At 27.4% G+C, this 57,671-nt stretch carries 53 protein-coding genes and 2 rRNA genes (1 of these 55 running past the window's edge); 37 read left to right on the forward strand and 18 right to left on the reverse strand.

Annotated elements, in window-relative coordinates; all coding sequences use genetic code 4:
* From EXC48_RS00350 to rplS, 6 genes are all read left to right on the forward strand, one after another.
* Positions 1–1,389, forward strand: a 1,389-nt coding sequence (locus tag EXC48_RS00350) for a DnaA ATPase domain-containing protein (protein WP_129720367.1), incomplete at its 5' end; no start/stop codon positions are given.
* A 140-nt stretch (positions 1,390–1,529) separates the two neighbouring features.
* Positions 1,530–2,663 carry a DNA polymerase III subunit beta gene (locus EXC48_RS00355; protein WP_129720368.1) on the forward strand — a complete coding sequence of 378 codons (1,134 nt, stop codon included), beginning with the start codon at positions 1,530–1,532 and terminating at the stop codon, positions 2,661–2,663.
* Positions 2,664–2,879 (forward strand): RNA-binding S4 domain-containing protein, encoded by a 216-nt coding sequence (locus tag EXC48_RS00360; protein WP_129720369.1) that lies wholly within the window; start codon positions 2,664–2,666, stop codon positions 2,877–2,879. It begins immediately after the preceding gene.
* 165 nt (positions 2,880–3,044) lie between these two features.
* Complete coding sequence (gene rpsP / locus EXC48_RS00365; RefSeq protein WP_129720370.1) at positions 3,045–3,272, forward strand: 30S ribosomal protein S16; 228 nt, start codon at positions 3,045–3,047, stop codon at positions 3,270–3,272.
* A gap of 5 nt (positions 3,273–3,277) precedes the next feature.
* Positions 3,278–3,961, forward strand: a complete 684-nt coding sequence (gene trmD, locus EXC48_RS00370) for a tRNA (guanosine(37)-N1)-methyltransferase TrmD (protein ID WP_015286871.1) — start codon at positions 3,278–3,280, stop codon at positions 3,959–3,961.
* Positions 3,951–4,301 carry a 50S ribosomal protein L19 gene (gene rplS / locus EXC48_RS00375; RefSeq protein ID WP_015286872.1) on the forward strand — a complete coding sequence of 117 codons (351 nt, stop codon included), beginning with the start codon at positions 3,951–3,953 and terminating at the stop codon, positions 4,299–4,301. The genes trmD and rplS overlap by 11 nt, the downstream gene beginning before the upstream one ends.
* Positions 4,302–4,391: 90 nt before the next feature.
* Here the strand turns inward: rplS and EXC48_RS00380 are convergent, their stop codons facing one another.
* From EXC48_RS00380 to EXC48_RS00405, 6 genes are all read right to left on the reverse strand, one after another.
* Positions 4,392–5,837 carry a hypothetical protein gene (locus EXC48_RS00380; protein ID WP_129720371.1) on the reverse strand — a complete coding sequence of 482 codons (1,446 nt, stop codon included), beginning with the start codon at positions 5,835–5,837 and terminating at the stop codon, positions 4,392–4,394.
* Between the two features lies 1 nt (position 5,838).
* Positions 5,839–7,830 carry an NAD-dependent DNA ligase LigA gene (gene ligA, locus EXC48_RS00385; protein WP_129720372.1) on the reverse strand — a complete coding sequence of 664 codons (1,992 nt, stop codon included), beginning with the start codon at positions 7,828–7,830 and terminating at the stop codon, positions 5,839–5,841.
* A 79-nt stretch (positions 7,831–7,909) separates the two neighbouring features.
* Positions 7,910–8,845 carry a tRNA (adenosine(37)-N6)-threonylcarbamoyltransferase complex transferase subunit TsaD gene (tsaD, locus tag EXC48_RS00390; protein WP_129720373.1) on the reverse strand — a complete coding sequence of 312 codons (936 nt, stop codon included), beginning with the start codon at positions 8,843–8,845 and terminating at the stop codon, positions 7,910–7,912.
* Entirely contained in the window at positions 8,845–9,405 is a 561-nt protein-coding gene (gene tsaB / locus EXC48_RS00395; RefSeq protein ID WP_129720374.1) for a tRNA (adenosine(37)-N6)-threonylcarbamoyltransferase complex dimerization subunit type 1 TsaB, read from the reverse strand. The genes tsaD and tsaB overlap by 1 nt, the downstream gene beginning before the upstream one ends.
* Positions 9,405–9,800 (reverse strand): tRNA (adenosine(37)-N6)-threonylcarbamoyltransferase complex ATPase subunit type 1 TsaE, encoded by a 396-nt coding sequence (tsaE, locus tag EXC48_RS00400; protein WP_015286878.1) that lies wholly within the window; start codon positions 9,798–9,800, stop codon positions 9,405–9,407. The genes tsaB and tsaE overlap by 1 nt, the downstream gene beginning before the upstream one ends.
* Complete coding sequence (locus tag EXC48_RS00405; RefSeq protein WP_129720375.1) at positions 9,781–10,659, reverse strand: DegV family protein; 879 nt, start codon at positions 10,657–10,659, stop codon at positions 9,781–9,783. The genes tsaE and EXC48_RS00405 overlap by 20 nt, the downstream gene beginning before the upstream one ends.
* A gap of 36 nt (positions 10,660–10,695) precedes the next feature.
* Between EXC48_RS00405 and tapR the strand changes: the two genes are divergently transcribed.
* Positions 10,696–11,268, forward strand: a complete 573-nt coding sequence (tapR, locus tag EXC48_RS00410; protein ID WP_129720376.1) for a TyrS-associated PheT N-terminal domain-related protein TapR — start codon at positions 10,696–10,698, stop codon at positions 11,266–11,268.
* 1 nt (position 11,269) lies between these two features.
* Complete coding sequence (gene tyrS, locus EXC48_RS00415) at positions 11,270–12,505, forward strand: tyrosine--tRNA ligase (protein WP_129720377.1); 1,236 nt, start codon at positions 11,270–11,272, stop codon at positions 12,503–12,505.
* Between the two features lie 19 nt (positions 12,506–12,524).
* Here the strand turns inward: tyrS and EXC48_RS00420 are convergent, their stop codons facing one another.
* From EXC48_RS00420 to def, 4 genes are read right to left on the reverse strand one after another with little or no spacing between them, the layout of a single operon-like run.
* Positions 12,525–13,100, reverse strand: a complete 576-nt coding sequence (locus EXC48_RS00420; RefSeq protein WP_129720378.1) for a DJ-1/PfpI family protein — start codon at positions 13,098–13,100, stop codon at positions 12,525–12,527.
* Entirely contained in the window at positions 13,100–13,999 is a 900-nt protein-coding gene (locus tag EXC48_RS00425) for an MSC_0882 family membrane protein (protein ID WP_129720379.1), read from the reverse strand. Before EXC48_RS00425 ends, EXC48_RS00420 begins: the two co-directional genes overlap by 1 nt.
* Entirely contained in the window at positions 13,992–15,203 is a 1,212-nt protein-coding gene (locus EXC48_RS00430; protein WP_129720380.1) for a hypothetical protein, read from the reverse strand. The genes EXC48_RS00425 and EXC48_RS00430 overlap by 8 nt, the downstream gene beginning before the upstream one ends.
* 16 nt (positions 15,204–15,219) lie before the next feature.
* A complete protein-coding gene (gene def / locus EXC48_RS00435; protein ID WP_129720381.1) occupies positions 15,220–15,783 on the reverse strand; it encodes a peptide deformylase in 564 nt (187 codons plus the stop codon).
* Between the two features lie 44 nt (positions 15,784–15,827).
* Here def and plsY point away from each other — a divergent pair, with 44 nt between their 5' ends.
* The gene (gene plsY / locus EXC48_RS00440; protein ID WP_129720382.1) at positions 15,828–16,550 is read left to right on the forward strand and encodes a glycerol-3-phosphate 1-O-acyltransferase PlsY; all 723 of its coding nucleotides are present in this window, start codon (positions 15,828–15,830) and stop codon (positions 16,548–16,550) included.
* 73 nt (positions 16,551–16,623) lie between these two features.
* Here plsY and EXC48_RS00445 read toward each other — a convergent pair whose 3' ends face one another.
* Together EXC48_RS00445 and EXC48_RS00450 are read right to left on the reverse strand one after the other, a co-directional pair.
* Positions 16,624–19,911, reverse strand: coding sequence for a hypothetical protein (locus tag EXC48_RS00445; RefSeq protein WP_129720383.1), 3,288 nt, complete (start codon positions 19,909–19,911; stop codon positions 16,624–16,626).
* Positions 19,912–20,227: 316 nt separating this feature from the next.
* Positions 20,228–23,908 (reverse strand): alpha-amylase family glycosyl hydrolase, encoded by a 3,681-nt coding sequence (locus EXC48_RS00450; protein ID WP_223216291.1) that lies wholly within the window; start codon positions 23,906–23,908, stop codon positions 20,228–20,230.
* A gap of 357 nt (positions 23,909–24,265) precedes the next feature.
* On the opposite strand from EXC48_RS00450, the gene pyrH reads away from it, so the two are divergent.
* Both pyrH and frr read left to right on the forward strand, forming a co-directional pair.
* Positions 24,266–24,985, forward strand: a complete 720-nt coding sequence (gene pyrH, locus EXC48_RS00455) for a UMP kinase (protein ID WP_129720384.1) — start codon at positions 24,266–24,268, stop codon at positions 24,983–24,985.
* Positions 24,985–25,536, forward strand: a complete 552-nt coding sequence (gene frr, locus EXC48_RS00460) for a ribosome recycling factor (protein WP_129720385.1) — start codon at positions 24,985–24,987, stop codon at positions 25,534–25,536. The genes pyrH and frr overlap by 1 nt, the downstream gene beginning before the upstream one ends.
* A 36-nt stretch (positions 25,537–25,572) precedes the next feature.
* Here frr and msrA read toward each other — a convergent pair whose 3' ends face one another.
* Together msrA and EXC48_RS00470 are read right to left on the reverse strand one after the other, a co-directional pair.
* On the reverse strand, positions 25,573–26,082 hold the full coding sequence (gene msrA, locus EXC48_RS00465; RefSeq protein ID WP_015286896.1) for a peptide-methionine (S)-S-oxide reductase MsrA: 510 nt from the start codon (positions 26,080–26,082) through the stop codon (positions 25,573–25,575).
* 183 nt (positions 26,083–26,265) lie between these two features.
* A complete protein-coding gene (locus tag EXC48_RS00470) occupies positions 26,266–26,952 on the reverse strand; it encodes a PQ-loop repeat-containing protein (protein ID WP_129720386.1) in 687 nt (228 codons plus the stop codon).
* Positions 26,953–27,174: 222 nt separating this feature from the next.
* Here EXC48_RS00470 and mnmE point away from each other — a divergent pair, with 222 nt between their 5' ends.
* The 12 genes from mnmE (at position 27,175) to EXC48_RS00530 (ending at position 45,825) form a co-directional block, all read left to right on the forward strand.
* Entirely contained in the window at positions 27,175–28,527 is a 1,353-nt protein-coding gene (gene mnmE / locus EXC48_RS00475) for a tRNA uridine-5-carboxymethylaminomethyl(34) synthesis GTPase MnmE (RefSeq protein ID WP_129720387.1), read from the forward strand.
* A 1-nt stretch (position 28,528) separates the two neighbouring features.
* Entirely contained in the window at positions 28,529–29,332 is an 804-nt protein-coding gene (locus tag EXC48_RS00480) for a TatD family hydrolase (protein WP_129720388.1), read from the forward strand.
* Positions 29,332–30,111 (forward strand): 16S rRNA (adenine(1518)-N(6)/adenine(1519)-N(6))-dimethyltransferase RsmA, encoded by a 780-nt coding sequence (rsmA, locus tag EXC48_RS00485; RefSeq protein WP_129720389.1) that lies wholly within the window; start codon positions 29,332–29,334, stop codon positions 30,109–30,111. The genes EXC48_RS00480 and rsmA overlap by 1 nt, the downstream gene beginning before the upstream one ends.
* Positions 30,112–30,472: 361 nt before the next feature.
* Positions 30,473–31,831, forward strand: coding sequence for a phosphopyruvate hydratase (eno, locus tag EXC48_RS00490; protein WP_015286902.1), 1,359 nt, complete (start codon positions 30,473–30,475; stop codon positions 31,829–31,831).
* A gap of 88 nt (positions 31,832–31,919) precedes the next feature.
* Positions 31,920–32,939, forward strand: coding sequence for a phosphatidate cytidylyltransferase (locus EXC48_RS00495; protein ID WP_129720390.1), 1,020 nt, complete (start codon positions 31,920–31,922; stop codon positions 32,937–32,939).
* A gap of 10 nt (positions 32,940–32,949) precedes the next feature.
* Positions 32,950–37,281, forward strand: a complete 4,332-nt coding sequence (locus tag EXC48_RS00500; protein ID WP_129720391.1) for a PolC-type DNA polymerase III — start codon at positions 32,950–32,952, stop codon at positions 37,279–37,281.
* A gap of 153 nt (positions 37,282–37,434) precedes the next feature.
* A complete protein-coding gene (locus EXC48_RS00505; RefSeq protein ID WP_015286906.1) occupies positions 37,435–38,337 on the forward strand; it encodes a Cof-type HAD-IIB family hydrolase in 903 nt (300 codons plus the stop codon).
* A complete protein-coding gene (locus EXC48_RS00510; protein ID WP_129720392.1) occupies positions 38,337–39,020 on the forward strand; it encodes a ribonuclease HIII in 684 nt (227 codons plus the stop codon). Before EXC48_RS00505 ends, EXC48_RS00510 begins: the two co-directional genes overlap by 1 nt.
* Before the next feature lie 56 nt (positions 39,021–39,076).
* Positions 39,077–40,093 (forward strand): recombinase RecA, encoded by a 1,017-nt coding sequence (gene recA, locus EXC48_RS00515; RefSeq protein ID WP_129720393.1) that lies wholly within the window; start codon positions 39,077–39,079, stop codon positions 40,091–40,093.
* Positions 40,094–40,221: 128 nt separating this feature from the next.
* Positions 40,222–41,058: a TIGR00282 family metallophosphoesterase gene (locus tag EXC48_RS00520; RefSeq protein WP_129720394.1), complete on the forward strand. Its 837-nt coding sequence runs from the start codon at positions 40,222–40,224 to the stop codon at positions 41,056–41,058.
* Positions 41,059–41,160: 102 nt separating this feature from the next.
* Positions 41,161–42,669: ribosomal RNA gene (locus EXC48_RS00525) — 16S ribosomal RNA — on the forward strand.
* A gap of 269 nt (positions 42,670–42,938) precedes the next feature.
* Positions 42,939–45,825: ribosomal RNA gene (locus tag EXC48_RS00530) — 23S ribosomal RNA — on the forward strand.
* The 16S and 23S rRNA genes sit together here, the layout of an rRNA operon.
* Positions 45,826–45,990: 165 nt before the next feature.
* Here the strand turns inward: EXC48_RS00530 and EXC48_RS05045 are convergent.
* Together EXC48_RS05045 and EXC48_RS04830 are read right to left on the reverse strand one after the other, a co-directional pair.
* Complete coding sequence (locus EXC48_RS05045) at positions 45,991–46,125, reverse strand: hypothetical protein (RefSeq protein WP_268814399.1); 135 nt, start codon at positions 46,123–46,125, stop codon at positions 45,991–45,993.
* Between the two features lie 97 nt (positions 46,126–46,222).
* Positions 46,223–46,576 (reverse strand): hypothetical protein, encoded by a 354-nt coding sequence (locus tag EXC48_RS04830; RefSeq protein ID WP_223216292.1) that lies wholly within the window; start codon positions 46,574–46,576, stop codon positions 46,223–46,225.
* A gap of 108 nt (positions 46,577–46,684) precedes the next feature.
* Here EXC48_RS04830 and secY point away from each other — a divergent pair, with 108 nt between their 5' ends.
* The 13 genes from secY to EXC48_RS00600 all read left to right on the forward strand — a co-directional run bounded on the left by secY (position 46,685) and on the right by EXC48_RS00600 (position 56,121).
* Complete coding sequence (secY, locus tag EXC48_RS00545; RefSeq protein WP_015286915.1) at positions 46,685–48,115, forward strand: preprotein translocase subunit SecY; 1,431 nt, start codon at positions 46,685–46,687, stop codon at positions 48,113–48,115.
* Positions 48,109–48,750 (forward strand): adenylate kinase family protein, encoded by a 642-nt coding sequence (locus EXC48_RS00550; RefSeq protein WP_015286916.1) that lies wholly within the window; start codon positions 48,109–48,111, stop codon positions 48,748–48,750. The genes secY and EXC48_RS00550 overlap by 7 nt, the downstream gene beginning before the upstream one ends.
* 97 nt (positions 48,751–48,847) lie before the next feature.
* Entirely contained in the window at positions 48,848–49,147 is a 300-nt protein-coding gene (locus EXC48_RS04835) for a hypothetical protein (RefSeq protein WP_223216293.1), read from the forward strand.
* Between the two features lie 128 nt (positions 49,148–49,275).
* Entirely contained in the window at positions 49,276–49,629 is a 354-nt protein-coding gene (locus EXC48_RS04840; RefSeq protein WP_223216294.1) for an IS3 family transposase, read from the forward strand.
* 616 nt (positions 49,630–50,245) lie between these two features.
* Positions 50,246–50,992 (forward strand): type I methionyl aminopeptidase, encoded by a 747-nt coding sequence (gene map / locus EXC48_RS00560; protein ID WP_015286919.1) that lies wholly within the window; start codon positions 50,246–50,248, stop codon positions 50,990–50,992.
* A 1-nt stretch (position 50,993) separates the two neighbouring features.
* Positions 50,994–51,212, forward strand: coding sequence for a translation initiation factor IF-1 (gene infA / locus EXC48_RS00565; protein WP_129720396.1), 219 nt, complete (start codon positions 50,994–50,996; stop codon positions 51,210–51,212).
* Between the two features lie 13 nt (positions 51,213–51,225).
* Positions 51,226–51,339 (forward strand): 50S ribosomal protein L36, encoded by a 114-nt coding sequence (gene rpmJ, locus EXC48_RS00570; RefSeq protein ID WP_004794374.1) that lies wholly within the window; start codon positions 51,226–51,228, stop codon positions 51,337–51,339.
* A 20-nt stretch (positions 51,340–51,359) separates the two neighbouring features.
* Entirely contained in the window at positions 51,360–51,728 is a 369-nt protein-coding gene (rpsM, locus tag EXC48_RS00575) for a 30S ribosomal protein S13 (RefSeq protein WP_015286921.1), read from the forward strand.
* Between the two features lie 2 nt (positions 51,729–51,730).
* On the forward strand, positions 51,731–52,120 hold the full coding sequence (gene rpsK, locus EXC48_RS00580; RefSeq protein WP_015286922.1) for a 30S ribosomal protein S11: 390 nt from the start codon (positions 51,731–51,733) through the stop codon (positions 52,118–52,120).
* 24 nt (positions 52,121–52,144) lie between these two features.
* Positions 52,145–53,167 carry a DNA-directed RNA polymerase subunit alpha gene (locus EXC48_RS00585; protein ID WP_129720397.1) on the forward strand — a complete coding sequence of 341 codons (1,023 nt, stop codon included), beginning with the start codon at positions 52,145–52,147 and terminating at the stop codon, positions 53,165–53,167.
* Position 53,168: 1 nt separating this feature from the next.
* Positions 53,169–53,534, forward strand: coding sequence for a 50S ribosomal protein L17 (gene rplQ, locus EXC48_RS00590; RefSeq protein WP_015286924.1), 366 nt, complete (start codon positions 53,169–53,171; stop codon positions 53,532–53,534).
* A gap of 111 nt (positions 53,535–53,645) precedes the next feature.
* On the forward strand, positions 53,646–55,634 hold the full coding sequence (gene uvrB, locus EXC48_RS00595) for an excinuclease ABC subunit UvrB (RefSeq protein WP_165035609.1): 1,989 nt from the start codon (positions 53,646–53,648) through the stop codon (positions 55,632–55,634).
* Positions 55,624–56,121, forward strand: a complete 498-nt coding sequence (locus tag EXC48_RS00600; protein WP_129720398.1) for a hypothetical protein — start codon at positions 55,624–55,626, stop codon at positions 56,119–56,121. Before uvrB ends, EXC48_RS00600 begins: the two co-directional genes overlap by 11 nt.
* Positions 56,122–56,171: 50 nt before the next feature.
* On the opposite strand, the gene EXC48_RS00605 is transcribed toward EXC48_RS00600, so the two are convergent.
* Positions 56,172–56,402 (reverse strand): sigma factor-like helix-turn-helix DNA-binding protein, encoded by a 231-nt coding sequence (locus EXC48_RS00605; protein WP_015286927.1) that lies wholly within the window; start codon positions 56,400–56,402, stop codon positions 56,172–56,174.
* On the reverse strand, positions 56,395–57,441 hold the full coding sequence (gene ftsY / locus EXC48_RS00610; protein WP_129720399.1) for a signal recognition particle-docking protein FtsY: 1,047 nt from the start codon (positions 57,439–57,441) through the stop codon (positions 56,395–56,397). Before ftsY ends, EXC48_RS00605 begins: the two co-directional genes overlap by 8 nt.
* Before the next feature lie 138 nt (positions 57,442–57,579).
* Here ftsY and EXC48_RS00615 point away from each other — a divergent pair, with 138 nt between their 5' ends.
* On the forward strand, positions 57,580–57,671 hold the 5' end (the start) of the coding sequence (locus EXC48_RS00615; protein WP_129720339.1) for an MFS transporter. 1,174 nt of this gene lie beyond the right edge of the window; 92 of the gene's 1,266 nt are visible here — the first part of the coding sequence; its start codon is at positions 57,580–57,582; the stop codon falls past the right edge of the window.

The following is a 57,671-nucleotide window of genomic DNA, read 5'->3' on the forward strand; positions in this document are numbered from 1 at the left end:
ATGAATAGTATAAGAGAACAAATAGTTGATAATCAAATAAAAACTAATGAATTGAGAAGTTATTTTATAAATGAAATACCAGATAATATGATTTACCAAACTTTTTTTAAAAACGTTGAAGTTATTTCTTTTGATAACAATGAAGTAATAATAACTTTTTTTCATTATAACGGAGATAACGCTATGATTTATAATGAATTTTATAAAGAGTCGATATCAAAAACTATTTGTGATGTTTTTGGAAAAGAATATAAATATAAAATCATTTCCAAAGAAGATGTAAATAAATATAAAAACATAAATAAGCAATCATCAGAAAAAGAAGTTGTTAAACAAGTTAAATCTTTTATTGAAAATGAGTATTCAGATAAATTTACATTTGACACATATCTAAGAAGTGAATTTAACAAAGAATGCGTTGACATATGTAAAGATATCGCAGAACAAAAATCAGATCTAAATATTTTATTTATTTCAGGAGCTTCAGGAATTGGAAAAACACATCTATTACAAGCTGTGGGGAATAGATTTGAAGAAAGAGGAAAAAAATCAATATACATAAATCCCTTAATATTTAATAAAAAAATATTATTAGCATTACAAGAAAATAATTCAACTTATATTACTAAAATACTTAACCATCTTTCTTCTGTTGACATTGTTTTATTTGATGATTTTCAAATATTTGGCGAAGGGCAAAAAAAGCAAACAAAAAACTTTATTTATCAAATCATTGATGCGAGAATACATAAAAATAAACCAACAATCATTTCAACTGAAATGGATATAAAAGATATAGAACCTATGTTTGATGAGCGCCTATTAACAAGGATTCAATCGGGGTTTTTAAGTAAAATAAAAAAACCAAAAGAAAGTGAATATAAATGTTTATTGGATTTTTTATTTGAAAAAAATAATATAAATGTTGATATTGTTGATGAAGAATCTAAATCCTTTTTAATTAAAGAATATTCGAGCTCAATTCGATCATTACTAGGTGTTGTCGCAAAAGTTAAATACTATAAAAACGACTTAATGAATGCAACTTATGCATTTAATGTAGTCAAAAATATTTTTGGAGATAGTACATCATTATCAATCGTAACAACTCCTGAAATAATAATTAAAAAAGTTTCTTCTTATTATAAAGTAACAGCAAAAGAAATAATGGGGAAAACAAGAAGAAAAGAGATAGTAATAGCTAGACATATATGCATTATATTAATGGATAATTTATTAAGTATGTCATCGACCGAAATAGGAAAAGTATTAAACAAAGACCACACAACCGTTTTGAACGCTTTAAAAAAATCTAAAAACGAAGGAACTGAATCATCTATTAAACTGGCAATAGAACAAATAAAAAAAGATATACGCACAAGCAAATAACAAATAAGTAAGAATAAAATAACAATTAAAATATTGTATAAAAATGCTTCTTAGTACTATATATAAGATATTTTTTTAAAATTGTTATATCTTATTCACATAAATAACATAAAATAATATTATTAATATTAGGAGTTAATATGAAATTTACAATTTCCAAAAATATTATCGAAAATACTATTGAATTTTTATCAACATTTGTTGATAACATAGATACTTTTACTCCATTTAGAGGTATATATATAAAAATTAATAATAGTGAAATTACCTTTATTGGGGGAAATTCAAATATAGCAGCAAAAAAAACTTTACAAATTGATGAAAAAAATATAAAATTAGAAATTCCTGGAAAAATGTTGATAAATACATTATTATTAAAAAATCTTATAAAAAAATTTGATAAAGAAATAACTTTTATAAAAAACGAAAACTCTTTAGAAATTTATGAAAAAAACACAAGATATACTCTAACTTTACTAGATGAATCTAAATATCCAGATTTAAATTTTAATTTACCTAGTAATAATACTACAATAAATTCAAAAGAATTTAGTGAAGCGATTAATAATGTTTATATATCAACTAATTTATCAAACGACAAAACTCACGGAATAACTTCTAATCCTGTAACGAAAACTATTAATTTAAAATCTATTAATAATAAAATTAGATTAACAGCGACAGATAGTTATAGATTATCTTCTTGTACTTTTAAAACTGACCAAAATATGGATATTGACATTAACATAGACAATAGAAATTTTAAAAAGTTATATAGTAAAGAAATGCCTTCTGAGGTTAATTTATTTTTTGAAAATAACAGATTAGGTATTTTTTACAAAAACACCATTATATATACCCACACAACACCTATAAAATATATAGACGTAGATAATATTTTAAAGATTGATGAAAAAAATAAAAAAATAAAAATAAAAATAAAAAAAGAAGAATTATCAAAAGTAATAAACAAAACTGTTTTTTATTCTCCTGAAAAAATAAGAAGACTACAATTCTTTATAACAGAAAACGAAATAAAAACTACTTTTGAAATCCCGGAAATTGGTATTTCTGAATATATTACTACCGAATTTTCTTATAAAGGAAAAAATCTAGAAATAGATATCGATTGACAATACATAAAAGAAAGTATTTCTGCATTTGATTCAGAAAATATAATTATTTATATCTCAAGCAATGAAGACAGAGTTTATCTTTTAGATGGTGAAAATGAAGATAATATCCAAATATTAACCCCTATTAGGAGATATTAAATGATAATAAAAATAAAAAGTGAATTTATAAAAATTTCTCAATTATTAAAATTTTCAAAAATTATAAACACAGGCGGCGAAATAAAAAAATTTTTAGAAGACAATCATGTAACTTTAAATGGCAAAAAAATTACATCAAGGAGTTCAAAAGTAAGGCCTGGTGATATTGTGTGAATAAACGAAGATTCTGTATTGAATATAGAAGAAGATGAATAGTTATTTTTTTAATATAAATTAAATATAAAAGTATATAAGAAAATTATATGCTTTTTATACTATAGAATTTAAAAATTTTAGATTTATTTTTTATATTTAAAAAGATATGTTATATAATTAATTTATACTGTCAAGCAAAAATGCTTGACACCAAAAGGAGGACAAATGGTAAAGATTAGATTAAAAAGAATGGGTAGCAAGTTTAAACCAGTATATAAAATAGTTGTTGCTGATGCTAGAGCTCCCCGTGATGGAAAATTTATTGAGGCACTTGGTCATTATAATCCAAATACGAAAGAACTTGTTTTAAATAAAGAATTAACTAATAAATGACTTTCTTTAGGCGCTAAACCAACAGACACTGTTTCAACATTGATGAAGAGAAATAAATAATTTTTATGAAAGTTAATTTCTTAACAATATTTCCAAATTATTTTCAACCATTTAAAGATGAAAGCATAATTAACAAAGCTTTAAATAAAAAAATAATTGATATAAACGTCATAGATTTTAGAGAATTTTCGAAAAACAAACATAAAAAAGTTGATGATGAAATATATGGCGGCGGTCATGGTTTATTGTTACAAATAGAACCGATTGATTTAGCATTAGAAAGCTTAGAAAATAAAGGAGGCTATAAAATATTAGTTTCACCACAAGGTAAAACATTTAATCAAACTATAGCCAATTGACTTTCTGATAAAAAAGAAATAACTTTTATTTGCGGTAGGTATGAAGGTTTTGATGAAAGGATAGTAGATCTTGTTGATGCGGAATTATCTATTGGTGATTTTGTTTTAACAGGAGGGGAGTTACCCGCGATGGTAATGGCGGATAGTATTATAAGACTTGTTCCCGGTGTTATAAATAAAGATTCGTATCAAAATGATTCATTCCAAAATAAAGGATTATTAGATTATCCGCAATATACAAGACCAAGGGAATATAAAGGAAAAAAAGTTCCCGAAGTATTATTTAATGGAAATCATAAAGAAATTAATGAATGAAAATTGAAAGCTCAATGAGAAAAAACTCTAAAAAATAGACCAGACATTATAGAAAGGTTAGAAAATGAGAAATAAATTATTAGAAATAGTAGAAAAACCACAATTACGTACCGATATTATTGAATTTAAAACAGGAGATAATGTTAAAGTTCACGTACGTATACGTGAAGGTGAAAAAGAACGTATTCAGGTTTTTGAAGGTTTAGTCATATCTAAAAAGGAATCAGGGACTAGAGAAAGTTTTACAGTTAGAAAAATTTCATATGGTATTGGTGTAGAAAGAACATTTCCTGTTAATTCACCATTAATCGCGCATATTGAAGTTGTTAGATCAAATAAAGTTCGTAGAAAAAGATTGTTCTATATGAGAAACCGTAAAGGAAAAAGTGCCCGTCTTAAAGAAATTAAAAAATAATTTCATTGTCCTTTATAAAAATTTTATTTATTCTTTATGAATGGATAAAACAATTTAAAAAAGCCAGATTTAAATCTGGCTTTTTTAAACTTAAAATTCAATCATTTCAAATTTATCGGGACTGTTTTTAATTTCTGCTTCTAAGTGTTTTTTAAATGAATTTTGATTATTATTTGTTTCATAGCCAAAATAGTCATAATCTTGTGATGATAATAAACCAAAACCATATTCATCATCGCTAATATTTTGCATAAATAATGCTATCATATCATTATTTTCATCAACAACCAAACTACCTGACGCTCCTGAAATTAAATCATATTTTAATTTCGGAGAATCATCTTTTTGAATGAAAGTTCTAAAAAAACCATATTTTTCATATTCTCTTGCTTGGTCGTTTATTGTTACTGTTCTTATTTTACTAATAATATGTTCTCTATATCTTCTTCCTGTGAACCCTGCATAATCATCTAGAGGGAAGGAAGCTAAATGTAAGTTAACATAATCATTAGAATTTAAATGCTTAGTTTTTTTACTTAATTTAAGAGGTTTTATTTTTTTTCATTCATTTAAATAATTTAAAATTTTAATATTGTTTTCTTTTTTTGCTTTTTCTATGATAGGACTTATATCAATAATAGAAATTGATATATCAGCATTATTATAGTTTTTGTTTTTTATATTACCTTGCTTTCTTGGTGTTTGCTCTTTTGACTCTCAAAAATCAAATACAAAATTATTATATTCAACATCAATTGAAATGTCTTTATCAGCATTTTTAACTTTATTATCATCTGCTGAGGAAATTAAAAATTTTTTAAGTACTTGCCTATTAGCTCATCTATTTTTTAATATGTTTGATACGTGCCTATTAGTAATAAAATAATAACGTTGATCATTAGGATCAGACGGTTTTACCTTAGCGATCATTGTTGAAGTACCACCCCCAACAACAAAAACTCTTTTTCTTAAGTTTTCAAAAATTTTATTTTTATTCAGTGAAACATCTAATCTTTTTCCTTCTTTTTCATTTTTATAAAATTCTTCGTTTGATGAGAGTTTAGCGAAGTGACTATTATTTAATATTTTTGAAGTAATAGAAAAGTTTTCGTCTTTGCCGTCATAAACATAATAAGAAACATCAACAACAGTACTGTATTTTTCTATAAAAAAAGTATCATTAGATGATTCGTTTAAATTAAATGTAAAATGTTTATCACTTGATGACTTTAATTTTAGTTCTATTTCATTTTTATTATTTATCGAAGCTTTATATAATAAATTTATTTTAGATGATATTTCTTTTTTTTCATTTTCTATAATGATATTAATATCTTCTAATATTTTCTTTTCTTTTGAAACAGAAATACTTTCATTTTCGATTGCTTTTAAGTATTCCTGATATTTTTTATGACCCTTTATTTTATTTAATGAACTACGCAACGTAGGTAATTTAACTTTTCCGTATTTACAAGCAACCATTGTCGTGAAACAAGCGAAGCCTAAACTAAGAAAAAATAATTTTCTAAATTTCATCTTATTTTTCATCCTTTTTAATTAATTTTAAAAATTGCTCTTCGTTTATTATTTTTATATCATATTTTAATGCAGCAATCATTTTTGAACTATTTGTATTTTTTTCATTAGTTATTAAATAGTCTAAATTTTTATTAACGCTTTTCAATAATCTTCCGTTATTTTCTTTTATTTTTTGTTCATAGAACGATCTTGAATAATTTAATTTTCCTGTAATTACAAAAGAAAGATTATTTAAAGTATGACTTTTTTTAGTAGAATGGGTTTGATATTTAAATATTTCATCAAATTTAATTAATAAGTCTTTATTCTGCTTTATATACTCTTTTAATTCATAAATAATTGAAGGGCCAATAGTGTTTACTTTTTCTAATTCTTCAAAATTTATATTTATTAATTCCTTAAAATTACTAATTTTTTCTGCAATAATTTCAGCAACAGAAAGCCCGATGTGTTTTATACCAATTCCATATAGAACATTTAAAAATTGTGTGTTTTTCGCTTTTTCGATACTATCTAGTATTTTATTTATTTTAGTTTCTTGAAAATTTCTTAGTTTTAAAATCTCATTTTTAAAATTTTTTAATTTGAAAATGGAAATTAAATCACTAATAAAACCGTATTTATAAAATAATTCGATATTTTTTTCGCCTAAAGTATTGATGTCGAGTGCTTTTTTGCTTGTGAAGTGTATTATTGAACGAATCTTTTTTTCATTACAATTTGCATTTAAACAAAATTGATCAACTAAGTTATCAAGATTAACCAATATAGAATCACAACTTGGGCAATATTTAATTTTTTCATAATAATTTATCGAGTGCTTTTTACTTAATCCTGTAATTTTAGGAATTATTTCACCTGATTTTATTAAGATTATTTCATCCCCAATATTTATATTTAATTCTTTTATAAATTCACTATTATGAAGAGTTGCTTTTCTGACAGTGGTTTGAGCTAATGTAACAGGCTCAATTTCTGCGATATAACTAATTTTTCCTGTTCTTCCAACTGTTGGAATTATATTTTTAATAATTGATTTTGCTTCTTCTGTTTCGAATTTGTAAGCAATTGCATATTTTGGGAATTTTGCAGTTAAACCAAAATTGTTTCATAAATCAAATTTATTTACTTTTAAAACAAAACCATCACATTCAAAATCAAATGATTTTTTTAATTCTTTAAACTTAAAAACATAGTTTCAAATCTCCTCAAAGAGACTGCTTTTCTCTATGTAGGGGCTAGTATTAAAGCCTAAGGTTTTTAATTTATGTATAGCGTCCGTTTGTGTCTGTATATTATGTTCTAACGGATCAACAATATTATAAATAATGGTTGATAAATTTCTTTCTTTAATTGTTGAATTATCTAATTGTTGAATTGTTCCAGAAGCTGCATTTCTTGGATTTGCAAAAGGTTTTTCATTATTTAAAACTCTTTTTTGATTGATTAGAACAAATTGAGATTTTGGTAGATAAACTTCACCCCTAACTTCTAATGTTTTTTTATAATTAATTATTTTTGGAACATCAGCTATTTCTTTAATGTTATTAGTGATATCATTTCCGATTTGTCCAGTTCCTCGAGTTACAGCTCTAACCAAAATTCCTTCTTCATAATGTAAAGAAATTGATGCACCATCAATTTTCGGTTCCAAGCTAAACTCAACTTTTTTACTTATTTTTTTAATTACATCATTATAAAATTTTTCTAAATCTTGTTTTGAGTATGCTTTTGCCAAAGAAAGCATAGGACTATTATGTTTAAACTCTTTAAAGCCTTTAACAATATTACCGCCAACTTTTTTTGTTGGAGAATTAATTGAAATAAATTCTGGATATTGTTGCTCAAGAATTTCTAATTTTCTTAATTCTATATCATATTTATTATCTGATATAGAAGGTTCAGAAAGAACATAATATTCATGATTTCACTTATTGATTTTATCAACTAATTCATCAATCTTTTTTTTGATATTTTGGTTTATATTCATAGTTTTATTTTATCATATTCTTATATTATGATGTTTTTAAAAATAGCAATATAAAACCATATGATCGCTATTTATATTGCTATTTTTTATTCTTTAATACTTTTAAATATGCTGATTGAGCAATCATTGCACCATTGTCAGTTGAATACTTAAGATCAGGAATTATAGTATTTTTATGTAGCTTTATGAATTCTGATCTTAATAATTTATTAGCACTTACACCACCACCTAAAACTAAAGTTTTGACATTATATTTATCAAGCGCTAATTTAGTTTTATAAATTAGATAATCAACCGCAGTTCTTTGAAAACTTGTTGCGATTTGCACCTTATTAATTTTTTGATTTTTCATTTGGGCTTGATTTACAATGTTTAATACTTGTGTTTTTAAACCACTAAATGAAAAATCTAACTCATTTTCAGTTTTTGGTTTAGTTAGTTTGATAAATTCTCCATTATATTCATTAAATAATTTATCAATAATGGGCCCACCAGGAAAGCCTAAACCTAATTTACTTGAAATTTTGTCAAAAGCTTCTCCCACAGCGTCATCTAAAGTTTCGCCAATTATACTAATATCATCAATATCTTTTGAATAAATTAATTGAGTATGTCCCCCAGAAACAAGTAAACATAAAGCAGGGAAGGTTATTTTGTGAGTTATTGTAGCAGAAAGAAAATGACCATTTAGATGATTGATTGGAATAAGTGGCTTATTTAATGAAATTGATAAAGCATTTGCAAATAAAAACCCAATTTGTAATGAACCGATTAGACCAGGCTCTTTTGTGTATGCTATATAACTAATTTTTGTTAAGTCATATTTTTTTTGAATAATTTTTTGAATTATTGAAATATTTTTTACATGCTCTCTTGAAGCTAGTTCTGGAATAGTGCCCCCAAATTCTTTAAAAATGTCAATTTGAGAAATTGTTCACATATCTAAAACTTTTCCATCTTCTAATAGAGCAAGTGAAGTATCATCGTGTGATGTTTCAATACCTAAAATAAGCATTATTTACCCCCGATTTGAGGTTTCTTTATATATAAAGGCTCAATATTTATAAGTTCACTTTCTAAAGTGAAAATATTTTTTATTTTAGAAAAATTTTTAATTAAGTCATCATAATTAAGATTACTTAAAGGAAGATTTTGTTGATTAAGTATTTTAATTTTTTTTAAATAATCTTTTGAATCAAAATCGTTATATGTTAGAAAAAAATATTTTTGTCCTTGTGCGTCTAAAATGAAATCTTTTTTATCATTATTTATAAAATTTAAAATTTCAAATGTATTAGTAGTATAAATTTTTTGGTTTAATATTAATGCTATTGTTCTTAAAAAAATTAACGATGATCTAATCCCGGTAAAAAAACCAGGTCCTAAATTAGTGTAAAAAGCTTTTATATCACCTATATTAATGTTATTTTTTTGCAAAATGTATTTGAATTCATCAACTATTAGTTCCACCTTTTTTTTATAATTTTTATAGTGTACATAATCAATAACTTTAAATTCATTTGTAAATAAAATTAATACAAAATCAGTGGTAGCAGTATCTAAAAAAATATTCATTATTTTTTCTCTATTCTAAACGTATGTGTTTGATCATTATTTAATGTAGTCTGAACTAAGATATATGATTTATAATCTAATTTGAATAAATTAGCTCATTCAATTGCTATGATATTATCTTCGAAATAGTCTTCAAATTCTTCGATATCACCTTTATAATTATATAAATCAATATGTATTAAACCATTGTAATTTTTCATATAATTGAATGAAGGAGAAGTGATATTTTCAACAATTCCAAGTTTTTTCGCAAGTTTTTTTACAAAAGTAGTTTTACCAGAACCTAATTCACCATTAAGTAAAACAATTTTTACATCTCTTATATCATCAATTCAATCATTAATGATAATGTCTAATTCTGATTCATTGTTAAGTTTATATTCTTTTTTCTTCATAGAGACCTGAGTATTTATCTAAGGCGCTTGATAAATACTTTCCCTTTATAATAACGATAGCTTCTGGTCCAGTATGCACTGAAATAACATTTGGAATTGGCAATATAATTGGATTTAAAGAATATTTTTCATTAGCGTATTTAGATAAAGATACCATATCTTGTGTCATGCTCCCTAGTAAAACTAGTTCATCGTTATTTTCTTTTATTTGAAATTTTTCATCAAGAACATTTTGCAATGATTTAAAAAATATCCTTCCTTTCCCTTGTTTTTCTAGTGAACCATTTTCGAATCTAATCAAAGGAACTATTTTAAATAATTTAGCTATTGTAGCAGCACCTTTTGATAATCTTCCTCCTTTCACCAAGTATTCATTATGTTTTGGTAATAAAGTTATATCCAACTCTTTATTTGACCATTTTGAAGCTTCGCTAAAAGCATATTCAAATCCATTTTTGATCAAACTTTTTTTGAATTTTTCTATCCTAAATAAAATTGTTTGCGCAACATCAACGGAATCAACGATATAGATATTTTTTATATTATTTGAAATTAGTTTTAAGGAGTTGTACTGACTAGATAATTTAGAAGAAATGGGGAAAACAACTACTTTTTGATATTTCAATGCCAAATCTTCTAAAAGATTTTTTGAGTATCCTAGTGGAGTTGCAGATGTTTTAGCTGATTTTGACTGAAGATTAAAAAAATCAAAGAAATTTTTGTTATCAAAATCAATTCCATCATTGTATTTTTTTTCATTTATTTCAATTTGAAGAGGTAAAAAATAATAACCAAATTTTTCAGCTTGGTATTTATTTAAACCACATGATGAATCAATAACAATAGCAATATCTTTCATGGTTTTAATTATATTAAAATTTGCTATAATTAAAAAATGATTATTATTAATAATATAAGTGATTTTTTTGATAATTCAGCCATAATTTTTGTAAATTCTAAAATAAAAAAAGAGAAAACAATAATATTAAATGATTTAGTTTTTTTTATTGATTCATTAAATAAAATTAATAGTATTAATATTTTAAATGCTAAAAAGTATTTGATTAAAAATAAAAAATTTTATGTAGACAAAATAGAAAACTATGCATTAATAAAACAAATAGCAAATGAAAATAATCTTATTTTTGATGTTCCCAAAAAATTTGTTTATGCAGAAATAAAAGCGAGAAAAACACACCCGAGGTCTGAGAAGCTTTTTGTTTTGAATTTATTTGATGGAACTTCAATTTTTGATATTGTTACAAATACATTAGAAACAGAACAGGGTAGGGTTATTGTTATTGCATTACCTGGCTCAACAACATTTAGTGGTAAAGATATTTTAGAAGGGAAGGTACTTGATATTAATAGTCCCGGTATGGTTGTGAGTTATAGAACGCTAGGAATAAATAGAGATGGTCTAATTTTTGGAACAAAGGATGATATAGGCAAGGAGTTTGAATTTTAATATGAATATTATTAACGATTTAAAAGATAGAGGAATTTTAAAAGACATTACTAATATTGAAAAATTTCAAAATATAGATAGTCAAGCTTTTATTTATTCTGGTTTTGACCCAACTGCTAAAAGTTTGCATTTAGGAAACTATATTCAAATTTCTGTTCTTTTAAGACTAAAAAAAGCGGGAATTAATGTAATTGCTCTTGTTGGTGGAGCGACCGGAATTATTGGGGATCCCTCATTTAGATCTTCAGAACGTGTAATGCTTGATGATAAGGAAATTTTAAACAATAAATCAAGCATTATAAAGCAGTTACAAAAGTTTGATTTAAAAGTTATTGACAATTTTGATTTTTATAATAATATGTCAATTTTAGATTTTTTAAAAAATGTTGGAACATTAATAAATATCAATTACTTGTTATCAAAAGATTCAATCACTTCAAGATTAGATAATGGTTTAAGTTTTACAGAATTTACATATAGTTTAATTCAAGGTTGAGATTTTTATAAACTATATAAAGATTATAACGTTTATGGACAATTTGGTGGTTCTGACCAATGAGGAAATATTACAACGGGATTAGAAATTATTTCAAAAAAAGAAGGGGCAAATCATAAAGGATTTGCATTTACAACTAATTTATTGACAGATCAAACCGGCAAGAAGTTTGGTAAATCAACCGGAGGCGGAAGTCTGTGATTAAATCCCGAATTAACAAAGCCATATCAAATGTATCAATTTTTGTTAAATCAACCTGATGAAGAGGTTGAAAAATTATTAAAATGATTAACTTTTTTAGAATTGAGTGAAATTGATAAAATAATTAAAGAACACAATTTAGATCCTAAAAAAAGACATGCGCAAAAACAATTAGCATATCAAATAATTAAGGATATACATGGACAAAATGAAGCAAACGCATCAAAATCATTAAGTTCAATTTTATTTGATAAGGATCTTGATATTTCTAAAATATCTATAAATGATATTGAGTTAATAATGAATGAGCTAAAAGTTTTAGAAGTTAAAAAGAATGAAAACTTAATTGAGTCTTTAATTGAGCTAAAAGTTGTTAAGTCAAAAAGAGAAGCAAGAGAATTTATTGAAAAAGGGGCAATTAAATTGAATCTTAAAAGCATTGATGAAAGTCAAAAAAATTACTCAGAATTTTTTGATAACTATTATGCTATTTTACATATCGGAAAAAAGAATATTTATCTTTTAAAAATAATTGAATAAAAACCGCAAATGCGGTTTTTTATAATACAATTTCTTTTGCATCAGGAGAACCTGCGAAAATTTGATATGTCTTTAACGCAACATCATAACCAAAAACTTCAACAATAACCATAAATGCTAATTTAGCTGAAGAATATGGAGAATTTCCAGTGTAAAGTTTATTGTTTGACTTTGAAATTAACTCTGTTGTCCAATTGGATGTGCGATATTCAGAACTTCAATCTGTCGGGTATGAAGAAAATTTTTCATTTTGAATTATTTTGTGTTCACTTAGAACATTTGGAGCATCACAAATAGCTACAAGCTTTTTATTCATTTTTTCATATAATTGTTTAATTATATTAATTGATTTTAAGTTTTTTCTTAAATCTTGGGATCCTGGACCACCAGGAATAAAAACCATATCGTAATCATTAATATTAATTTCATTGTGAATATTTTCAATTTTTGCAAGCCCATTAACGCCCTTTGCAACTTTTAATGTCGGGTTATAAAAATCAATTTTATTAAATTTTTGTGAGGTTTGAAAAATAGTTAATGGAGTAACTAATTCTACGTCTTTAAAATTATCTTCTATAATAACAAGTAAATTCATTATGCTTTCCTTCTGATGATTTTTTTATAAATTAAGTAAATTAAAAGAACAAAAGGTAATAATATAACTAGAATAAAGATTATGATATAAGTTCTCATTCATGCTTTATTTTCTTTTTGTCTTCTTTTTTCAACTAGGTTCTTTACTGAAATTGCTGCTTCACTTGAACCAAAATTACCTTGAATATCTTGTATTCTTTTTTTATCATATAGAATAATTAATACATATAAAGCAATCGCGCCAACAATTATACAACCATCAATAATTAATAAAAGGTTTACATTACCAAATAAAGAAATATTTATTTTTGCAAAATCAATTATAAAGTGAAAATTAATTCCATTTGTAGCTGAGTTTTTATCAAAATTATTTCCAACCTCTCAAACTTGATCTTTTAAAATTAAAACAAGTAAGTTAAATAAACCAAAATATGTTAGAAAGAAGGCTAAACCTCATGATAATCTAAGTTTTTTTAGTACTAGTGCCTGGTATATATCAACAAACATTGAACTTGCTGAGGCGTCGGCGTTTGAATAACTTTGTCTAAAACTTGTTTGAACTTTTTTTCATCCAGATATTTTTATTAAGCTTTTTACCATATATAAGAATGAGATAATAAAAGGTATTGCTAAAAGAAAATAATAACCAATTTTTTTATCTTCTTTATTTAGTGTTAATGTAACATTTAAAAGTATCCCGATAAAACATGCACTAAAAATTAAACCTCAAAAAATAGCTGAAAGAATTCTCACTCTTTTTTCTTTTTTTATAACTGAATAAGTGTTTGGGCTCAATTGTTTTTGTGGGTCAAGGTATATTTTTGATTCCTTATTCTTTTCAATATTAAATTGAGCAGTATTTAATTCTAATTTCTGACCAGAACGTTTAGGTTTAAACATTATGGCCGCCTTCTGAACCCACTCCACTAAGATTATTGATAAAATCATTTAAGTTTGAATCATTTATTCCGCTTGTTTCTTCTTTTTTAACTTCGTTTTCTTTTTTGTTCTTCTCTTTTAAGAAATCAAAAAATATTTCTATTGTTTTAGTAACATTTATTTTCTTTCTTAATTCTCCATCATTTGGGACAACTTTGTCAAATTCTTTAATAAGATCATTCTTAGTGTTTTCATTAAGATTTCCAACAACAGTTTCGAGTGTCTTGATTTTGTCTTCAATTTTCGGATCTTCTCTTTTAGTGTTTTCGTATAATTTATTAATATTTTCTTTTATATATTTTTCTGTTATTTCCTTTTTCTTTTCTGAAGATGCATTCTTATAACTTGGATCTTTAGTTTCTATTTCTTTTATAGCATTTTCAACAATGTTGTCTATTTTTTTATCAACGTTATTTTCTTTTGCTTTTTTAGTAATAATAGGTACAACAGCATTAAAAATTCTTTTATCATTAATAAGGTGCGCAGTTTCTTTAAGTGTATTTTCCAATTCTTCTTTTTCTTTATCTGAAAGAGATGAATAGTCTTTGCTAAGTATGTCGCTTTTTGTTAATGTATTAAGTACTTTTTCAATATCTTTTGTTTTTTCTATTAAACCAGCAAGTGATACACCTTTATTAGATGTTAGTAGTTTTACACCTAATTTTGTAACTTCACCAAAACTAGTTTTATTTTTTGTCCCAACTAAAAAAACATCAGTAATCAATAAAGAACCAGGAATTGTAACAACTAAATTGCTAAATCCGCCCAAAATTCTGAATAATCATTTTCTTTTCTTGATAGGATTCTTTTTCTTTTGGATTCCTTTGATAATAGCATGAAGAATTAGATTAATAATAAATAAAATAAGCCGAGAAACTCAATAAATAGCAATAGCTATTAGTGTTACTCCAAATGGAACAAACCCAATTAGATTTTGATCATGTTTATTGACTATATCCGCAATTTTGTTATATGCAATTATAGAACCCACCATTGTGATTATTATTGCAATTACTTTTAAAATTGTTCATTTAAATTTAAAAATCATTCCAAATAAGAAAGAAATCCCGAGAAAAACAATAAATATAATTGGTGCTCAAAATTGAGCTCCCGATGCTTCTAATTTGGAAATGTGATTAAAAATATTTTGTAAATCATTTTTCATAGTTATACCTTTCTTGTTAAATGTATTTTACTCCTTGTTTTTTTAATCAAGGGTTCTTTTTGCTTATTCTATCAATAAATAACTTTCCATTTAAATGATCTAATTCATGTTGAAAAATTATTGCAAGATAATCAGAAACTTCATATCTTAAAAATTTTTTTTCAAAATAACTATATGCATCAACAATTATACGTTTACTTCTATGTACGTATCCTTCTTGATTTGGATAAGTTTCAGGAACACTTAAACAACCTTCGCCTTCATTTAATGCTACTTGCATTTTACTTGCAAAAACAATTTTAGGATTAAATAAGACATCTTTAAAAATTATGTTTTGTTGATTATCTTGTAAAAAAACATAAAAAACATTTTTTAATATTCCGTATTGCACAGCAGCTACTCCCACCCCAGCTCTAAATTCTGAGCCTTCTCTTTGAGAATCATCGATGTGATAAATCATCATTTCTGCTAAAATTTCATCTTCTTTTGATAATGGAATTTTTATATCATTAGAGTTTTTTCTTAAAACATCATTAGGTAGCTCAACGATGTTTATTTTATATTTTTTTTCTTTTTTCATAATACTTAATTAATTATATAATATTTTTATAATATGGAGGCATAATGGAATTTTTTCTAACAATTTTTATTAATGTCGGTTTTTTTCTAATTGGATATTTAATTGGTTCAATAAATACGTCAATTGTGTTTAGTAAAATTTTTAATAAACCAGATTTAAGAGAATATTACTCAAAAAATGCAGGAGCAACAAATTCATTAAGAGTTTATGGAACTAAATCCGCTGTGTTCATTCTTTTGATTGATATATTTAAAACTTTTACAATGGTTCTAATTTGCCGCTTAATATCTTATGGGATAAATTCTCGAATCACCCCAGAATTTATTGAAAGAACAAAAGATGTTAGTTTAATTAGTAACAAATTATTTTTAATACCTCTTTTAGGTGGTTTAGGAGTTGTAATTGGTAATATTTATCCAATATTTTATAATTTTAAAGGAGGCAAGGGAGTAGCGACATCATTAGGGTTTTTAATTTCCATTAATATAGTATTATTACCGATAGCTTCTGTATTTTTCTTTGGCTTAATGTTTTGAAAAAGATATGTTTCGTTAGCGAGCATCGTAACTGCTTTTGTGATGATATTCTTTTGCGCAATTCCTTGAATAAGTGAAGGTCCGCTTGGTTGAATAACAGGTTTACAAGTAGGATATTTTTGAGTTACAATAATAACTTTTGGTTTAGCAGCTACATTTTTGATTTATTCACACAAAGAAAACATTAAGAGACTTTTAAATAAATGTGAGAGAAAGTTTGGTGTAAATTAATATTGATTCTTTTTTAAAATAACAACCATTATTTTATTAATGATTGTTATTTTTTAATTCTCAATAGACAGAGTTATGATAATTCAACTCTTACATATGCAACGTTTAAATATGTATTTAAGTATTTTTCGGTTGCATTCTTGATTTTGTCATCTTCAACTTTTACTTTTGAATATTTATTAGAAAAATCTCTAGCTTTATCAAAAATTTCTTTTTTTAATTTGTCAAGATTTTGAGAATTTCTATTTTTTAAATCTTCTTGAATAAGTCCAACGAGCTTATTGATTAGTGTTTCCTTAGAATTGTTATCATCGCCGTCTGCGTCGAAAATGAATTTTTCTAATTTTCTAATATGAAGAGCATTATGACCATTATAATAAGTGAATCCTAAAGAATTATTTGAAAATACAGAAGTATTTAATAAGTCTTTACCAATTAATCATGGCTCATTATTATTTCCTGAATAACCTTTTAATTTGTCTAAGTCATCAAGTCCTAAAATTGTTGCAATAGTATTTCGTAATGGAAGAATATTTGAAATATGATTAAGTGCTTTATCGTATTTTGCTTGATCAATATTATCCGGTTTTTTAAGAATACTTTTTAAATTATCAGAATTTGTTTCATTTTCCATATTTGAAGGATCATTTTTAACATCGTCAGTTGATCATGATTCACCTCAAGTTCCTTGATCTTTCCTAATATTAACTTTATTAGCTTCAATAGCTTCTTTTAATTTTTCATCTATTTCATTTATTTTTTGTTGAATATTAATTTGTTCTTTTGAGTTTTTATCTATTTTAATCAATTTTTTCTTATATTCTTCTTTTTTATCTTTATTTAAATATTGCATTTTATCAATTGCATGATAGTAATTTGCTTCTAAAAATGCATTATACAATTCAATTAGAAAATGTTTTTCTCCATGTTCTTGATCTGTATCATTATTTATGTATGTTTTATTTAATATTTCTTGAACTTTTGTTCTAAGTCTTATTGATACTTTATTAGTTAATTTGTTTCATAATTCAACTTTTGTTTTTCAATCATTGGGAATAATTTTGTTTATCTTTTCTTCTGTATCAGCCTTGTCAAGTTCAGATTTAAAATATTTATTAGCTTCTGAATCTTTATTTGGATAATTTAACTCAGAAATTTCTTTTATTTTTTTATCTATAAGACCACAAAGTTTTTTAAATAATTCTTCTTTTTCTTTAAGTTGTTCTTCTGTAATTGTATCTTTTGATGGAATAGAATCACCTAAGGCCTTTTTAGCTATTGCATTTGTAGAAGGAAAAGGAATTTCTTGAACTAATTTTAGTAGTTCACTATATCTTTCCTCTTTTGTTTTTTGTTTATCCATTTTTTGATTTGAGCCAGTATTGTTGATATTATCATTTGGTTTTGATTGTGCAGGAGGAGTTACAGAAGAATCTTTATTAGAGTCTATTCTCTTTTGTGAATCACTAGGTATAGATGATTTTGGTGTATTTTGCTTTTCTTGATTAATAGTATTAATGCTTAATTCAACTCTTACATATGCAGCATTTAAATATGTATTTAAGTATTTTTCAGTTGCATTTTTGATTTTCACTTCATTATTAACGGCTATTTTTGAATATGTGCTAGTGAATTCTTTTGCTTTATCAAGAATTTCTTTTTTAAATTCTTCAAGCTTCTTAGAATTATTTTTTTTATCTTCTTCAATAAAGCCAACAAGTTTTTTAATTAGTTCTTCTTTAGAATTTTCTTGATCACCATTAGCCCCGAATAAGTATTTTTCTAGTTGTCTTATATGAAGAGCATCATGAGAACCATTATAATATGTTTCTCTTAATTTATCTGTTTTAAATATTGAATCATTTAGTAATTCCTTACCAACTAGTCAATCTTTATCTTTTTGATCTCCTGAACTACCTTTTAATTTACTTAAATCATCAAGCCCTAAAATTGTTGCAATAGTATTTCGTAATGGAAGAATATTTGAAATATGATTAAGTGCTTTATCATATTTTGCTTGATCAATACTTTTTGGTTTTTTAAGAATACTTTTTAAATTATCAGAATTTGTTTCATTCTTGTTACTTGAAACATCCTTGTCATTATCTGTCGATCATGATCAACCTCATGATTTTTGATTTAATTGAATATCAACCTTATTAGCTTCAATAGCTTCATTAAGTTTTGCCTCAATTTCATTTAATTTTTCATTAATATTTACTGAATCATTAATTGATTCATTTAATTTTAAAAACATTGTCTTAAGCTCTTTTTTCATTTCTTCACTTAGATTTTGCATTTTATTAATAGCATTATAGAAATTACTTTCTAAATATGCGTTATACAATTCAATTAGAAAATGTTTTTCTCCATGCTCTTTATCTAAATCATTTATTGTGTAAGTGTTATTTAATTTGGTTTTAACACTTTCTCTAAGAATTCTTTCGGTTATTTTATTACTTAATTCATTTCAAGATTTAATTTTATCTTTTCATCCTTGAGGTATTATTTTAGCTATTTTATCTTCTGTATCAGCCTTATCAAGTTCAGATTTAAAATATTTATTAGCTTCTGAATCTTTATTTGGATAATTTAACTCAGAAATTTCTTTTACTTTTTTATCTATAAGACCATAAAGTTTCTTAAATAATTCTTCTTTTTCTTTAAATTGTACTTCTGTAATTGTATCTTTTGATGGAATAGAATTGCTTAAGGTCTTTTTAGCTAGTGCATCTTTAGAAGGAAAAGGAAGTTCTTGAACTAATTTTTGTAGTTGACTATATCTTTCCTCTTTTGTTTTTTGTTTATCCATTATTTGATTTGAATTAGAATCCGAACTATCATTTGGATTTGATTTTGTTGGGGGTTTCATTGGTCCAGGAGATACAGAAGGCTCTGTATTTTGTGGCGTTTTTTGCTTAGAGTTTAAATTTGTATTCGGCTCAGATTTTTCTATCTTTTTATTTTTATATTCAATCACTTTTTTTTCTAATTCTTGAAGCTCTTTATATGTATTTGCATTCGATAATTCTGCTGTATATTCATCTTTTTTGATTGGATTTGAAATTTCTCCTATGACTGTTTTAATTTTATTTCTCAATTGGTCTATAATATTTTTTATTTCTTTTTTTATTTCATCATATTTTATTTTTGTTATTTCTGTTGTATTAATTGTTTTTAAATATTCTTTGTACTTGGAATGACTTTCTATCTTTTTTAATTCTTGTAAAAGATCGCTTTTTAGATCTTTAATTGAAGTATCTTTTTCTTTGCAAGATAGTGCAATTAACGGAAGGGTTAATAAGGTATTTAAACTTAATGTTAAAAACATATATTTTTTTATTTTTTTATTTTTTGACATAACAAGAAAATTATATTTAAATGAATATGTAAACATTTCCAGACCAACCTTAATTAGACTAGTCAAGGTGACTAATTACATTAACTTATTTTATTAACCACATTTATTGTAAACATATGATGTTTATCATTATAAAACAATACTTTTAAGTATTTTTATTATAAAAACAGCATATGTAAAAATGATAAAAAAGTACTGAAATTTAAGCAGTACTTTTTTATCATTTTTGACTTTTTGCAACTATAAAAAGCTTTTTTTTTTTTTTTTTTTGGACAAAAGAAATGTTTTTAACAAAAATAGACAAAATGATATTTTTTTATTTAGGAGAAATTAAATAAGCAGCTAGAAAACCAGTTCCTTTCGCTTTTATTTCAGTGCCTGAACTAAATTGATTTAAACTAATATTTTTACTAAAGAAAGTTTCTTTTATTTTAAAATTTGATTTAAGCATAATATTTGAATTATTAGTGACATTTTTTGAATATAAAATCAATATGTATGTGCCATCCTCATTTTTTCTTACTGTCATTTCATAATCATGAATGCTGTTTTCTGAAGGAAAAATAAGAATTTCATGCGGTATTGTAATATATTTTGTATCAATATCTCTCAATGATTTATAGTCTTTTCTTAATTTTATTAATTTGGAAATTAAGTTATATGAAGAATCTGGATTATTAATAATTGATTCAACTGTTCCTTCGCCGGTTGAAGATTTTCTTGTAATTACTTCTCCTGGATTTCTTTTTTCAAAGAAATGAACATTATTTGCTGTATTTTTTCATCAAAATGCTTCTCTAACATTTGCATCTGTTTTATTTTTTGGACCACCTTGCATTAGAATTTCATTACCATTATATAAAGTTGGTAATCCTCCACGAGATAAAAGATTAACCAATGCATACTCATAGCCTGCTCTTTGAAATTCAGTTAATTTATGAGGAATTTCTGTTACATTGTGATCATTATTTGAATAACGATATTGAGTGATTCATCTCTCTACATCGTGATTGTCTAAAAATGGCATTCATTCTCTTATTTGGCCGTTTTTATCTGTGAGATGATCAATTAAATATAGTTCATCTTTTCAACTTATACCAACATTTGGATTAAGTTTTCATCTTGAACCATCAATTAAAGAACTAAGTGCTTTATCATTACCATTTTTTGAAAATCAATTTCTTTTAGCATTTTCTCCTTCTGGTGATTCTCATCACTCACCAAACATAAATGCATCTAATGATGATCTAGAGACTTTTTGATCTTCAGCGTTTTTATATTCTTGATTGATTACTTTTCTGAATTCTTTAAATAATTCTACCTCCTTGCCTTTATTATTATTACCTTTTGCAGGATTTTTTGAATCAAAGAAGTGATAAAATGCATCATATCTAAATCCATCAACACCTTTCCTTGCTCAAAAACGGTGAACATTTTTAAGTTCTTCAATAACGTCAGGATTATTTAAATTTAAATCAGGCATTCCAGATCAAAATTCTGCTGCTCAATTATAATTAGTATTTGCAGGATTTTTTGAAGGATCTTTCGCATCATAAACGTTTCTGAAGAAATGTCTTACTGTATCACTTCCTTCTTTATTTTGATTTTTTTGATTCTGATCAGTTCATTTTGGATGATCATAAATATAATAGAAATTCTTATATTTAGGATCATTTTGCAAGGCTTTTTGGAATCATGGATGCTCATATGAAGTGTGGTTAAAAACCATATCAAGCACAACTCTAATACCTTTTTCATGTGCTTTAATTAAAAATTCATCAAATGCTTTCATTCCTCCTAGTTCAGGAGCTACATCAGTATAATCAATTACATCATATCCGTGATATGATGAAGCAGGATGAATTGGCGAAAGATATAAAGTATCAATTCCTAAATTAACAAAATAATCTAAATTATTTTTAAGCCCGATAAAATCTCCGATTCCATCATTATTTCCATCAGCGAATGAATAAACTGTTAATTGATACATAACATTTGAACGCTTTGCATCTTTATTATATGGAGCAATAAATTGTACATTTGAAGCTTCATCAACATAACTAATGTTTGAAAGATTATTTTTTCTTATGATATCCACAAATTTATCATCACCTCAAGCTAATAAAGTTTTAGAAGATTTTAATTTATTTAATTCATTTTCTTTATTAAATAAATCTACATTATTTTTAGAATCTAAATAAGATCTTACGATTGCTGGGTTTATGTATGTGTTTAAATATTTATTAACCGCATTTTCTAATTTAGTTTCATTTTTATTAGATTTAATATATATTTTAATGAATTCTTTTACTTTATTTAAAATATCGGATTTTCATTTATTTAATTTTTCATTATTTTTATTAACTATATCCTCTTTTAATAAAACAACAATTTTATTAATAAGATCATTTTTTTCAGTTGGATTATCTCCGTTAACGCCGAATAAATATTTTTCAAGTTTTCTAACATGTAAGGCAGTTTGAGATTCTTTTACTTCATTTAAAACTCCATCAGTGAATGCATTTGGTTTAAGCAAGTCCTTGGAAATTAATCAAGGTTTATTATATTGATCGCCTGATGTTCCTTTTAATTCATCAATATTGTTAAGCGACAAAATTGTTGCAATTGTATTTCTTAAAGGCAGGATTGGTTTTAAGTTAGACAAGATTAGCTGGTACTCTGAACTTGATATTTTTAGAGGTTTTTTAATTAATTTATCAAGAATTAAAACAGTTGTTTCATTTTCTATACTTGAAGGATCAGTCTTATTTTTTTCAGTTGATCAAGACTCTCCTCAAGTTGTTTGATCAGGAGTTAGCTCAATTTTATTGTGTCCAATAATTGCTTCTTCAACAATATTTTCAATTTCTATAAGTTTATCATGTATGTTTTTATTATTTATTTCAGATTCAGAAATTTGTAGGGGATTAATTTTTTGAATATATTCAAATTTTTCATTTTTACTTAAATTATTTAGTGAATCAATTGCAGGAATAGCATAATGTAATACATATGTATTATAAAGTTCTTTTAAAAATTTTAAATCTCCATGTTCAAGGTCATTACTGTTTTCAAAAAAAGTATTTTTTAACTGATGTAAAAGTCTTTGATGATGCTCATTATTGGAAATTTTTTGTAATAATTGGTTTCAATATTTTATTTTTGCATTTCATTGTTTAGAAAAAATAGCATCAACTTTATCATCAGTATCAGCTTCATTTAACTGCGCTTTAAAATAATTAGCAGCTATTGGATCGTTACTAGAATCAGGGTAATTTAATTGTTCTATTTCGGTTAATTTCAATCTAATTTTTGCTTCTAATTTAGCAAGAATTTGATCAATTTTTAGAATTTCTTCATCTGTTTGCTTATCTAAATCTGTATATTTATTTAATAGTTTATTTTTAGCATTAGCTTTTTTATTTGGATAAGGTAAAACATCGATCCATGTTACAATATTTTCTTTTAATAAATATTTATACTCATCTATCATTTCATAATAATTTTTATTATTTAGATCGAAAATGGCTTTACTACGTTTTTCGATAGGAACATATTGGAGATTATTTATTTTTTTGGATATTAATTCTTTTTCTTTTTCAATTGTATTATCTATTCGAATATTTAGTGATTCTATTGAAGGAACTGTGTGCGATGAATTTAGGATATCTTTATATATTTTTTGTTTAGATAAGGATAAATTTTTAATTTTATTTAAGGTTGTTGGAATTAATTGTTTCAATTTATTAATTGTTTCTTTTAATTGTTTGATATTTTCTTTTGTTGAATTATTTATTTTCTTTTTTAATTCTAATATAGCAATAACATTTTGATTATCATTTTCTTTTGGATATTGTAGATAATTTAACGAGGTTAATAACTCACTTTTTAATCTATTTAATTCAGTATCATTACTATTACATGCGTTTGAAATAGTAATGATACTTGTAGCTGTCATAATTAAGCATTTATTAATAATTTTTTTCCATTTTTTCATAACCTTATAATTTTATTTTAAAAGTATATGGAAACATTTCCGTTGTGTGTTTTTGGACTAGTCATCTTGACAAATTAATATAACATAAGTAACTAAAACACATAGAATATAGATATATATGTTACGGCTGATGGTAATAAATAGTTTAAATTGACTCATCAAAATGTCGCTTATTAATAATAAAAAGACATTAGAATAATTTTTATGAAGTAATTAAAAAATTGAATCTAACTTTAATTGAAAAATTGTTAAAATTAGATTGAAAAATTAAAATAATTCTATTTATATATTTTTTATATAGTTCTTACTTTTTTAATATAAAATATAATAAGATAATACTTAGATCGGATTTTAGTTATGATTAAATATAAACGAATCTTAATAAAACTATCAGGTGAGGGTTTTGCAAATAAGGAAAAACATCTTGCTATTGATAATGAATTAGTTAAAAGAATTGCTTTACAATTAAAAGAAATTGTTAATCAAGGGGTTCAAGTGTCGATAGTTATAGGGGGTGGTAATTTTTGAAGAGGAGCTTCTGCAGAAAAAAACGGGATACCTAGAAATCGTGCTGATTACATTGGTATGTTAGCTACAATTATGAATGGTTTAGCGTTAAGAAGTGGTTTTGAACTTGTTGGATTAAAAGCAAGGGTTCAAAGTTCTTTAACTGTAGATCCAAAAATTGCAGAGAATTATGTTAATGAAAAGACACTAAAATACCTTGAAAGTGGAGAAGTTGTTATTTTTGTAGGCGGAACAGGGAGACCGTATTTCACCACTGATACTGCATCAACTTTATATGCATCTGAAATTGGAGCGGAAGTAATTTTGATGGGAAAGAACGGGACAGACGGAGTTTATGATTCTGATCCAAAATTAAACAAAAATGCCCATCGTTATGATAAAATCACATATGATGAAATTCTTGAAAAAAAATTACAAGTTATGGATTTAACTGCCACAAGTATGGCAAGAGATAACAATATAAATTTAATTATTTTTAACCTTTTAGAAGAGAATTCAATATTAAAAGCGCTAGAAGGCGAAATTAAACATACAGAGGTAACAAACTAATGGAACTAGATTATTATTTACTAGAACTTGAAGAGAAAAGCGAAAAACCAATAAATCATTTTAAGTTTGAAATGTCAAAAATTTCAACTGGAAGAGCTAACCCTCAAATAATTAAAGGTATAAAAGTGTTGTATTATGAGTCAATGACACCACTTGAAGAATTGTCTAATATAAGTGTACCTGAACCACAACAACTTTTAATAAAACCATATGATATTACTTCAATTAAAGATATTTGTAAAGCAATGGAAAAGGCTAATTTAGGTATTATGCCTGTTGATGAAGGGAATCAGATTAGATTAACTTTTCCTACTTTAACTATTGAAAGACGTAGAGAAATGATTAAGAATTTAGGTAAATTGTCTGAAACTGCTAAGGTAGGTATTAGAAACGTAAGACAGGATGTAAATAAATTGATTAAAGCTGATGAAGAACTTTCAGAAGATGACCAAAAGAAATATTTAGAAAAAGTGCAGAAAAATGTAGATATTTTAATTGAGAAAGTTAATTCTCTTACAAAAGAAAAAGAAAATGAATTAATGAATAAATAAAAATCATTTAGTACTATTTGCAGTACTAAATGATTTTTATTTATATTCATCTTTTAAATATTTATCAGGTATAGAAAAGATATTTATGTGACAATACCCACTTGGATTCTTTTGTAAATATTTTTGATGATATTCTTCAGCTCTTGTTTGATCAGTTACAGGAAGTAGTTCAATATGATTATTTTTACTTGTTTGAGCAATAAAATCATTGTTAATTGTTTTAAATTCATTTAGCGTTAATGGATCATTTGTATATATCCCAATTCTATATTGAGTTCCAATATCATTTCCTTGTTTATTTAGCGAATAAGGGTCAACAATTTGTAAATATAAATAAAATAATTCTCTTTCATTAATAATAGTATCATCATAAACTAATTTAACGGCTTCTACATGGTTTGAAATTTGACAAACATCTTTGTAACTTACGCCTTCATAACCACCGTTTATGTAATAAACCGCAGTTGACTCAATTCCCTTGATTCGTGAAAAATAAGCTTCAACTCCTCAAAAGCATCCACCTGCAACAAAAATTTCTTTTTTCATTTTCTCTCCTTTTAATTTATGTATTTATTATATTTTAAAATTAAATATTTAAATTGAATAATTGAATAAAAATTAGAATAAAATTTGGATCAGTAAAGTTTTGAATAATTATTAGATAGACCGTTAGGTTGGAAAAGTATTCAGGAATTACCTGAATACTTTTTTATCCTAAATCAAAGTTTATTAAGCTATTTTTTTATATTTTGATTTAAATGATAAATATATCAGAATTTGTATTATATAAACAATTGCTCCAGTTGTTTGGAATAATAGTGTTACATATCACATTGCTGTACCAAAATCTAGTAACATTGCGAAGTAAATACCTAATGAAATGTTGAGGATTAATCCACAACATAATAACACAAATGAAATTCCTTCTGCTGATTTATTTTTTAAAGTCTTGATGATTTGTGCTATAAATGGTAATGCAGTACATGAGTTAGCAAAAATTGTTAATATTGTCAAAAATGTGCTTGATGATTCGAAATATCCATTACTTTTTGCTGCGTATTCAGAAATTCATCATATTAATAAACTGAAGAATACGATTCATAAGGCAAAAATAATAGTTATTCTAGCTATGGGCTTTATTTTTTTGTCTAAGATCATAAAAAGTGTTAATGTTAACGCCATAATTCCGACAAAAAGAGTGTTACCAATTATGTTGATAATTATGTTAGGGTCAGTTTTTTTCAGCATTGTCATTACTGCTACAAATATAGCACCACCAGTATAATAAATAAAGAACGCAGGGTATGAAACATTAGAAATGTTTTTTGTTTTTAATGTTGTCAACAGCTGTGGAATAGGCAAAAACACCATTAAAATTACAGAGAGAATACCAAAAATTAAAATTGCTACTTGCATTTTCCTCCTAAAATAATATATTTAATATAATTGCGTGAATTATACCTTAATTTTTAAGTAAAAATTATTCTATTTAAAAAAGATGACTGCTAGGTAATATTGTTTTTAAATTACTAAGTAAAAATAAATAATGTATTTATAATTATTTATGTATTTTATGATGAAATTTTATTTTTATATTTTTTCATTATTTAAAAGAACTATAAAATATATAATTATTTTATGAATGATACAATAGCAGCTATAAGTTCTGGATCAAGAATTAATCAACCAATTTCAATTATTAGATTAGCTGGACCAAGAACATTAGATATTATAAGAAAAATTTTTAAAGGTAAAATCGGAAGAGATCATACTATAACTTACGGTTACATTTATGATGGTCAATATTTAATTGATGAAGTCTTGGTTATGTGGTTTTTAGGCTTTAAAGAAGGTGACAAAATTATTTACAATAATTATGTTGGTGAACCTATAATAGAAATAAATTGTCACGGCGGAATTGTTGTTACTAATAAAATATTAGAGCTATTATTATCTAATGGAGCAAGAATGGCTGAACCAGGTGAATTTACCCGAAGAGCATTTTTGAATGGTAAACTTGACTTAATTAAAGCGGAAGCAATACATGATTTAATAATGTCTAAAACAATAACACAAGTAAAAGCGAGCGTTAATCGTTTTAAGGGTAAAACATCAGATTTAATTGATAAGTTTATAAATAAAATATCATTAATAATCGGAATGGCAGAAGTTAATATTGATTATCCTGAATATGATGACGTTGAACAGTTTACAAACAACAAAATGTTAGATGTGATTATTGACTTAGAAAAAAAACTTAGTGAAATCATAAAGATTTCAGAAGATAGTCGTTACATTTTTGAAGGTGTTAGAGTTTGTATTTTAGGAAAGCCTAACGTTGGGAAAAGTAGCATTTTAAATGCTTTATTGTCTGAGGAAAAAGCAATTGTAACAGATATAGCAGGAACTACGAGAGATTTAGTGGAGGCTTCATATCAAATAAATGGAATTCTATTTAAATTAGTTGATACGGCAGGGTTGAGAAATACAATTGAAAAAATTGAAAAAATTGGCATCAAAAGATCAATTGAACAAATTGCAAAATCTGATTTAATAATTCATGTTGTTGATCCAACACAAGAAGATGATGAATATGATGAATTAATTGCAAGTGAAGCAAAAAAAGAAATGAAATTTTATTTAAAAGTTTACAATAAAAGTGATTTAATAAAAACCAAAAATATTAATGGAATATATGTTTCGGCGCTGAATAGCGATATTAAAGAACTTGAGGATGCTTTAATTGAAAATTTTAAAGATATTGACATTATGGATGAAAGAATTTTTTCAAATACTAGACAATTATCTTTAATTAAGAACGCATTTAATTCTATTAAAGAAGCTAAGAATTCATTAAATAATAATCAAACATTTGATGTAATAATGATTGATTTATATGATGCGTGAGACGCCTTACAAAATATAAAAGGGAATGCAAATAGAGAAGACTTACTTGATGTAATGTTTCAAAATTTTTGCTTAGGTAAATAAAATGGGAAAGAAATTTAGTTCATTTATTGATGCTCATTGTCATATTACAAAAAGATCATATAATTTACTTGAAATAGAAACCATTGCCTTGAAGATTAAATCAAATAATATTGAATTTATTATTAATAACGGTGGTCATCCAGAAGAAAATGAAGAAGTTATAAAGTTAGCTAAAGAAATTCCAGAATTAAAGGCATGCATAGGAATCCATCCAGAAGCTGGTAAAGATCAAAATGATTATAAGCAAGTTGAAGAACTATTGTTAAAAAATCGAGAACACATAGTTGGAATAGGCGAAATAGGTTTAGATTACTATTATGAAGATGCTCCGAGCAGAGAAAACCAGATAGGTAGTTTTGAAAACCAAATAAAGTTAGCTATTAAATATAATTTACCTGTTGTTATACACATTAGAGATAAAGAAAATGAATTCCAGGCTTATCAAGATGCTTATGATATTTTAAAAAAATACCCGAATATAAAAACAATGCTTCATACTTTTGCGGGTAATATCGAATGAGCTAAGAAGTTTATGGAATTTCCAAATTTACTTTTTTCATTTAGTGGCGTAGTTACTTATGGTTCATCACATACAACGAGAGAAGTTATAAAATTTTTATCACCAGAAAGAATTTTAAATGAAACTGATTCACCATTTTTAAGACCTCACCCATATTCTAATAAAATAAATGATCCAAATAATGTGCTATATGTTGCATATTATATAGCTGGTCTAAAAGGAATCGGTTTAGATAAATACGTAGATAGAGTGAATAAAAATTTAAGGAAATTATTTAATTTATAATGGGAAGAGAAATTTTTGCAAAAAAGAAGTATGGTCAAAACTTTTTACATGATAATAATATTATTAAAAAAATTGTTTCACTTGTTGAAATTAATGATTTAAACGTTATTGAAATAGGACCAGGCAGAGGTGCATTAACAAAAGAATTATTAAAAAAAGTTAAATTTTTAACTGCCTATGAAATTGATGTAGATATGGTTGAAATTTTAAAAAAAGAAATTAGCTCAGAAAAATTTGAATTAATTAATAAAGATTTTTTAAAGGTAGATTTAAGTGAAATAAAACCTTCAATAATAATCGCGAATATTCCATATTACATAACTAGTGATATTTTGTTTAAAATTTTTGAATATAGAGAAAAAATAAAAACTGCTATTTTAATGGTACAAAAAGAAGTCGCTGAAAGAATAGTGGCTTTAAATAACACTTCAGAATATTCCAAATTATCAGTTAGTTCACAATATTTAGCAGATGTAAAAGTAGAGTTTTTAGTTCCATCTAAATGTTTTGTTCCTAAACCGAAAGTTGACTCTGCAATTATTTCATTTAAATTCAAAGATAATATTAGTAATCAAGAATGAAAAATATATAAAGATTTTTTTAAATTATGTTTTAGTAACCGAAGAAAGAAATTATCTTTTGCTCTAAAAATGAAATATAAAATGGATGTCATTTTAAAAGCTTATGATAGACTTAAACTCGATCAAAATACAAGAATACAAGAGTTAAATGTTTCAAGTATTATTGACCTTTATAAAACACTTGAGGAGAAAAAGTAATATAAAAAAGATTCAATTATATAGCTGAATCTTTTTTATATTATCTAACTTTTAATATATAACTTCTTTTATTCTTTTGTGTTTATTTTTTATAGTAGATAAATGATGATTAATTTTATTTTTAGATATTTTTTATAAAATATTTTAGATCTTAAATTTTAACATTAATTATAGAGGTATAAATAAAAAATATTTAAAATTACAGTTAATATTTTTGTTTTTAAATTAATAATAAATAACTATATACTAGGTATAAATGATGTTTTATTCATTTAATTATTTTTATAATTTTAATGTATAATTAGTTAAGTTATGGAATAACTTTTGATCATAAATAAAATATTTTAAGGAGACTAAAAAAATGTCAGCAATCAAAAAAATTCATGCTCGTGAAGTGCTTGATTCACGTGGTAATCCAACTGTGCAAGTTGAAGTTTATACTCAATTAGGTGGGTATGGTTCAGCAATGGTTCCATCTGGTGCTTCAACAGGTTCACGTGAGGCTTTAGAACTTAGAGATAAGGGTTCTAAATTTGAAAATAATTGATTTGGTGGGAAAGGTGTTATGTTAGCAGTTAACCACGTTAACAAAGACATTGCTCCTGCTATATTAGGAATGGAAGTTACTGATCAACGTAAAATTGACCAATTAATGATTAAATTAGATGGAACATCAACTAAATCAAAATTAGGTGCTAATGCTATTTTAGGTGTTTCATTAGCTGTTGCTCGCGCTGCTGCTAATGAACTTGATTTACCATTATATAAATACTTAGGTGGATTTAATGGACACCAATTACCAGTTCCAATGCTTAATGTTATTAATGGTGGCGAACACGCTTCAAATACAATAGATTTCCAAGAATTTATGATTATGCCAGTTGGAGCTACAAGTCTTAGAGAATCATTACAAATGGCAAACCATGTGTTTCACAATTTAGCTAAATTACTTAAACAACATGGACACGGTGTTCAAGTTGGTGACGAGGGTGGATTTGCTCCAAACTTTAAATCACATGAGGAAGCTCTTGACTTCTTAGTAGAGGCTATTAAAGTCTCAGGTTATGTACCTGCTAAAAAGGGTGAAAGAGCAGTTGCTATAGCAATGGATTGTGCTTCATCAGAATTATATAAAAATGGTGTATATACATTTGGTAAATTAAAAGCAGCTATTGAAGCTAAAAAACCTGGATTTGAAAATTTAAAAGATGTTAAATTGACTTACACAACTGATGAAATGATTTTATACTTAAAAGATTTAGTTGATAAATATCCAATTATTTCAATTGAAGATGGATTTGCAGAAAGTGATTGAGAAGGATTTAAAAAATTCACACAAGAAATGGGACATATGTTACAAATTGTTGGAGATGATTTAACAGTAACAAACACAGAAATTTTGAAACGTGCAATTAAAGAAAAATCAATGAACTCAATTTTAATTAAAGTAAATCAAATTGGTACATTAACAGAAACATTTGATGCTATCCAAATGGCACAAAAAGCAAATATGACAGCTGTTGTTTCGCATCGTTCAGGTGAAACAGAAGATTCAACAATTGCAGATATTGCTGTTGCAATGAATGCTGGACAAATTAAGACAGGATCATTATCAAGAACAGATCGTATTGCTAAATATAATCGTTTATTAGCAATTGAAGAAGAACTTGGTGATTCAGCAGAATTTCAAGGAATAAATTCATTTTATAACATTAAATAATTAATATTTATTAGATTAAAAAATATCAAAGGAGAAGTTTTCCTTGATATTTTTTAATCTAAATTTTTAATTTTAATATAATATTATTATGAACTTAAAAATAGATAAAAAACAAATTTTTAAAGATCGTATTTTACCAGCAATTGTTGTATTAATAATATTAATTATTTCATTAATTGTTATTAGAATTTCATTTTATTGATCGATATTTTGAGAAAATAAGCAAGTAGGGTTCTGGGTTTTAAGATCACTTGCAACGTTATTGATAATAGGCGCTTCATTTTGATTTTTTTATGAAGTTTCTTATGTTTTTTTAAAACACAATATACTTGCATGTTTGCAATCATTGTTATTGTTATTTACTATATTTTTAAAGTCGAGATTTTTCGAAAACTCTATTTTAAAAAATGAGGTATTACCCGAATTTGACCTAGTCTTATTTCGATTAATAGTTTTAGGGGATGAAACTTTTTTTATTATTCTATTAGTTAATACTTTAATAATGTTTTTATTGAGATTAATATTAGTTTGAAAACAAAGAAATCTAGTAGCGTTAATAAGAAATACATTTCATTTCTTTTTCGCAACATTAATAATATCTATAATGATTAGAAGTTTTATTTTTTTAAATCTAATTCAATCTGGAATAGAATATATTATTTTATTTATACTAATTGCTTCATTTCATGATATAGGTGGCTACTTTGGAGGAATGTTTTTAGGTCATAAATATTTTAAAAATAAATTAGCTCCAATTATAAGTCCTAAAAAAACATTTGAAGGCTCAATCACAGGAATAGTTTCAGCATTTTTAATTACATTAATATTTATTCTCATTTATTTTGGTGTAGCAAACCAACAAGGAATTAAAACTGATTTTATTTCTTATTTAATACAGGGCGATTCAAGGACGATTATATTTATTACATTTTTGATTATTTCACCTTTTTTTGCTTTAATTGGTGATTTATATTTTTCATATGTAAAAAGAATTCTTGAGGTTAAAGATTTTTCAAACATTCTAAAAGGACATGGTGGTATTATAGATAGAATTGATAGTATTAGTTTTGTGTTCTTTTTATTTGCTATACTAATGTTAGGATTTTAAAAGGATAAATATGAGATATATTAATAAAAAATTTGATGGTTTTGCAAAAGGATATAATCTTCCATATTTAGAATCGTTAGAAGATGTTTCATTTGTTAATTCAAGTCTTAATGAAGAAACGGGCATTATTAGTACTACTATTTTGTTTCAAAGAACACCCAAGATAAATGACTTTTTGAGATTTATTCATTTTTTTGAGAATATGAAAATATATAAACTTTCATTTGAAACTGTTAATTACTATCAGGAAGATCCTGAATTTAAAAAATATATAATTAGCTTTTTGAGTTTATTTAAAAAGTTTGCTTTTTTAGTTGATGTAATTGATCTTGGAAAGAATCTTCAATACCATAACAATAAAGAAAAGTGAATTATTCATTATTATAATAAAGCACATGAACAATCTTTATTTGATGCGGTTGCATTTTTAAATCGAAATTTTGAAAAGTTTGGATTTCCGAAAGTCAAGGTTGATATTTTTTTTGATAAAGTACAAGAAACTAGTATGCAAGAAAATAAACAAAATATTAATGAAATATTTGCTAAATTAAGAAAAGAAGAATCGAACTTTCACTTTACAGAAACTGCTAAAAAAATAAACAAAGGTTACTTTAGAAGTCGAAAAGTTCAAAATTACACTAAAGTTGAAATTGAAGAACTTGATGATTATGATGGGATGAATGATATCCCGGTTGAATTTAATGGTTTAATTTATAAAAATGAACTAATTGATCGTAATGATATAAAAATTCATAAATATTGAGTTACTAATAAAAAAGATGCCACATTACTAACACATATTACTTTTTCTGAAGATGATGAAAAACTTATGCCGCTTAATACATGAATAAATGTAAAAGGTATTTTTAATCCAAGTAGTCAATCAAAATATCAAAGTAAAAGAACTGTAAAAGTGGATAGTATAATTAAAATTGATAATCCTGAATCACAAAAGGTTGATGAAGCTGAAATAAAAAGAATAGAAATAAATGCTAAATCAAAAATGAATGCAATGGATGGTTTATTAGATGCTGAAGAATTGGTGAATATTGCCAAAAAATTAGGACATAAAGCCTTGGCTATATTGGACTCAGTGAGTGTTCAATCATTTCCGAAATTTGCTTCTGCTGCTAAAAAGGCTGGTATAAAACCAATATATGGTGCTTCTTTTGATGTTATTGATAAAAGTAATAAGGTATTTTTATCTGATTTTGAGAATAAACCAATCAATAACACAAGATATGTTGTTTTCGATATTGAAACAACAAACCTTTCACCAAGAGTAGGTGAACTAATTGAATTTGGTGCTTCAATAGTTGAAAATAATCAAATTATTGATAATATACAATTTTTTGTAAAGTCCTCAAAACCATTATCGAAATTTACTATTGAACTTACTAAAATAACAGATAAAATGTTGCAAACAGAAGGACTAGAAATTGAACAAGCGCTTAAAAAAATCTATGAAATCTTAAACAATCAAGTTGTAGTTGCTCACAATGCTTCTTTTGATATTAATTTTATAATTCAAATTTTTATTGATCATAAAAAAGAAGTTCCTAAAATGATTGTGATTGACTCATTACCAATTTCAAAATTAGTGTCTCCAGAGTCAAAAAAACATAGATTAGGAAATTTTTGTAATTCGATGGATATTGAATATGATTCAACTATTGCGCACCGAGCAAATTATGATGCTGAAGTTTTAGCAAGAGCATTACTGAGAGCATTTGATCATTTGATAAATGCAGATGTCACTGATTTTGAAAAATTAAATAGATACATCCCTAATCCTAATGAATTTTATGAAAAAGTTTCAACCTTTAATAGTCAAATTAGTATTATTGCACTCAATCAAAAAGGAATAAAAGAATTATTTAAACTAGTATCATTAGCACTTACCGAGAGACACTATAACGGACCAAAACTATTTTGAGAAGATATACCAAAAAGTGAAAATCTTTTAATTGGTTCTGGAGGAATAAAAGGCGAATTAATTGATCGTTTATTATATTCTTCAAATATTAATTTATCTGAAAAATTACAAAAGTTTGATTACATTGAAGTTCCGCATCCTGAAGCATTTTTACATAAGATTTCAACCGGTCATTTTGAACAAAAAGATATTGAAAATTTGTTAAAGGAATTAATATATAAAGCAAAAGAATTAAATAAAAAAGTAATAGCGATAGGGGATGTTCGTTTTGAAAATGAAGCAGAAAAAATATTTTATAAATCATTGGTTTTTGCAAAAGGTATTGGTGGAGCAGCACACTTTATTTTTGATTATGATCATCCAGAAATAATTAAAATTCCTAATTTAAGTTATCTAACTACAGATGAAATGTTGAACAAATTTGCATTTTTAAATGATGAAGCTTTAGTAAATGAAATTGTTATTGAAAATAGTAATTATATAGCTTCAAAAGTATCAGACGACATTCAAATTATTAAAGATGGTTTATTTACTCCAAAATTTGATGATTCAAAAATAAAATTGCCTGAATTAGTCTATAAGAATGCAAAATTAAAATATGGGGATGATTTACCAATTATTGTAAAAAATAGAATAGAAAAAGAATTAAATCCAATTATTAAATATGGATTTGATGTTATTTATTGAATTTCCCACATTTTAGTTAAAAAATCAAATGATGACGGATATATTGTTGGTAGTCGTGGATCGGTTGGTTCTTCACTAGTTGCAACCTTAGCAGGTATTACAGAAATTAATCCATTAGAGCCTCATTATATTTGTTCTAAATGTAAGTATTTTGAGATGGTAAAAAATCCTCCGACTTCATCAGGTTTTGATCTAGATGATAAAAAATGTCCAAATTGTGATTTATGAATGCAAAAGGATGGTCATTCAATCCCATTTGAAACATTTTTAGGTTTTAATGCTGATAAAGTGCCTGACATAGATCTTAACTTTTCTGGTGATTATCAACCTATCATACATGCAGAAGTTAGAAGATTATTTGGAGAAAAAAATACATTTAGAGCCGGTACCATATCAACTATAAAAGATAAAACAGCTTTTGGATTCGTTAATACTTCAAATGAAAAATATCATTGGAATTATTCAAACACTTTTGCTGATTATATATCAACAAAAATTGTAGAAGTTAAAAGAACAACAGGACAACATCCAGGAGGGATCATTATTATTCCGAAAGGAATGGAGGTTGAAGATTTTACTCCAATTAATTATCCTGCAAATGATGAAGGAAGTGATTGAAAAACAACTCATTTTGACTATAAAGCAATTCATGATAATGTTTTAAAATTAGATTTATTAGGACACGTTGACCCAACCGCAATAAAGATGCTTGAAAGATTGACTGGTATTGACGTTAAAAAAGATATTCCATCAAAAGATCCTGACGTTATTTCTTTATTTTCTTCAACAAAAGCTCTAAATATTAAACCAGAAGATATTGGTGGAGAAAAAACAGGGGCTTATGGAATTCCTGAATTTGGAACTGATTTTGTTAGAAGAATGTTAGTTGTCGCAAATCCTAAAAGTTTTGCTGATTTAATTTCAATTTCCGGTTTATCTCACGGAACAGATGTTTGGACAGGAAATGCTGAGACTTTGATTTCTAAAAAAAATATGACATTATCTGAAGTTATTTCATGTCGGGATGATATTATGAATTTTTTAATTAGTTACAATGTTGATAATTTAGATTCATTTAATATAATGGAAAAAGTTCGTAAAGGAAAAGGACTGACTGAAGAAGAGGAAAAACTTTTAAAAGAGCATAATGTACCTGAATGATCAATAAACAGTATGAAGTTGATTAAATATATGTTTCCTCGTGCTCACGCAACTGCTTATGTATTGATGGCTTGAAGAATTGCTTGATTTAAGTTATATAAACCTTTAGAGTATTATGCAACATTTTTTACAACTAGATTAAATGAATTTGATATCGAAGTTTTAGCAGATAAAAAGAAAATGCTAAATAAAATTGCAGAAATAGAAAGTAAAACTGAAAAATCTACTGTTGATAAAAACCTTTATACAACTTTAGAAATAGCTAGAGAACTTTATGCAAGAGGCTTTGGAATAAAAAACATTGATATTGAGAAATCATTAGAGTCTGAATGAATAATAGATTATGAGACCAAAAGTTTAATTGCGCCTTTTTCATCTATTAAAGGACTTGGAGATGCGGTTGCTAAGAAAATTATTCAATCAAGAAATGAATTTAGTTTTAAGACCAAGGAAGATTTTAAAAGAAGAAGTGGTGTAAACAACACACTCTATAATGAAATTGTTCGTCTTGGAATACTTGATGATTTGAATGATCATGATCAAATGACTTTATTTTAATTTATTATTACTAAACCCAGCGATTTAAATTATTTCTGGGTTCTATTTTATTTTTAGTGTAATAATAATATATTTAATAATATGATAAAATTTTATAGCAAAAGACATGATTAGTTTATTTTAATAATTATTTTTAAAAAATAAGGAGACAAAATGGAAAAAGAAAAATATTTATTTGCGATTGATCTTGATGGAACTACTTTACATTCAAGTTCAACTGGTGAAATTCATGATCAAACAATTTCAGCTATAAAAAGAGCCAAAGAAGAAGGACATATTGTATGTATTTTGACAGGTCGTCCATGAAGAAGCACTAAATTTATTTATGAAACACTTGGATTAGATACAGTTGTTTCAAACTATAATGGTGCTCATATACATCACCCATTAGATGATGGTTTTATTCCATATATTAAATATTTAAATCTTAATGAAGCTTTATATGTTTTAGGTGACGAAAAAGTTTCAAAAGAAATTTCTAACATTGCAATTGAAGGTCCTGATTGAGTTCAATTGCAACATAGAGATGAAGCATTAGAAAAAGTTTTTGGTTTTTCAACTACTTCGAAATTAAAAATTGGTCTCGACTTTCACAAAATACCTTTGATGCCTACTGGAATTATTTTTGATGTTAAGCATGATACTAATGTTGAAGAGTTAAGATGCTATTTAAAGGCTAGATATGGTGATTTAGCTGAATTTTCATATTGATCAAAGGGTGAAGGACTAACCCCGGTGTTTGATATGACTAATATCACTGCAAATAAAGGTAAAGCATTAAGCATGCTTATTAGATATTACGATGTTAAAATAGAAAATACTGTTGCAATGGGTGATGGTTTTAATGATGTTCCAATGTTTAGAGTTGCGAACGTATCTGTTGCAATGGGGAATGCTTCAAAAGAAATTAAAAGATATGCAACAGTAAGAATTTCAAAGTCTAATAAAGAAGGTGGAGTTGGTTGATATATTAATAAGTTTTTAGATAATCCAGAGCTTGAAATAGCTAAATCAAACGAAAAGAAGAAAAAAGTTAAACAAGCTGAGGAAGAATAGTGCAATTTTTACAAGAGTTAGATTTTGATCCACAAGAAGAAAATATCCTAGGGATAGACGAAACGGGCGTTGGTGATTATTTTACCCCAATTATTTCATGTTGTGCTTTTTTGCCGAAAGAGATGATTAATTGAACATATGAAATAGGTGTAAGAGATTCTAAGTTACTTAATGATGATAAAATAGATAAAATTGCAAGTATTTTAATTAAAAAAATACCTTTTGCAGTTTATGTATTAACCCAATCTGGTTATAATAAAATGATCAATAAAGGTTTTAATGCAAATGTTATTAAATTTTTTATTCACACTCAATCAATTTTAAATTTTCAAAAAAGATATGAATTTGATAAAAAAATTATAATTGATAAATATTCTACTCTTAATGCGATCAATAACTATCAAAGAAAAATGAGTTTTATTAAAGATTTTTCTGAGTTTTATAAAAAAAATGAGTTAATGTATTTTTTAGAACATGGTGAGCAAAAAATACAAGCAATTGCATGTGCTTCTATTATTGCAAGACATTATCTAAATAATTATATGAAAAATCAAAATGATAAATGAGGATTTAACTTTTTATTGGGAGCTAATCAAAAAGTAAAATCCCAAATAAATGAATTTACAAAAAAATTTGGTAAGCAAAATTTAGAAAAAGTAATAAAGACAAATTTCAAAATTTAATTTGTTCTTTTTTTGTTCTCAACTTTTTAAAATTTATCATTGATTTGGAGGTGAGAATGTCTGAGGAAAAAAATAATCAAATAGAACCGAAAACAATTATAAAAAATGCAATTAACCAAATAGAAAAAAAATTCGGTAAAGAATCCATAATGTTGCTTGGTGATGTTCCGGATATTTCTATAGAAACATTTCATTCAGGTAGTTATGTATTAGATCATATTTTAGGTATAGGTGGATATCCGAAAGGAAGAATTATTGAGATTTATGGTCCAGAAAGTTCTGGTAAAACAACTTTATCATTACATGCTATTGCTGAGGTTCAAAAAAATGGAGGAATTGCAGCTTTTATAGATGCTGAACATTCTATTGATCCGGTTTTTGCAAGTAAATTAGGTGTTAATGTAGAAAATTTAATTCTTTCGCAACCAGATTCAGGGGAGCAAGCACTTGAAATTGTTGATATTTTAGCAAGACTTGGTAATATTGATTTAATTGTTGTTGATAGTGTTGCAGCTTTAGTTCCACTGGCGGAATTAAATGGTGAAATGAATGAACAACAAATAGGTGCCCAGGCAAGATTAATGTCAAAAGCATTAAGAAAAATAACTGGGAATCTTAATAAAAACAAAACAACTATTATTTTTATCAATCAAATTCGGGAAAAAGTAGGTGTAATTTTTGGTAATCCTGAAACTACACCAGGCGGAAGAGCATTAAAATTTTATTCAAGCATTCGAATTGAGGTGAGAAAAGGAACACAAATTTCAGAAGAAAAAGAAGTTTCCGGTTCAGAAATTAAATTTAAAATTGTTAAAAATAAATTAGCTGCTCCGTATAAAACAGCACAAACTGATTTATTATTTAATGAAGGAATTGATCAAAATAGTGAATTAGTTGATATTGGCTTAGAATTAGGAATTTTTGATAAAAAAGGAGCCTGATATAGTTATGATGGAAGCAATGTAGCTCAGGGTAAGAAAAATATGAAATACTATTTAATAAATAACCCAAATATAAAAGAAGAAATTCTTAATAAAATTGAAAATCAAAAGAATCATAATAAAAAATACTAATACTAAAAATAAAACAGTTTTTCTGATGAAGACTGTTTTTAATTTTTATTAGAATTAGCAAAAAGATTATTAGATTTTATGTCTATTTTATTTATCAATAATATATTTTGATATATCATTTAATTATAATGAGTAATACAAGTGATTTTATTAAAATTTTATTTATAGGCGACATATTTGGGCTTCCCGGAATAGTAACAATTGAAAAATATTTAAAAGGCATTGTAAAAGAACATAATATAGATTATGTAATAGCGCAAGGCGAAAATGTGACGGGAAGAAAAGGATTGAATGAAACTGATTATATAAGATTAAAAAAAGCAGGAATTAATTTTTTTACAATGGGGAATCATGTTTGAGCTAATTCGGATATTGAGAAAATTATCAATAATCCTGATATAGTGCGTCCTTATAATATTGAGAATGGATATCCTGGCGAAGGAACCAGAATTGTTAATATTAAGAATTTTACTTTAAGAATTACATCAATGATGGGAATAACTTTTAATGAATTAAGATATCCTTGAGAACAAAACGTTGCAAATTCATTTATTAGTGCAGCAGATATCCTAGTCAATAATACTAAAAAGACAGATTTTAGTTTAATTGATTTTCACGGTGAAACAACAAGTGAAAAATATGTTTTTGGACTTCATGTTGATGGACACGTAGATGCTGTTGTCGGAACTCATACCCATGTTCAAACTAATGATGATCACATATTGGAAAATGGAACGTGTTATATAACTGATGTCGGTATGACTGGACCTATCGATTCAGCAATAGGTGCTAGAGTAAAAGAAGTGAAAAGTAAAATTACTAATCCTCGATCAAAAGAAAAATTTTATATAAGTAGTAACAATACTCAACTTAACGCAGTCAAAATAACATTATATAAAGACGGTATAAAAAATAAAAAAAACACTATTGAAAAAATTAATTTTTTTAATTTAAAAATTTATTAAAAAATATTTTGACATTTTAAAAATATGTATTATAATTAGTAAGCACATTTAAAAAATGAAAGTTCTTTGAAAACTAGATACACACAAAACATGACAGTCAATTTTTTCGAGAGTTTGATCCTGGCTCAGGATGAACGCTGGCTGTGTGCCTAATACATGCATGTCGAGCGGAGTTCTTTTAGGACTTAGCGGCGAATGGGTGAGTAACACGTACTTAACATGCCTCTTAGATTGGGACAACGATGAGAAATTATCGCTAATACCGGATACTTATATAGTTTGCATAAACTATATATAAAAGGAGCTTTACAGCTTCACTAAGAGATTGGGGTGCGGAACATTAGCTAGTTGGTAGGGTAAAGGCCTACCAAGGCGATGATGTTTAGCGGGGTTGAGAGACTGAACCGCCACACTGGGACTGAGATACGGCCCAGACTCCTACGGGAGGCAGCAGTAGGGAATTTTCCACAATGGACGAAAGTCTGATGGAGCGACACAGCGTGCAGGATGAAGGCCTTCGGGTTGTAAACTGCTGTTATAAGGGAAGAAAAAACAATAGAGGAAATGCTATTGTCTTGACGGTACCTTGTCAGAAAGCAACGGCTAACTATGTGCCAGCAGCCGCGGTAATACATAGGTTGCAAGCGTTATCCGGAATTATTGGGCGTAAAGCGTCTGTAGGTTGTATGTTAAGTCTGGCGTGAAAACTTGGGGCTCAACCCCAAATTGCGTTGGATACTGGCATACTAGAATTGTGTAGAGGTTAGCGGAATTCCTAGTGAAGCGGTGAAATGCGTAGATATTAGGAAGAACATCAACATGGCGAAGGCAGCTAACTGGGCACATATTGACACTGAGAGACGAAAGCGTGGGGAGCAAACAGGATTAGATACCCTGGTAGTCCACGCTGTAAACGATGATGATTAGCTGATAGTAGAACTATCGGCGCAGCTAACGCATTAAATCATCCGCCTGAGTAGTATGCTCGCAAGAGTGAAACTTAAAGGAATTGACGGGGATCCGCACAAGCGGTGGAGCATGTGGTTTAATTTGAAGATACGCGTAGAACCTTACCCACTCTTGACATCTTCTGCAAAGCTATAGAGATATAGTGGAGGATAACAGAATGACAGATGGTGCATGGTTGTCGTCAGCTCGTGTCGTGAGATGTTCGGTTAAGTCCTGCAACGAGCGCAACCCTTGTCCTTAGTTAAATTTTTAAGGAGACTGCCCGAGTAATTGGGAGGAAGGTGGGGACGACGTCAAATCATCATGCCTCTTACGAGTGGGGCAACACACGTGCTACAATGGACGGTACAAAGAGAAGCAAAATGGTGACATCAAGCAAATCTCAAAAAACCGTTCTCAGTTCGGATTGTAGTCTGCAACTCGACTACATGAAGTCGGAATCGCTAGTAATCGTAGATCAGCTACGCTACGGTGAATACGTTCTCGGGTCTTGTACACACCGCCCGTCACACCATGGGAGCTGGTAATGCCCGAAGTCGGTTTTGTTAACTACGGAGACAACTGCCTAAGGCAGGACCGGTGACTGGGGTGAAGTCGTAACAAGGTATCCCTACGAGAACGTGGGGATGGATTACCTCCTTTCTACGGAGTACAAGTTACAATTCATTTTAGTAACATAAAACTGTTTTATATTATCAATATTATAATGTTGTGTTTATGTATCTAGTTTTGAGAGAACTTTTTTTCTCTCATGTTCTTTGAAAACTGAATAGTAAAGATAAATTAATATAACAACGACATCAAAAAAATAAATTAGTCAATTTGTTTTGTGATACCGAGTTAATTATTTTGAAAAAAATAATTTATTAAAATGTCTTTGAATACATCAAAACAATAGGAAAATATTGTACTTTTAAATAAGTAAGAGTTTGTGGTGGATGCCTTGGGTCTGAAAGTCGATGAAGGACGTGATTACCTGCGATAAGCCTCGTGGAGCTGGATATAAGCTGCGATACGGGGATTTCCGAATGGGGGAACCTAGTTAGAGCATAAATCTAACTGCATTAAGATGAATAAATAGTCTTAATAGCGAGACACGTTGTGAACTGAAACATCTTAGTAGCAACAGGAAAAGAAAATAAATAATGATTCCATTAGTAGCGGCGAGCGAAATTGGAAGAGCCCAAACCAACTATATGTTGGGGTTGTAGGACTATCTACATAAAGTTACAAATTTTTGATATAGCAGAAAAAGTTGGGAAGCTTTAGCATAGAAGGTGATACTCCTGTATGCGAAATATCAAAAACTTTTGATAGTATCCTGAGTAGGGCGGGGCACGTGAAACCCTGTCTGAATCTGCCAGGACCATCTGGTAAGGCTAAATACTAATCAGACACCGATAGTGAACTAGTACCGTGAGGGAAAGGTGAAAAGAACCCCGGGAGGGGAGTGAAATAGAATCTGAAACCACTTACTTACAATTAGTCAGAGGCCGTTAATGGCTGATGGCGTACATCTTGCAGTATGGACCGGCGAGTTATGTTAACATGCGAGGTTAAGTAGAAAAAAGCGGAGCCGTAGAGAAATCGAGTCTTAATAGGGCGCTTAGTATGTTGATATATACCCGAAACCATGTGATCTATTCATGAGCAGGCTGAAGCTTGGATAACACCAAGTGGAGGGCCGAACCGTAGTACGCTGAAAAGTGCCCGGATGACTTGTGAATAGTGGAGAAATTCCAATCGAACTTGGAGATAGCTGGTTCTCCTCGAAATAGCTTTAGGGCTAGCGTGTGATGTTAAACTTTGGTGGTAGAGCACTGAATATGGAATGGCCGCGCCTAGCGGTACTGACTATAATCAAACTCCGAATACCATTGTGTATTATCATGCAGTCGGAACCGGGGTGCTAACGTCCCGGCTCGCGAGGGCAACAACCCAGATCGTCGGCTAAGGTCCCAAAATTATGTTAAGTCAGAAAGGTTGTGAGATTTCTTAAACAACTAGGAGGTTGGCTTAGAAGCAGCCACCCTTTAAAGAGTGCGTAATAGCTCACTAGTCAAGAGATCTTGCGCCAATAATGTAACGGGAGTAAAACATAATACCGAAGCCACGGGTACGCAAGTACGTTAGAGGAGCGTTCTTAATGCGGCGAAGCAAGACCGTGAGGACTTGTGGAGCGTTAAGAAGTGAGAATGCCGGTATGAGTAACGATTCGTGGTGAGAATCCACGACGCCTATTGGGAAAGGTTTCCTGGGGAAGGTTCGTCCACCCAGGGTTAGTCAGGGCCTAAGGAGAGGCTGAAAAGCGTATCCGATGGATAACAGGTTAATATTCCTGTACTACCTTATTATAGTGATGGAGTGACGGAGAAGGATAACACTACCTATTAATGGATTTAGGGGTAAATAACAACTGGTGAATATAGTTAAATGCGTATTCTATAACCGGGAGTTATGATGCATAGAACTTAGGTTTGAATTGTGCGATTTCATGCTTCCAAGAAAAGCTTCTAAACGTTTAAATTTTAAGGTACCTGTACCGAGAACGGACACACGTTCCCAAGATGAGTATTCTAAGGCGAGCGAGAAAACCAATGTTAAGGAACTCTGCAAATTAACCCCGTAAGTTCGCGAAAAGGGGTGCCAACTTTATGTTGGCCACAGTAAATTGTGAGGGGCAACTGTTTATCAAAAACACAGCTCTCTGCTAAACCGCAAGGTGATGTATAGGGGGTGAAGCCTGCCCAGTGCCCGAAGGTTAAGTGGATGCGTTAGCAATAGCGAAGCGTTGAAATGAAGCCCGGGTGAACGGCGGCCGTAACTATAACGGTCCTAAGGTAGCGAAATTCCTTGTCGGCTAAATACTGACCTGCACGAAAGGCGCAATGATCTCTCAACTGTCTCAACATTGGACTCGGTGAAATTATGGTCCCAGTGAAAACGCTGGGTACCCGCATCAAGACGAAAAGACCCCATGGAGCTTTACTACAACTTCGTATTGGAACTTGGCCTAACATGTGTAGGATAGGTGGGAGACTATGATATCAAGGCGCTAGCCTTGAAGGAGTCAACCTTGAAATACCACCCTTGGTATGTTGAGTTTCTAACCTGCCGCCGTTATCCGGCGGGGAGACAGTGCGTGGTGGGTAGTTTGACTGGGGCGGTCGCCTCCTAAAAGGTAACGGAGGCGTTCAAAGGTACACTCAATACGGTCAGAAACCGTATGTAGAGCGCAAAGGTAGAAGTGTGCTTGACTGCGAGACCTACAAGTCGAGCAGGTGCGAAAGCAGGACTTAGTGATCCGGCTGTACGTCATGGAACGGCAGTCGCTCAACGGATAAAAGTTACCCTGGGGATAACAGGCTTATCTTGCCCAAGAGATCACATCGACGGCAAGGTTTGGCACCTCGATGTCGGCTCATCGCATCCTGGAGCTGGAGTCGGTTCCAAGGGTTTGGCTGTTCGCCAATTAAAGCGGTACGCGAGCTGGGTTCAGAACGTCGTGAGACAGTTCGGTCCCTATCTGATGTGGGCGTTGGAATATTGATGAGAGCTGCTCTTAGTACGAGAGGACCGGAGTGGACGTACCGCTGGTGTTCCAGTTGTTCTGCCAAGAGCATAGCTGGGTAGCTAAGTACGGAAGGGATAACCGCTGAAAGCATCTAAGTGGGAAGCCTCCTTAAAGATAAGTATTCCCTTGAAATTCCTTGTAGACTACGAGGTTGATAGGATGGAAGTGTAAGTGTAGTAATACATTCAGCTGACCATTACTAATAAATTGATAGGTTTAAAAGAAATGTATTCAAGACATTTTAATAGATTATGAATTACTATTCAGTTTTCAAAGGACATACTCCCTTGCGGAGTTTTTTTATATTGCTTATATTTGTAGAAAAACATCAAGTATGAGACAGTTCTTGTTGTGTTTTTAGTTCTAAAAAAACTATTTTATTAAAATTTTTATGTATCAATTTTCATATCTTCATTGATACTGATATAAGGTTTTTTAAGGGATGATAAGATTTTTAAAAGTGCTTTTTCAATATTAATAGAATCTACATTTTTACTTGTAAGAAGTCTATTAAATTTAATCATATATTCTTGCATTGTTTTAAAAAAGAACCACTTTTTTGTAAAGAAAAGCTAACTTTGTAACGGCAGGTATTGAAATATCAAATCCTCTTTTAAATGCTTACATTTTTAAAAAACTTAAATATTTTTCGCTTGGTTCTTTAGCGAAATATTTTTTGTCATTATATTTGAAATATATTTCATTGTCCGATGAATGAGCTAATGAAACATTAGAATTAAAAGGAAAAATAACCCTTTCATTTTCTAAATTAAATGCAGCATAATTTTTACCGTTATATCTTACAACAACATTTAAAACTTTTTCTATTAATAACAATATCAATGGCTCAATTGCTATTTTTCTTACCCTCTTGATTAAAACATTATGTTTTGAAATTAATTTATTATTTTTTGTATTGTAATAATCTCTAAAGCCATCAGATTTGAGTATTAAATCATTTTTATTCTTCCACACCTTGTATAAAAAATAGGTTATTTCGCACATTATAATTTAGTTTGTTTTAAATGTTATTAAAATAGTATTTTTTTATTATAATTAATAAAGTATTTAATAGGAGAAATTTTGCAAAATTTAATTTTTACATTATCTAAATTACTTTATAAGTTTAACAATCAATGAAGTGAATTTTGAAAAAAGAGGGAATTATTAAAAAAAGGTATATTTACCTTATCTTTACTAATTATTTTTATTCTAGGAACAACAATAACGGCACCTTTTATAAAAATAGCTAATTTTAATCAAATTAATGAAAATTCATTTCTTAATACACTTAATTTAATCGGTGGAGGAGGACTTAGACAATTTTCATTATTCGCTTTAGGTATAAGTCCTTTTATTAATGCGTCCTTAATAATGATGATTTTACAATCAAAATTAGTACCTCCAATATATAAATTAAGTCAATCAGGACCATTAGGACGAAGAAAAATAAATATTATTACAAGATTTATTACGCTTGTAATAGCATATCCTCAAGGTGTGTTTTTAACAAGATCATTATCAAATGGTGGTCCTAGAACAAGCTTTATTCAAATTGTTGGTCAAGATCTTATTTCAGAAACAACTATTGTTTATTTTATTGTTCCAATGATTTTAACCGCTGCATCATTATTTGCTTTATTCATATCTGAACAAATAACAAACAAAGGTATTGGTAACGGAACAAGTTTAATTATTTTTGCAGGTATTGCTGCAAGACTTCCTTTTCAATTCCAATCTGCATTTATTTACTATATAGGTGATTTAAAAGGTTCTAACCTGACTGCAAGTGTTTTAAGCTTTATAACTTATATATTTTCATATTTAGCAATTTTATTAGTAATTGCAATTGTATATGTAGCTGAAAGACATGTTCCTATTCAACAAGTTGGAGCAGGAAGATCAAAAACCAAAAAAGAAATTGGTAAATTACCTATTAAATTAAATCCAGGTGGTATTATGCCAATAATTTTTGCTATGATGGTTTTATCCTTCCCTTCTATGATAGCTAATATTCTTCCTAACACTAATGCAGCTAAACAATGGATAAATATTAATTTAAATTTTACTAGGCCACTTGGATTTGGTTTATTAGTTGGAATTGTTTTTGTATTTTCATTAATTATGGGAATTCAACAATCAAAAGTTGATAAAGTTGCTGAGGATTTTACTAAGAATTCTACATATATTCCAGGAGTAAGGCCAGGGGAAGATACTCAGGATTATTTAATAGCAGTGGTATTTAGATTGAGCATATTTTCTGCCTTTTATTTATTGATACTCTCAAGTATGCAATTTTTGCAAATTATGACAGGTTTATTACCTCAAAGCATAGCGTTCGGTGGTACTAGTTTAATGATTTTGGTTTCAACAGTTTTAGAAACAATTGGCCAATTAAATGCAAGAAGAAAATCAAGCAAATTATCACACGCTAAGAAATTAACATATAAAAATGTAGAATTAGCAGAACAAGGTGAAGAAAATATAAATCACAATGAAGGTTTATTATGATAAAAACAAATGTAATTTTTATGGGTGAGCCAGGTGCTGGAAAAGGAACAGTTGCTGACTTACTGCAAAGTAAAACAAATTTAATTCACTTATCTACCGGTGATATTTTTAGAAGTGAAATTAGAAATAAAACAGAATTAGGCCAAAAGGTTGAATATTATGTTCATTCTGGAGGCTATGTACCTGATGAAGTTACTAATGAAATAGTATTAAATGCTATAACAAAACTAAAAAATGAGAATAAAAATTTTATTTTAGATGGTTATCCTAGAACTCAAAAACAAGCAGAATTTTTAGATTCACAAAAAGATTTTAAATTTAAAACCATTCTTTTAAGCGTTCCTCACGAGACTATTATCAAAAGATTAAGTGGTAGACGTTTATGCCCTAAATGTGGTACTAGTTATCATATTGATTTTAAACCTCCTTTAAAGGAAAATTTATGTGATATTGATAATGGTATTTTGACTTCTCGCGAGGATGACAAACCAGAAAAAATTAAACATAGACTTGAGATTTATAATGAACAAACTAAACCGCTATTAGATTATTATTCACAAAGTCAAAGACTCATTACAATTGATGCTAAGAATAATCCAGAAGAAGTATGCAAAAACATTTTAGATTATTTAAAATAATTAATTATTTTTAATCATATATATTAAAAACTAGATTGGGAAAAATCATTCGGACACTTCCGAGTGATTTTTTCACATATTTAAAAGGAGAATATTTATGAGACATTTAAAAACAGAAGAATGAGCAAAAATCTTTAACGCATATGATGACTTCAAGAATCGCAAGATTAGTAAATTTGAGTTCGAACAAATCTCTTTTTCTATTAGACAAAATTATTGAAATAAAGAATCATTAAAATGAATGTTGAGAAAAAGAAAAATGTATAACATGAATATTCAATCTAAAACTGGTAAAGCAAGCAAAAAAAGTAAAGGTGTAGGAAGAAAGAAAAGGAAAGTTCTTGACTATACGTGAATTGATACCCTTAAAGATGATGAAAAAGATGCAGCAATATAATACTACTACAGAATTTTTAACAAAAATAACATTGATGCGATATTAAAAATATTAAAGAAATAGAAAAATTTTCATCAAGCAATAAAGCGAAGATTTTATTAATAGCAAGATCAACATATTATGAAAAGTTGAAAGTTAAAAAAATCGAAAAACAAAAATATATTAAACACGAAGAGGTTATTCATCAAGGTTTTGTGGATAATAAAATGAGATATGGCAGAAGAAGATTATCCAAATATTTATTCTTAACTTATAACATTAAAGTGAACCCAAGAACCCTCGGGAACTATATGAAAAGATTAAATTTATTCACTTTTGTACGTAGAAAAAAGAGACAAAAAGAACACAAAAATACTAATGTTAAGTTTGTGGATTTGGTTCAAAGAGATTATAATTTAAAGAATAATACAATTTACGCAACTGATGTAACTTATATACCATCACCAAAAGATATTAATCAAAATCATATTTATCAGCTATAATTGATCACAAAAAAAAGTTTGTAACATATGAAATATCATTAAATAATGATACTGAATTAGCTTTAAATAATATTAAAATACGAAATTAAAAATAATTTTACATTTAAATCATGGTTCTGCATATTTTTCGATAGATTATATTAATAAAATTAAGTCTTTAAATGGAAAGATATCAATGTCAAGAATTGGTGATAGTTTAGATAATCGTGAAATTGAGTATTTTTTCTCAATACTCAAAAGCGAAATTTTTCCTCACTTTTCTATGAAGTGTCGCCAAATGAATTTTGATGAATTGTCATACAAAATCAGTGTGTTTGTAAATTGATATAATTACAAAAGAATAAGATTAAAGTGTCCGAAAAAATTTCCCTGTTTAGCAAGAACCTGGATATCCAAGTTCATTAGATATATTGGTATATTTGGGGTTATTGCAACAATAATTGTTGTTATTATAAAGCTGACCCAAAGTAGTTAAATAAATTTGATTAAATTTAAAAATCATAGACAAAATTAAATTCTTATATATTTTATTAATTACTTTTTAAAAAGTGAAATTATGGTAAAATGTAGATACTTTTAGTAAAAGTATCTTTTTTATTGTTTTAAAGGAGCAATTATGAATTTAATAAAAACCAATGAGCAAATTGAAAAGATTACTAAAAGTTGCCAAATCTTGGCAAAAGTTAAACAAATAGTTTGAGACTTTATAAGACCAGGAGTTTCTTTAAAAGAAATTGATCAATTAGCTTTTAAAGAAATAATTAAGCATGGAGCTAAACCGGCTTTTTTAGGTTTGTATGGCTTCCCTGCGACAGCTTGTATATCTGTTAATGAACAATTGATCCACGGAATCCCATCGGACTATGTGGTCAAAGATGGTGATTTAGTGAGTGTTGATCTTGGTTGCATATATCAAGGTTTCAATAGTGATAGCGCATTTACCAAAGCAATTGGTAATGTATCTGAAAATGATAGAAAATTAATCGCAGTAGCTGAAGGAGCTTTTTGAGCAGGAGTTAAAGCAATTAAAAAAGGCGCTAGAGTTGGCGATATTTCTTATGCAATTGGTCAATACATTTATAAGAACAATTTATATACACCTGATGAATTTTCTGGACATGGGATAGGTCTTGAATTACATGAAGATCCTTATGTACCAAATGTTGGAAAAAAAGGAACTGGGCCATTGTTACGTGATGGAATGGTGATTTGTATTGAACCAATGATTATTCAATGTCCTAACATTAAAATTTTAAAAGATGGGTGAACTGTTATTAGCGCTAACAAAACAAATACAGCTCATTATGAACATACAGTTTTGATAAAAGATGGAAAAGGAATTGTTCTTACGAAAGGAATATAATTTGGCTAAAGACGCAATAAAATTTAAAGCTATTATCAAAGAAGCACATACAACAGATTTGTATACTGTTGAATTAGAAGATAATGGTGCACTTATTAAAGCTCATATTTCAGGTAAGATGAGAGTGAACCACATTCGTATTTTACCAGGGGATACTGTTGATGTAGAAATTAGTCCTTATGATTTAACTCAAGGACGAATTGTTTACAGACATAAATAATTAAGGAGTAATAATGAAAGTTAGAGCAAGTGTTAAAAGAATGTGTAAAGATTGTAAAATGATTAAACGTAAGGGTGTTAATCGTGTAATTTGTGTTCAACCAAAACACAAACAAAGACAAGGGTAATTTAAGAAAGGAATATAAGAATGGCTAGAATTTTAAATATAGAAATTCCAAATAACAAACGTGTTGTCATTTCATTAACATATATTTATGGTATTGGAAAATCATTAGCACAAGAAATTTGTAAAAAAGCAAAAATTGATGAAAATACTCGTGTTCATGATCTTTCAGAAGAAGAATTATCAAGAATTCGTGAAGCAGCAAAAGCATATTTAACTGAGGGTGATTTGCGTAGAGAAACTACATTAAACATTAAACGTTTAATGGAAATTAAATGCTACCGTGGTATTAGACATCGTAAGGGATTACCAGTTCGTGGTCAATCAACTCAAAAGAATGCTCGTACACGTAAGGGTCCTAGAAAAACAGTTGCAGGAAAGAAAGGTAAATAATAATGGCGCGTAAAACTAAAAAGAAAAATATAGTTAATGGTGTTGTTCATATTCACTCTACAAATCAAAACACAATTGTTACTTTTGCTGATGAAAAAGGAAATGTTATTGCTTGATCTTCTGCAGGAGCAATTGGGTACAAAGGTACAAAGAAAAAGACACCTTATGCAGCTGGTTTAGCAGCAGCAGCAGCAGCTGAAGCAGCGAAAGAACACGGAATCAAATCTGTTAAAGTTGAATTAAAAGGTTTAGGTGCAGGTAAAGATGCAGCTAAAAAACAAATTGAAGTTTCAGGAATCACTGTTACTGAAATTAAGGATGTTACACCAGTTCCACACAATGGTACTAGACCACCAAAACGTATTTTGAAGCGTGAACGTGCTAAAAAATAATTCATAACTTATTAGGAGTAAATAATGGAAAAAATGAAACCTTTAGTATATAAAGAAAAAGCTGAATTCAAAGAAGTTATGAAGAATGAGACTACATTTTTATTATCAGGCCTTGAAAGAGGATTTGGGAATACACTTGGTGTAGCATTAAGAAGAGTAATTTTATCAAATATTACAACCTTAGCACCTTTTTGTGTTAGAATCGATGGTGCTGAACATGAATTTACAACTGTAAAAGATATCGTTGAAGATGTTCCTTCAATTATTATGAATTTAAGAAAAGTTCGTTTTACATATAATCCTGAATATGTTAATGATAATGAAATAATAAAAGTTAAATTACAATCAAATGAAGCTGGTTCAGTTACTTCATCATTAATTGAAGTAAGTAATCCCGGTGTAAAAGTTATCGACCCTACAGTTCATATTGCAGAAGTTTCAAAACCTTATGCATTGAAGTTAGAAATGTATCTAAGAGTAGGCCGTGGATATATGACTTTTGAAGAAAATAAAACTTTTATTTATGATTCAAGCATAAAAAACAAACTTCAAACATTAACTGATATTACAACTGGTAAATCTGAATTTATTGCTGTTGATTCTGATTTTTCACCTGTTAAAAAAGTAAAATATAATGTTAGGGAACTTAATTCTTCTTCTCCTAAAATTGAAGAAGAACTTGAATTTACAGTAGTTACAGATGGAACAATTTCTGCAAAAGAAGCTATTAAAGAAGGTTCAAAGATTTTAATTGGTATGTTCCAAGAAATCGGAAATATTGATAAAATGGAAGAAATAAAAATCTTTGAGGAACCAAAAATAGAAGAACCTCAACAAATTGAAGATGATATCGAAATTACTCAATTAGGACTTTCAGTTCGTTCATTAAATGCACTAAGAAAAAATGGTAAAAGAAAAATTAGTCAAATTGCCTCAATGACATTAGAAGAATTAGAAGCTGTTAAAAATTTAGGTAGAAAATCAATAGAAGAAATTATTGAAAAACTTAGAGAATTTGGTTATGAATTAAAAGAAGGAGGAGAATAATATGGCTAATCCTACACAAATATACTCACGCGATACAAAATGAAGAACAGGTGTTATGCGTTCACTTGTTAGTGAACTATATGCAAATGGGCATATTACAACAACTTTAATTAGAGCAAAAGAAGTAAGAAGACATGCAGAAAAAATGATTCAAAAAGCAAAAAACCCAACTTTAGCAAATAGACGTATTGTAGCATCATTTTTACGTAAAATCAAAGTTAACGGAACAGATAAGGATGTTTTAAAATATCTTTTTGATACAATCGCACCTAAATATGAAAAAAGAAATGGTGGATACACAAGAATTATTAAATTACCAAGACGTCAAGGTGATAGCACACGTATGGCAATTATTGAACTTGTTTAATTAATTATTTAGCTTTAATAAAAATTTTATTCACTTAAAACTGATCTTATTAGGTCAGTTTTTTGATTAAGTAAAATTTGAATAATATTAAAAATTTATATAATATATTTAATGAAAATATTTGATTTACATTCAGAATATCAACCAGCAGGTGATCAAACAAAAGCTATTGAATTTTTATCAAACAATATAAAAAAAGGTGTTAAAGATCAAGTTTTATGAGGAGTAACTGGATCTGGAAAAACATTTACTATTGCAAATGTGATAAAGAATTTTGATAAACCTGTTTTAATACTTTCGCATAATAAAACCTTAACAAACCAGCTTTATAGCGAGTTGAAAGGTTTTTTTCCTAATAACGCAGTTGAATATTATATTTCTTATTTTGATTATTTTAGACCAGAAGCTTATTTACCTAATACTGACACATATATTGAAAAAGATTCTAGAATTAATAAAAAAATTGATATTATGAGAATGAGCGCAATCAATTCTTTAATTTCACGAAAAGATGTTATTGTAGTCGCTTCTGTTAGTGCTATTTATGGAGCTTTAAATCCGGAAATTTATGTTAAAAGTTTTTATCGCATTTTTAAAGGACAAAAAATTTCTGTTAAAGACTTTTGTCACAAACTTATTAATATTAAATATCATCGAAATGATATAGCTCCTTCATCAGCTGAATTTAGTGTTAAAGGCGATAGTGTTATTTTGAGGCCAGCAGATAGCGAAGAAAATGCAATTAGAATTGATTTTTTTGGCGATGAAATTGAGGATATTTTACTAATCAATGCTTTGAATAAGAATATTTTAGATAAATATGATATATATACTATTTCACCAGGTGATGCTTATGCAACTGATAATTCTGTTTATGATCGTGTCATTCCATTAATTGAGCATGAATTAAATGAACAACTAAAAAAATTTGAATCTGAACAAAAGTTGCTTGAATATCAAAGACTTTCACAACGTATTAAAAATGATATTAATGATCTCAAAGAATTTAGATTTTGCAAAGGTATTGAAAATTATTCAATGTATCTTGATGGAAGAAATTTTGGAGATAGACCATATACACTATTAGATTACTTTCCAAAAGATTCATTAATTATTATTGATGAATCGCACTTATCAATACCTCAAATAAGATCAATGATAATTGGTGATCAATCTCGTAAAAATAATTTAGTAAATTATGGTTTTAGGTTGCCTTCTGCTTTGGAGAATAGACCTTTAAGTGGAGAAGAATTTGAAAATAATTTTGATTTTAAGAAGATTTATATCTCAGCTACACCTGTTGAATATGAACTTAATAAAGCAAAAAAAAATGTTGTTAAAATGATAGTTAGACCAACTGGACTATTAGACCCAGAAATAATCATAAAACCAACACAAAATCAAATTAATGATATTTATGAAACCATTTTAAAACAAAGAGAACTTAATGAGAAAACAATTATTTTAACAATAACTAAAGAAACATCAGAAAAGTTAAATGAATATTTAATTAAACGTGGTATAAAGTCAATGTATATTCATTCAGAACATACAAATTTTGAACGAGATGAAATCATTAAAAAATTGAGATTAGGATATTATGAAGTGCTTATTGGAATAAATCTTTTGCGAGAAGGTGTTGATATACCAGAAGTGTCCAAAGTTATTATTTTAGATGCTGATAAAGGCGGTTTTATAAGAGCTGCAAATAATTTAATTCAGATTGTAGGAAGAGCTTCAAGAAATGCTAATGGACAAGCCATTTTATATGCTGATACCATTTCGCCTGCTATGAGAGAATGTATTGATGATAACAAAAATAAAAGAAAGATTCAACTTGAGTATAATAAATTAAACCATATTACACCGCGAACTATTATTAAAAAAGTTCCAACCTTATTTGAAACCAATGAACTACTAAGTGATATAGAAAAAATCCTAACTAAAAAATCTCATAAAAGACCTAAAGCTAAAATACAAATTATTATTAAAGAGTTAACAAAAAGCATGTTAGATGCAGCAAAGCAAAGGGATTATTTAAAAGCGCAAGAAATTAAAGATTTAATCTTTAAACTAGAAAGTGATACTAATGATAATTAAATATGAAGACTTAAAAAATAATACAGATTCAATTATGATTCGTTCAATAAATGTACTATCTATTTATGATACATTTAGAAAAATATTTAGTATTATTTTAGATCCATCAAACCCAAATTTTCACCAATTAACTTGAAATTTTTTTACTAGGAATGATCAATTTTCACCAATTATTTATGATTTTATTTTTTATCTTTTTATTTATTTGAAAGACAAAAAATATCTTGGTAGCAATATTGAACATCAAAATTCTTTTTCAGATATTAAGGCTATTTTTAGGCAAAATTTAGATTATCAAGATTTGAAAAGCAAAGTTTTTAAAGAAGCAAAAAACATTTTTAAATTAGCTAATTTGGACGGGGATTTAAATGATATTTTAGTTTTAGTTGAAGAATTTGACATTTTTAAAAATATAGAACAAAAACAAAAAATTCAAATCTTAAATTTTGATATTGAACCTTTCGATGGTTGCGATATACCAAGTTAATTTCTTAAAACAAAAATGCAAATTAAAGTATCAACTTGCATTTTAGAATATTATTCTTGATAAATTTCATTTTCAAATTTTTCAAGTTTTTTAATTGCTTTTTTAATTGCATCATAAGCCGCTGTTCTAGATGTAGCTGTTATTTCAGCTATTTCAGAGTATGATAAATCTTGGAAGAAATATAACTCAAAAACTTGTTTTTGGGTTTGAGTTAAAAAATTTTTATATTTTTCATATAAAATAGTGTATTTATTTATGTTATCAGGTTCTTTTTTACTCATTTATAAGATCCTTAGTCATTTGATAAATAAATAGATCAAGATCAAATTCTTGTAAATCATCAAGTTTTTCACCTAATCCAACATATTTAACATCTAAATTATATTCATCTTTAATAGAAAGAACTATACCTCCTTTTGAGGTTCCGTCTAGTTTTGTCAAAATAACACCAGTCAAATTAGCAATTTCTTTAAAGTTTTTTGCTTGTGACAGACCATTTTGTCCGGTTGTTGCATCTAAAACCAGCAATGATTCATGCGGAGCATCCGGTACAAAACGTTTAATAATATTAACCATTTTAGAAAGTTCATTCATTAAGTTTATTTTATTTTGCAATCTTCCAGCTGTATCAATGATTAATAAATCATAATGTTCACTAGTGGCTTTATCAAGTGATTCATATACAACTGAAGCAGGATCGGCGCCTTCTTTTTGTGGTTTTATAATTTTAGCCCCTATTCTATCTGCTCAAATACCCAATTGGTTTACTGCGCCAGCTCTAAATGTATCAGCGGCTGCTATTAAAACTTTTTTACCTTCTTTGATGTATTTATTTGCTATTTTAGCAATAGAAGTTGTTTTGCCTGAGCCATTAACACCTACAAAGATAAAAATATTTAATCTACCATCAGAAAAATTTAAGTTAGTATTAGTAATTGTATTTCCAGTATATATTACAAAAAGTTGATCAGCAATAAGCTCGCCAATAAGTTTTGGATCATCGATATTATTTATTTTTACTTCTTGCTTGATTTTTTCAATAATTACATCAACTAGTTTTAAGTTAATATCAGACATTATTAGTAGTTCTTCTAATTCTTCAAAAAAGTCTTCATCTATTTGATTATATTTGTTTTGAATTTCTAAAAGTTTTTTACCAAAATCAGAGCTATTTTTAAGACCATTTTCATATTTTTTAAATTTTTCACTTGTTAAGATCTCTTTTTGCTTTTGCTCTTTTAATTCTTCTTTTAGAGTTTGAATATCTTGTTTGTTTTCTTTTTTGAAAACTTTATTAATTAAATTTTTAAAAAATCCCATAAATATATTTTATTATATTTTTTTATTTATCCTTGATAATAATTGCTTAAATATAGCTTAAAATTGCTATTTTGAGCTATTAAATTTAGAGTTTTAGCAATAGTAAGATTGTAATATAATTAAATATTAGGACAAATTATGGAACAAGTAATAACTAAAAAAACCAACATTATTAATAAGTTTAAATATACATCCGCTTTAATAATTTCTATTTTAGGAACAGAAGCGGT

The organism is Mycoplasmopsis cynos (genome assembly GCF_900660545.1).
Lineage (GTDB): Bacteria > Bacillota_I > Bacilli_A > Mycoplasmatales > Metamycoplasmataceae > Mycoplasmopsis > Mycoplasmopsis cynos.